We start from the raw sequence: 57,671 nt of genomic DNA, 5'->3' as shown, positions 1-57,671 counted from the left end.
CGATCTATTGGCTGGCCCGTATGGTGGAAGGAGGAGAAGATCCTGCTTTCATTGCCCGCCGACTGGTGATTTCGGCTGCCGAGGACATTGGTTTGGCAAACCCGAACGCACTGCTTCTCGCTAACGCCTGCTTTGAAACATTGATGAAAATCGGCTGGCCCGAAGGACGGATTCCTTTAGCTGAAACAACGATTTATCTGGCTACCAGTCCGAAGAGTAATTCGGCATACAGCGCGATCAATGACGCACTGGAGTTAGTCCGTTCAACCGGCAATCTGCCTGTCCCCTTGCATCTGCGCAATGCTCCGACCAAACTGATGAAGCAACTGGGCTACGGACAGGAATATAAATATGCACACAGCTATGAAGGTAACTTTGTCAAACAGCAATTCCTTCCGGACGAACTGAAAGACAAACGGATATGGCAACCGCAAAACAATCCGGCAGAGCAGAAGCATGCCGAACGGATGATACAGTTGTGGGGAGACAAATTCAAAAAATGATATTTTTCAGGCACAGATTACGCAGATGCTTTATTTTTTAGAAAACGTGAAATCCGTATAATCCGTGCCTATAATATCAATATGTTGTTAAGAAAACACGTATAACTTATTATTAATATTGAAATTGAAATGAAGATTGTAGTTTTAGACGGCTTTGCCGCCAATCCCGGAGATTTATCCTGGGAAGGTATGAAAGTTCTTGGAGAATGTACAATTTATGATCGTACAGCTCCGGAAGAGGTATTAGAACGTGCAGCCGGTGCAGAAGCAATTCTGACTAACAAGGTAATCATCAATGCAGACCACATGGCTGCACTGCCCGAACTGAAATATATCGGTGTATTGGCTACCGGATACAACGTGGTAGACACAGCTGCTGCCAAAGAACGGGGAATCGTCGTTACTAATATTCCTTCATACAGCACCGCTTCCGTTGCTCAAATGGTATTTTCGCATATCCTGAACATCACTCAACAAGTGCAACACCACTCCGAAGAAGTGCACAAAGGCCGTTGGACAAACAACAAGGATTTCTGTTTTTGGGACACTCCGTTGATGGAACTTCGGGATAAGAAAATCGGTCTGGTAGGATTGGGAAACACCGGATATACCACAGCGCGTGTTGCTATCGGATTCGGTATGCAAGTGTACGCATTGACTTCTAAATCTCACTTCCAGTTACCACCGGAAATCAAGAAAATGGATTTGGATCAATTGTTCAGCGAGTGTGATATTATCAGTTTGCACTGCCCGCTTACACCGGATACACGCGAAATGGTGAATGCACGCCGTCTTGCCATGATGAAGCCGACAGCCATCTTAATCAATACCGGTCGCGGACCGCTTATCAACGAACAAGATCTTGCAGATGCTTTGAACAGCGGTAAGATTTATGCAGCCGGCGTAGACGTGCTTTCTACCGAACCGCCTTGTGCCGACAATCCATTGCTGACAGCAAAGAACTGCTACATCACTCCGCACATTGCCTGGGCAACCATAGAGGCTCGTGAACGTCTGATGAATATTGCAATCAGCAATCTTCAGGCTTACATTTCTGGCAAACCGGAGAATGTAGTCAATAAATAATTAACATTAGTGTAATTCATAATGAGGGTATCATAATGCCCGAATTGAAAGATTTACCTCTGCTACACATTGAAACTGAACTGCACCCTAAAAGTTAGTCACAAAACTTTAGGTGTGCAGTTTAAGTTATGTGTGGCAGGGGGATTTTTCTAAAGAAAAGTGTTTAGGCACACCGCTGACTATAATATATAAAAAGCTCCCCTTATTTTATCTCTCTACCATGACTTAGAGTGATGTTACATAAGGGGAGTTTATTTGTTCCGACTAGAATCTCTATTTCGAAATTCTATATGGACAATGTATGAGTGTATGGACAAAATTATTAGTACACAGACACAAGACTAATATACAAATAATATATTAGTATGAGTGTCCTCCTTCATCCATTTCTTTCTCGGTAATCTTATGCCGGTCGATACTACGCCAAGCGTAGAAAATATAAGCAATCACAAACGGAACAAGAATGGAAACATAAGCCATTGTCTTCAGTGTAAATTCACTGGAGCAGCTATTGGCTAATGTCAATGAGCTTTGCAGGTCGGTATATGACGGATAATAGGCAGTATTGTTGTACCCTGCTACCAGTAGCAAAGATAAAACAGTCAGTACCGTACCGATTCCTGCAAACCAGATACCTTTATCAAAAGTCTTTTTAAGCAATGTCTTTCCGATACCGAAAAGAACCAGTACCACCCCAATCAGGAATAAAGCCAGCACTACCGGCATCTCGATAAAGTTTGTGAGATACTTGTATGGCTGCATATAAATCTCCTGTGTTTCCGGGTTAACGGCAAAGCCTTCGGACACCAATGTACGAATGACAAACGACAAAAAGAATACAAGGAACAAGACTGTGTTATTGCGTACTGCACGACGACATTTGTCGGTCAGTTCTTTGTCATCAATATTATTAATGAAATAGAGTGCTCCCAATACACGAGCAAGGAAGAAGACAGCCAATCCAAGAATTACATTCCAGATATTCGTCAACGCATCCAATCCGTGCCAGCCATTTCCCCAATGACTGATTACCGGCATAATAGTGTCTGTCATATTGGCCTTATTAATATAGAAATCAGAACCGGTGAAGAAAGTAGCCACCGCCCCGCCAAGTAACACAGGACCCACTACCCCATTAATCACCAAGAAAGTCTGATATGTCTTTTTACCTAACAGATTTCCTGCCTTACTCTGAAACTCATAACTGACAGCCTGCAATACAAAACTGAAAAGTATAATCATCCAAAGCCAATAAGCACCACCGAAACTGGTACTGTAGAACAACGGGAAAGAAGCAAAGAAAGCTCCTCCAAACGTCACCAACGTAGTAAACGTAAACTCCCACTTACGCCCGGTAGAATTCACCATCATCTTACGATGCTCTTCGGTTTTACCCAGACAGAACAATAATGAATTACCTCCCTGCACAAACAATAAGAACACGAGTATGGCTCCCAGCAAGGAAACGACAAGCCACCAATATTGTTGCAAAAATATATACATAAGTTTCAAGTATTAAGTAATAAGTATTAAGTATTATGCGTCCGGTCCTTTCTTGATAGCTTTCACCATAATTCCGACACCTGCAATCAGCATCACTGTAAACAGGAGCAGGAAGATAAAGAACGTAGTTTGCACGGAGCTTACATCCAGTTTGGAGATAGCAGCCATCGTAGGCAACATATCGCGGATAGCCCACGGCTGACGACCACATTCGGCAACCACCCATCCGGCTTGTCCGGCGATGTAACCCAAAGGAATTGTCAGCAGAGCAATCCAGTGCATCCAGCGCATCTTACTCAAATCCTTTTTATAGATAAAGAAAAGAACGACTATAAAGAACAGGATGAAATATCCGCCCAAGATTACCATTATACGGAATGCGTAGAAGTTGAGAGGAACATTCGGAACCAGTTGGTTCACATCTTTGATATATCCGTAGCCAAAATAGGGAATATTTTCCTGCAATACATTATATGCAATCTTCGCATCCTCCTCGTGTCCGGCACTCTTTGCTGCACGATAGGCGGCCAATGCGCCGATAGCCGTTTTACCACGTTCTATCTTCTCGGCAGCAGAGAGAGCCTTCGATCCGTCTTTCAACTGATACCCCCCTTCGATAATATTCGTAATGCCCGGAACGTAACCGTCCACATTACGCTCGGCAAGGAAAGAAAGCATACTCGGGATTTCAAAACGGAAGAGGAAAGGATCTTTCCCATCGTTGTAAGTCTTCTTTTCAGGATTCAATACTCCTATTCCGACCAGACCGACATTCGTTCCGCCTTCATACAGACCTTCCACAGCAGCCAGTTTCATCGGTTGTGTTTGGGCAATCTGATAACCGGAACCGTCACCCGTCCAAACAGAAAGCAACGATGCTACCAATCCGAAGATTGCACCAATCTTGATGCTGGCCAATGCAAACTCACGATTACGTTTCTTCAGCAAGTACCAACAACTGATACCGACCACAAAAATAGCACCCAACACCCAGCCGGACAATACCGTGTGGAAGAACTTATTGACTGCTACAGGCGAGGTAGCCACCGCCCAAAAATCAACCATCTCATTACGGACAGTGTCAGGATTGAATTCCATGCCTACCGGATGCTGCATCCATGCGTTGGCAACGAGAATCCACCAGGCGGAAATCGTAGCTCCCAATCCCGTCAGCCAGGTGGAAGTCAAGTGGAAACGTTTACTTACTTTTCCCCATCCGAAGAACATGACCGCAATAAACGTAGCTTCCATAAAGAATGCCAAAATACCTTCAATAGCCAACGGAGCACCGAAGATATCCCCTACAAACCACGAATAATTGCTCCAGTTCGTACCGAATTCAAACTCCAGAATCAAACCCGTTGCCACACCGATGGCAAAGTTAATACCGAAAAGTTTCATCCAAAACTGGGCAGTCTTTTTCCAAAATTCGTTGCCTGTTTTATAATACAGCGTCTCCATGATTCCCATCACTACTGCCAGTCCGAGTGTGAGGGGAACAAAAATCCAGTGGTACATGGCTGTCATCGCAAATTGGGCTCTCGACCAATCGATCAGCGAGGTGTCAATACTTTCAATCATAATCCTATGTAGTTTAAGAGTTAAAAATCAGTAGATTTATCGGGGATGGCACGTTCTATCAGTTCATTTCCCACGTATGTACCTTTGTCGGCATCCGTTGGGTGGTCGCCGAGGAAATCAGGGAAAAAGAACATTTTGAGGATGAAGAACATGACGAATAATTTCAGCAAAATAATAACCCATAGGGTACGTCCTAAGGTCATACTACGGAAACCCTCCAAATAGAAGTTCCAGATCGTAAGCAGTGTATTCTTCATATGTTGACGTTATAATTTGTAATGAGTACAAATATACATTTTTTATAATTAAAACAAACAAGTAGTCAAAAAAGTTGCAAGATTTGTCGTGTTTTTCTTCAAAAACCTACCTATCGACAGAAAAAAATCATTTAACGGCGAAATAACGTCATCCGTCTATCGTTTTTGCGGCATATATAATATGTACGTACCTTCGCTAACAGTAAATCAATAGAAGTATGAATATGATAAATGTAAGAAGATTGACAGTGATGACATTTCTTGGAGCAGGTATGCTGTCCGGCATATCTGCCCAGGTTTCTCCGCTGCAAGTCGATACGCTGAAAGAAACGAAAATCCCGGATCAATGGGACTTGCAGTCATGCATCGACTATGCAAAGGAACAGAACATTACAATTCGTAAGAACCGGATCACTGCGGTCAGCACGCAGATTGATGTGAAGACAGCTAAAGCTGCCATGTTCCCCAGTCTTTCGTTTTCTACCGGCCAACAGGTGGTGAATCGTCCGTATCAGGAGACAAGTAGCCGGGTGAGCGGTAGCGAGATTATCAGTAGCAACAGCAAAACGAGCTACAACGGTAATTATGGACTGAATGCTTCGTGGACTCTATATAATGGTAATAAACGGTTGAAAACCATCCAACAGGAGAAGTTGAATAATCAGATGGCCGAGCTGGATGTGGCGACTTCCGAAAATAATATTCAAGAGTCCATCGCTCAAGTATATATCCAGATTCTTTATGCAGCCGAATCTGTGAAAGTAAACGAAAACACCCTGCAAGTTTCCATTGCGCAGCGCGACCGAGGACAGGAACTTCTGAATGCCGGAAGTATTGCCAAAAGCGACCTCGCGCAACTGGAAGCACAGGTGAGCACCGACCGATACCAACTTGTCACCGCGCAAGCCACTCTTGAAGATTACAAATTGCAACTGAAACAACTGCTCGAACTGGATGGGGAGAATGAAATGAACATCTACCTCCCTGCCCTGTCCGACGAAAATGTGCTGGCTCCGCTGCCTACCAAAAGAGATGTGTACATCAGCGCATTGAGCCTTCGTCCGGAGATTGAAGCAAGCAAACTGAATGTAGAAGCTTCTGAACTGGGTATCAATATCGCCAAATCAAGCTATTTCCCCACCATCAGCCTTAGCGCAGGAATCGGAACCAACCATACCAGCGGTAGCGATTTCACCTTCGGAGAACAAGTGAAGAACGGATGGAACAACTCTATCGGACTGTCTGTCAGTGTGCCTATCTTCAATAACCGTCAAACGAAAAGTGCCGTACAAAAAGCTAAATTGCAGTACGAAACGAGCATGTTATCCTTGCTTGACGAACAAAAGGCACTGTACAAAACCATTGAAAGCCTTTGGTTGGATGCCAACAGCGCGCAACAGCGTTATGCTGCCGCAAACGAAAAGCTGAAAAGTACAAAAATCAGCTATGAGTTGATTAGCGAACAGTTTAATTTGGGAATGAAGAATACCGTAGAACTCCTTACTGAAAAGAATAATTTGCTGCAAGCACAGCAGGAACAGCTTCAGGCTAAATATATGGCTATACTGAATACGCAGTTGCTGAAGTTCTATCAGGGAGATCAATTAGCTTTATAAAGAGTATAAAATCAGCATTATAAATAAGTAAAAGCATAATAAACGAATGAAAACGAAAAAGATTATTCTAATCGCCGTAGTAGTCGTCGTGGTTGTAGGAGCAGGAATATGGCTCTTTGCCGGTTCACCCGCCAAACACAAAGTGACGTACGCCACCGCTACTGTCAGTAAAGGCGATATTTCAAATTCGGTGACTGCTACCGGAACGATCGAACCGGTGACGGAAGTAGAAGTCGGTACGCAGGTGTCCGGTATCATCGACAAAATTTACGTAGATTACAACTCGGAAGTAACCAAAGGACAGCTGATTGCTGAGATGGACCGCGTCACATTGCAAAGTGAACTGGCCTCACAGCAGGCAACTTACGATGGTGCGAAAGCTGAATATGAATATCAGAAAAAGAATTATGAACGCAGCAAAGGCTTGCACGAAAAGTCACTGATTAGTGATACGGACTTCGAACAGGCACTCTACAATTATCAGAAAGCGAAAAGCAGCTATGACAGCAGTAAGGCATCGCTCGCGAAAGCGGAACGTAACCTATCTTACGCTACCATTACTTCACCGATTGACGGAGTAGTCATCAGCCGTGATGTAGAAGCAGGACAAACCGTTGCTTCCGGATTCGAAACTCCGACACTATTCACCATTGCTGCCGACCTGACACAGATGCAAGTAGTAGCCGACGTAGATGAAGCTGATATAGGTGGTATCATAGAAGGCCAACGTGCCAGCTTCACGGTAGATGCTTATCCGAATGATGTATTCGAAGGGATCGTTACCCAAATTCGTTTGGGCGACGCAAGCAGTACGAGCAACACGAGCAGCACTTCAACAGTAGTCACTTACGAAGTAGTCATCTCTGCCCCTAACCCCGACTTGAAACTGAAGCCGCGTTTGACGGCTAATGTCACGATCTATATCCTTGACAAAAAAGACGTATTGTCCGTTCCGAACAAAGCCTTACGATTCACACCGGAAAAACCGCTGATCGGTAAAAATGACATCGTGAAAGATTGCGAAGGCGAACATAAACTTTGGACGCGCGAAGGAACTACATTCACCGCTCATCCGGTAGAAGTGGGAATCAGCAACGGCATATCCACCGAAATTATCAGTGGTATTCCCGAAGGGACAAAGGTGGTAACCGAAGCTACTATAGGTGTAATGCCCGGTGAAAACATGGGACCTGAAGGAAATATGGAAAATGGCGGAGAAAGAAGCCCGTTCATGCCGGGCCCTCCGGGAAGTAAGAAGAAAAAATAATTATTCAATGTGCCAATAACGAATTGGCGCATTAGCACATTATTTACAATGAAAAAAGTAATTGAAATACAAAATATCAAACGTAACTTTCAGGTAGGCGACGAAACCGTTCACGCATTGCGGGGCGTTTCGTTCAATATCAATGAAGGGGAGTTTGTCACCATCATGGGTACTTCCGGTTCGGGAAAATCCACGCTGCTTAATATATTAGGCTGCCTGGACACCCCGACAAGCGGAGAGTATCTGCTCGACGATATTCCCGTACGTACGATGAGCAAGCCTCAACGTGCAGTACTAAGAAACCGGAAGATTGGATTCGTGTTCCAAAGCTACAACCTGTTGCCTAAAACAACGGCAGTGGAAAATGTGGAACTACCGCTGATGTATAACTCTGCCGTCAGTGCTTCCGAACGTCGCCGACGTGCCATCGAGTCTTTACAGGCCGTAGGATTGGGGGATCGTCTGGAACACAAATCCAACCAGATGTCCGGCGGACAGATGCAACGGGTAGCCATTGCACGTGCCTTGGTCAACAATCCGGCAGTAATTCTTGCCGACGAAGCGACCGGAAACCTCGATAGCCGTACTTCCTTCGAGATACTTGTACTGTTTCAGAAACTTCATGCAGAGGGACGTACGATTATCTTTGTGACACATAATCCCGAACTTTCGCAATATAGCAGCCGGAATATCCGTCTGCGTGACGGGCAGGTTATCGAGGATACTGCCAATCCGAAAATTCTGTCTGCCGCCGAAGCACTGGCGGCATTGCCGAAGAATGACGAGGATTAATTAATGTGATAAGGAGTAATGAAGTTATAAGAAGCAATTCATGTGATAAGGAACAATGAAGTTATAAGATGATATGCTTAGAGCATCACGCCAACATTTTACAGTCTCATAACTTTATAACCTTATAATAGCCTTATACCTTCAGAACTTCATTAATAACTCCATAACTTTATAAACATGAATGGAACTAATTTATTTAAGATAGCTCTCCGGGCATTGGCGAACAATAAGCTGCGTGCTTTTCTAACCATGCTCGGTATCATTATCGGTGTTGCTTCCGTCATCACGATGCTGGCTATCGGACAAGGTTCGAAGAAAAGCATCCAGCAGCAGATTTCCGAGATGGGATCGAACATGATTATGATTCATCCGGGAGCCGATATGCGGGGAGGTGTCCGGCAGGACCCGTCTGCGATGCAGACTTTGAAGCTTGCCGACTACGAGGCCTTGCGCGATGAGACCAGTTTCCTATCTGCCATCAGTCCCAATGTTTCGTCATCGGGACAGCTTATTGCCGGTAACAACAACTATCCGGCTTCGGTGAACGGTGTCGGAACAGAATATCTCGATATTCGCCAACTGACTGTTGAGAACGGAGATATGTTTACAGAAGCCGACATACAGAGTTCGGCCAAAGTGTGCGTGATTGGAAAGACCATAGTCGACAATCTGTTTCCGGACGGAAGTGATCCGGTTGGTAAGATTATCCGTTTCAACAAAATACCTTTCCGTGTAGTAGGAGTGCTCAAAGCAAAAGGGTACAACTCTATGGGACAAGACCAAGATGCCGTAGTGCTTGCACCATATACCACCGTAATGAAACGTCTGCTTGCCGTTACGTATTTGCAGGGAGTATTTGCCTCTGCCCTCACCGAGGATATGACGGACTATGCAACTGACGAAATCAGTACAATCCTCCGCCGCAACCATAAACTGAAGGCTTCGGATGATGATGATTTCACCATCCGCACCCAACAGGAATTGAGCACGATGCTCAACTCAACCACCGATTTGATGACTACCCTGCTTGCTTGCATCGCAGGTATTTCGCTGGTAGTGGGTGGTATCGGGATTATGAATATCATGTATGTATCCGTTACGGAGCGTACCCGTGAAATCGGTCTGCGTATGTCTGTCGGCGCACGCGGGGTCGACATTCTAAGTCAATTCCTCATCGAAGCCATCATGATTAGTATCACGGGAGGTATCATCGGAGTGATTATCGGCTGCGGAGCCAGCTGGATTGTCAAGAGCGTAGCGCATTGGCCTATCTATATCCAGCCGTGGAGCGTATTCCTCTCCTTCGCAGTATGTACAGTTACAGGAGTCTTCTTCGGATGGTATCCGGCTAAGAAAGCAGCAGATTTAGATCCGATAGAAGCCATCAGATACGAATAAAATGGATAATTACCAATAAAAGAATTATCTTTGTCTTTATGAAACAAACCTTTACATCCGCACGTCGTCCCCTGGAAGTACTGATACACATTATCAGCTGGGGGATTATGTTCGGTTTCCCGTTCTTCTTCGTCGAACGTGGGAACGGGAACATCAACTGGATGGCTTATACACGCCACCTTGCCGTACCACTCTCTTTCATGATTGTGTTCTACGTAAATTATTTCATTCTTGTGCCGCGCTATCTTTTCCAGAGTCAGGCCAAAAGATATGTGGTCTACAATATTATCTTTTTATGTGCCATCGGTGTGTTGCTTCATCTCTGGCAAAGTCTGACGTTCGATCCGTCATTTGCTCCCAAATCAAAAAGACCGGGGATGCCTCCGGGATGGTTGTTTTTCCTTAGGGATATGTTGAGTCTCGTATTCACTATCGGACTAAGTGCCGCTATCCGCATGAGTGCCCGATGGACACAGAATGAAGCTGCCCGAAAAGAGGCGGAACGGAACCGTGCGGAAGCGGAACTGAAGAACCTGCGGAACCAACTGAACCCGCACTTTCTGCTGAATACGCTGAATAACATCTATGCATTGATTGCATTTGATTCGGACAAGGCGCAACAGGCAGTTCAGGAGTTGAGCAAACTGCTTCGTTATGTGTTATATGATAACCAGCAGACATACGTTCCTCTCTGTAAGGAGGTCGATTTTATCCGCAATTACATCGAACTGATGCGCATCCGTCTGTCCGCCAACGTGCAGATGATTACTAAATTCGATATTCAGCCCGACAGTCAGACGCTCATTGCCCCGCTTATCTTTATCTCTTTGATAGAGAACGCTTTCAAACATGGCATCTCTCCTACTGAATCGAGTTTCATCAGTATTCATATTTTGGAGAATGATAAGGAAGTGATTTGTGAAATCCGCAATAGCAATCATCCTAAGACAGTGGAGGATAAGAGTGGCTCGGGCGTGGGATTGGAACAAGTCAGCCGCCGGTTGGAGATACTTTATCCCGGAGCTTATACGTGGTTGAAAGGCGTCTCAAAAGACGAAAAGGTATACGAATCGAGATTGAGTATCAAGATTAGAGAGTAGAAAGAAAAACGTTCAGTATAAAATGTCAAGTACCAATGTTTAGTATAAAGCGTCAAGTACAAGATTTTGGATATAAAACTTTAGATATAAAATAGTATGATGTTACGTTGCGCAATCGTTGACGATGAGCCTTTAGCTCTTAGCTTGTTAGAGAGTTATGTGAATAAGACTCCGTTCCTGCAACTTGCAGGAAAGTATTCCAGTGCGGTTCAGGCGATGAAAGAATTGCCGAGCGAAGAGATCGACCTTCTGTTTCTGGACATTCAGATGCCGGAGCTTAACGGTCTGGAGTTCTCGAAGATGGTAGATCCGCATACGCGCATTGTATTTACCACCGCTTTCGGACAGTATGCCATCGACGGTTATCGTGTCAATGCACTCGATTACCTGCTAAAACCAATCTCATACGTTGATTTCCTGCAAGCTGCCAACAAAGCTCTCCAATGGTTCGAACTCGTGCAGAAACCGGAAGAGATAGATAGTATCTTTGTGAAAAGTGACTACAAACTGGTACAAGTGGACTTGAAGAAAATCATGTATATCGAAGGACTGAAAGATTACATCAAAATATATACGGAAGACGCTCCCAAACCTATCCTGTCACTGATGAGTATGAAAGCCATGGAAGAGCTTTTGCCATCCAGTCGTTTCATACGTGTGCACCGCTCCTTCATCGTACAGAAAGATAAAATACGTGTGATTGACCGCGGACGTATCGTGTTTGACAAGACATATATTCCTATCAGCGATAGTTACAAGCAAGTTTTTCAGACTTTTCTTGACGAAAGGAGCTGATTATTCATTATTTTATCGGTAAAAAAGTGATTTTTGTCGATTATAGTTTGCCAAAATCCGTTTTATATCTACCTTTGCAAAGAACAGAAAGGGATTGTGAAATTCCAAGAATAGAATAGTTTAGTTAAGTCTAGTTTAGTTTTTGTGTTGATAGCTCCCTCGTCGGCGGACGAACTAGGGAGCTATTTTTATATATTACAGGAATATTATTGCACAAAATATACATATTTTCCATAACTTTGCAGCGATAAAGTCTCACACAAATGGAATATAGCGTAGAAGAACTAAAAAATGCATTAATTGAGAGATGCGAAAAAGAGGGTATTCTATATGCAACGGTGGCAATGGATAGACGTACCAAAGAGATGATTCTTCCTGATACTTTAGAAGGAGCCCTGAAACATCCGGAATACTTTGTATGTACCTGCAGGAGAGTGAAAGATCAATATATAGTGGAGGAGATTACCAAAGTGTAATCCTCCTCCAATCTTTTATTCTTATTTTTCTTTTTTTATTCGCCCAATTCTCCCAGCAAATCGTAGGAAGGAGCAAAGAAAAGCGTTCCTGTTACAGCTGTGCTGAAGTCAAGCAAACGATCGGTATTCCCTACCGGATTGCCGATGAACATACTTTCCAACATCTGCCGGGTCGTACTGAACGTACTTGCATAACCGATGAAGTATGTGCCATATTCTCCCTTAGACGTATTGGCAAACGGCATGTTGGCACGTACAATTTTCAGGTCATCACCAATATTAGTGACGGCATTATGCGCATTTTGAGGTTTCTCCTCGTCAGACAGCTCGACATCGTTAAACTTACGACGACCGATCACTTTCTCCTGTTCTTCCACAGGCAGAGCGTTCCATGCAACCATATCGTGAATGTACTTCTGTACAAAAACATAACTTCCTCCTGCAAAATCAGCATCCTCCTCTCCTACCACCGCAAAATGATAAGGATTCTCATCAACTGCCGGATTCTCTGTTCCGTCTACAAAGCCGATAATAGCCTTGCCGTCCATATATCTGAAACCGTGAGTTTCATCGACAGGTTCAACTACGCCCTGGAGCTTCTCGTCAATGATGGAAGCAAACTCAAAACACAACCCCATCTGTTTTGCACGGATATGAAACAAGATGTCGCCCGGAGTAGAGACTGCCGTGTGCTTTCCGCCTTTGATCTCTTCAAAAGTGTTCAGTTCTTTCGGCTTTCCCTTTTCCGGGAAAAGACGGCTCCAGGCATCGGCGCCAAAGCCCATCGTACAACTGAACATCAGTTCGGGGAAACGATTACGCATGCTGCGAATCATGCCCGAGAAATTAGCGCATACATCTTTTACTTTATCAAGAGTTTCGGGAGTATCTTTTAGAGTATAAACAATAAAAATGACATTTTCACCTTGTTTCCCGGCTACGTCCTGCGGGATATTACCTCCAAATGAATTTTGATAAGGATTCATATTTTTCTTTTTTTCTGTTAGTTTCGTCAACGAAACAGTTCTAATTCATTTTTTTATTACTATCGTCAATATATGCGGCAGCCGCTTTATCCACAAATAGCTCTACATTCTGCGCGTGATGAGCTATATAGGCTGCGGGACCAGTGTCTCCCGAATTACAGATTTCTTCTACTACGTCAACTTTATTTTTTCCGGTAATCAGGAAAATGACATAGCGGGCATTCTGAATGGGGTATCCCGTCATTGCGATGCGCTTCTGCCCGTTACGGGGATGGGCGCTGACTACATAAATAGAGTTTGAAGTCAGCAAATCTTCTTGTCCGGGAAAGATGGAAGACGTGTGTCCGTCGTCTCCGGCCCCCAACAGTACAATATCAAATTCGGGCCAGCCACGCTTCAACGGTACTTGCTGCCGGACTAACTCCGAATAACGGACCGCTTCTTTCGCAGGCTTCGCCTCTCCACGAATACGGAATACATTTTCATACAAAATAGGAGTCAAACCCAAAAGAAGGTTGCGCATCATTCCGTAATTACTGTCCGAATCATCGGGAGGCACACAACGTTCATCCACCCAATAAATCCGCATACGATCCCACGGGGTAATTTCCATGTATTCATTCGCCCATAAATCGAACATCAGAGCAGGTGTGTTGCCACCGCTGACTGCGATATTGAACACTCTGTCCGGCTCTTCATTCATGATTTCCACCAAGCGGAGTATCAATGCTCGTGAAGTTTCAATAGATGAGGGAAAAACTGATAGTTTCATAATTCACAATATTGATCTGTATTCGTCAAATTCTTACAAGGATTCGTCCAGTCGGCCCCATGTTCGTGCATCATCGCTTCGCTTTCCAGAGGTCCCCACGTACCTGCGGGATAACCGTAGAGAGGTGCGTCGGGGTTGTCTTTCCAATAACGGAGTACCGGATCGAAAAATTTCCATGAGGCTTCTACTGCATCACTTCGAGTAAATAAAGTCGGATCACCCTGGATGCAGTCGTCTATCAGACGGGCATAAGCGTCTCCACTGGGTACGCCGCCCAACTGCGCGTAACTGAAATCCATCGTCACCTGGCGCACTTCAAAACCTGCACCGGGGACTTTCATTCCGATTTTGAGCACTATTCCTTCATTCGGTTGCAAACGAAGAATCAATTTATTAGCCCGCGGACAGTTGCCACCGGCACAATGAAACATCTGATGAGGTGTCTCACGGAAATGAACGACGATTTCCGTTACTTTCGTCGGCATTTGTTTACCTGTACGAATGTAGAACGGAACGCCACTCCAGCGCCAGTTGCTAATGCCCAGTTTCATGGCAATATAAGTATCCGTGCGCGAATCGGGAGCCACTCCTTTTTCTTCACGGTAGCCTTTCTTATTGCCGGAGGCTGTATATTGTCCACGAACGATATGTTCGTTCAAATCCACTTCATTCAACGGGGTGAGAGATTCGTAGACCTTCACCACTTCGTTGCGGAAATTGTCCGCGTTGAAAACAGCGGGCGGTTCCATAGCCGTAAGGGCTACGAGCTGTATCAGGTGATTCTGCACCATATCGCGCAGCGCACCTGCCGTTTCATAGAATCCGCCGCGTTGTTCGATACCCAGATTTTCTACGGCTGTGATTTCTACGTAGTCGATATAGTTACGGTTCCAGAGAGGTTCGAAGATGCCGTTGGCAAAACGGAAAGCCAGTACATTCTGGGCTGTTTCCTTACCGAGAAAATGGTCGATACGGTAAATCTGATGCTCATTGAATACAGAGGCATACGTTTTATTCAGTTCACGTGCCGATTCGAGATCATAACCGAAAGGTTTCTCGACGATGATACGTGAATGGGGGGTGTTGAGTCCGGCAGCTTTCAGGTACAAGGGCACTACTCCGTACAATGACGGCGGAGTGGCTAGGTAGAACAGCAGGTTGTCCGGGTCTACCTCACCGGTCAAGTCGACCAGACGTTGACGGAGTTGCGGGTAACCTTCTTCTTTTGCCGGGTCCATCGGTAAATAGTAGAGATGGGAGACAAACGAAGCCATCAGAGCTGTGTCCTGTTCTTCGGACTTTACGAACTGTTGCAGTTCTTCTAAGATATAGGAACGGTAGTTATCGTCAGAGTAGACCGTACGCCCGATACCCAATATAGAATACTCTCCGGTCAACCGCTTTTCACGGTAGAGGGAGTAAAGGGCGGGCATCAGCTTACGCTTGGTCAGATCACCCGACGCACCGAAAATTATCATTGCAAATTTATCCATTTTTCAAGAGTTGTTTTAATTTCTGTTTTGAGATGGTAAATGATAATTTTGCGGAGTGCCCTGAAAGGGCTTAATTATATAGCGTAGGGCAACGCCCTACGTAAAAACGACAATCTGAATTTGCGCCCTGAAAGGGCATAATTGTATACAGTTCCGCCCTTTCAGGGCTTGTGGCTGGTGTGTTTTTTTCGTAGGGCGTTGCCCTACGCTATATAATTAAGCCCTTTCAGGGCACCCCAATAAATATATAATTGTAAGGCTTTCAGCCTAACTGCAAAATTCCCATTTAACCGATAAATTCTCATTTAACCGATAAATTCCCATTAAACCGCTAAATTCCCATTTATCATTTCAAATTCCCATTTATCATTTCAAAACTGTTTTCTATTTAAACATTATATGTACCCGATTTCGTATCTCCTCCGTGACCTGTCCAGTTCTCGTGGAAGAACTGTCCACGCAACTCGTCTTTGCGCTCGAAAGTGTGCGCACCGAAATAATCGCGTTGTGCCTGCACAAGATTGGCGGGCAGATCGGCAGATGTGAGCGAATAGAAATAGTTCAGCGCAGAAGAGAAAGCAGGAACAGGAAGTTCTTCTTTCATGGCTTCCGCCACCAGGTTTTTCCATCCGGGAAGCAGCGTTTTCATTTCTTCTTTAAAATAAGGAGCCAACAACAAGTGTTTAGGCTTGTCGGTGGCTTCGAAGGCGGCAGCAATGTCGTTCAGGAATATACTGCGGATGATGCATCCCCCACGCCACATGCGGGCAATGGAAGCCAGGTCGAGATGCCAGTCGAAAGCGTCGGAAGCACGTTGCAACACGGCGAATCCTTGAGCATAAGAGACGAGTTTGGAAGCATAAAGAGCAGAAAATATATTCTTTACGAGTTCCACCTTATTATATATAGGTTGTGTATGTTGACACTGATATTGTCTGGAAGCCAGATGACGCAAGTCTTTCTGTGCAGAAAGGCTTCGTTCGAATACCGCTGTGGCAATCAATCCCAACGGCATGCCGAGTTCCATAGCGTTGATGACCGACCATTTGCCGGTACCTTTCTGTCCGGCCGCATCCAAGATTTTATCAATCAGATACCCTCCGGATTTGTCTTTATGCCGCAGGATGTTGGCGGTGATTTCAATCAGGTAGCTGCGTAGTTTGCCTTCGTTCCAACGGGCAAAGACATCAGCCATTTCCTCATTGGTCAGATCCAGCAACTTTTTCATCACCCAATAGGCTTCGGCGATCAGCTGCATATCACCATATTCGATACCGTTGTGAATCATCTTCACAAAATGACCCGATCCGGCAGGGCCTACCCATTGGCAACAGGGAGTGCCGTCCGGTGCTTTTGCCGCAATGCTTTGAAGGATCGGTTTCACTTCCGGCCATGCTTTCTCCGAACCGCCGGGCATGATAGAAGCTCCATTCAAGGCTCCTTCTTCACCGCCGGACACTCCGCTACCGACGAAGAGAAATCCTTTCGACTCCGCCAGTTTGACGCGGCGGTTGGTATCTTCGTAATTGGAGTTACCACCATCAATAAGAATGTCTCCCGGTGAAAGCAACGGGAACAGCTGATCCATCAATTCGTCAACCGGACTTCCGGCACGAACCATCATCATTATCTTACGGGGAATAGCTATCGAATCTACAAATGCTTTTATATCTGTGAATCCTTCGATGTTTTTACCTTTTGCACGACCATTCATAAAGCGATCTACCACTCCTTCCTCTACTCCGGGAACTGTACGGTTATATACCGATACATGCCACCCCTTACTCTCCATGTTTAAAGCAAGATTCTCGCCCATCACAGCCAAGCCGATAAGTCCGATATCTGTCTTATTCTGATTTGCCATAACTTATATATTTTGAATATTCTGTATCTTAGTAACAGTTGAAATGCACATTTGTTCGCAATATTTTAGATTAAAATATTATTTTTGTGGTCTACAAATAAAATCAAGGATGAAGAAGATCAAAATCGGTTTGTTGGCACGCATCGTAATTGCCATCATTTTGGGTATTGCCATCGGCACTTTTTTCCCGGCTCCGCTAGTGCGAATATTCGTTACTTTCAACGGCATTTTCAGCGAGTTTCTCAATTTCTCTATCCCGCTGATTATCGTCGGACTGGTAACGGTGGCTATTGCCGACATCGGAAAAGGTGCAGGAAAAATGCTGCTCGTGACGGCTCTGATTGCTTATTTCGCCACCCTGTTTTCGGGATTCCTCTCCTACTTCACAGGAGTCACCGTGTTTCCGTCACTCATCGAACCGGGAGCGCCGCTTGAAGAAGTGAGCGAAGCACAAGGAATCCTCCCCTACTTCTCCGTCTCCATCCCACCGCTGATGAACGTCATGACGGCCTTGGTATTAGCCTTCACCTTGGGCTTGGGACTGGCGTCACTGAACAGCGACGCATTAAAAAACGTGGCACGTGATTTTCAGGAAATTATCGTACGAATGATTAGCGCAGTCATTCTGCCTTTGCTGCCGCTTTATATCTTTGGCATATTCCTCAACATGACACATTCGGGACAAGTATATTCCATCCTGATGGTGTTTATTAAAATTATCGGAGTCATCTTTGCTCTTCACATCTTCCTGTTAGTTTTTCAGTATTCCATCGCGGCATTGTTTGTACACAAAAACCCGTTTAAATTACTTAATAAAATGCTGCCGGCTTACTTCACGGCATTGGGCACACAGTCTTCGGCAGCCACCATCCCTGTAACGCTGGAACAGACCAAAAAGAACGGGGTATCTGCCGAAGTGGCCGGTTTCGTGATTCCGCTCTGCGCCACCATTCATCTGTCGGGCAGCACACTGAAAATCGTAGCCTGCGCACTGGCATTGATGATGATGCAAGGAATACCGTTCGACTTCCCCTTGTTTGCCGGATTTATCTTTATGCTGGGCATCACAATGATAGCCGCTCCGGGAGTTCCGGGCGGAGCTATCATGGCCTCTCTGGGAATTCTTCAATCCATGCTCGGCTTCGACGAATCGGCACAGGCTTTGATGATTGCGCTTTACATCGCAATGGACAGTTTCGGCACAGCCTGCAACGTGACGGGCGACGGAGCTATCGCTTTGATTATCGACAAAATAATGGGGAAAAACCGTGCTGAAAGACTGTGCTGAAAAATAATTGGGTAGTAGCTTGGCTGGCTCACAAAAAATGCCGACATTTGCACCCACATTTTCAATTATATTAAATAATAGCGTATGAAAAAAGCCCTAATTTCAGGCATCACCGGGCAGGATGGTTCTTATCTTGCCGAATTTCTATTGCAAAAAGGTTACGAAGTACACGGTATACTCCGTCGTTCTTCTTCGTTCAATACAGGACGTATTGAACATTTGTATTTTGACGAGTGGGTGCGCGACATGAAACAGAAACGTACGATCAATCTGCATTATGGGGATATGACAGATTCTAGTTCGTTAATTCGTATTATTCAACAGGTGCAACCGGATGAAATCTACAATCTCGCTGCTCAAAGCCACGTGAAGGTTTCATTCGACGTCCCGGAATACACAGCCGAAGCGGATGCTATCGGTACGTTGCGTATGCTCGAAGCGGTACGCATCCTGGGACTGGAAAAGAAAACCCGCATCTATCAGGCTTCTACTTCCGAATTGTTCGGTAAAGTGCAGGAAGTTCCACAAAAAGAGACAACTCCATTCTATCCCCGTTCTCCATATGGGGTAGCCAAACAATATGGTTTCTGGATTACTAAAAACTACCGCGAAAGCTATGGTATGTTTGCCGTAAACGGAATCTTGTTCAATCACGAGAGCGAACGCCGTGGCGAGACATTCGTTACCCGTAAAATTTCGCTTGCTGCCGCACGTATCGCACAGGGCGAACAGGACAAACTGTATCTGGGTAATCTGGATGCACGTCGCGACTGGGGATATGCCAAGGATTACATCGAATGTATGTGGCTGATCCTGCAACATGACGTTCCCGAAGATTTCGTAATTGCTACCGGAGAAATGCACACAGTACGCGAATTCGCAACGTTGGCATTCAAGGAAGCAGGCATCGAACTTCGTTGGGAAGGTGAAGGCGTGAATGAGAAAGGTATCGACGTAGCTACCGGAAAGTCTTTGGTAGAGGTTGATCCTAAATATTTCCGTCCGTCAGAGGTGGAACAACTGCTGGGTGACCCGACTAAAGCAAAAACATTGTTAGGATGGGATCCATGCAAAACATCATTCGAAGAACTGGTAAGTATCATGGTGCGCCACGATATGGAAAAGGTGAAGCGGATGATTGCTACCAAACATTAAATGAATTTCATTTCACCACAGATTAACACAGATTTCCACAGATTATAGATATAAAAAAATTCTGTGGAAATCTGTGTTAATCTGTGGTGAACTAATAAAAGATAGAATGGAAAAGAATGCAAAGATATATATAGCAGGACACCGCGGACTTGTGGGATCTGCTATCTGGAAGAATTTGCAGGATAAAGGATACACCAATCTGATAGGCCGCACGCACAAAGAGCTTGACCTGCTGGATGGAATGGCTGTCCGTAAATTCTTCGATGAAGAACAGCCGGAATATGTATTCCTTGCCGCTGCCTTTGTGGGTGGTATCATGGCGAACAGCATCTACCGTGCCGACTTTATATACAAGAATCTGCAGATTCAACAGAACATTATCGGAGAGAGTTTCCGTCACAACGTGAAAAAGTTGCTCTTCCTCGGTAGTACGTGTATTTATCCACGCGATGCCGAACAGCCGATGAAAGAAGATGTATTGCTTACTTCACCGTTGGAATATACCAACGAGCCGTATGCAATCGCCAAAATTGCCGGACTGAAAATGTGCGAGAGCTTCAATCTGCAATATGGAACGAACTACATCGCCGTGATGCCGACAAACCTTTACGGCCCGAATGATAATTTCGATTTGGAACGCAGCCATGTATTGCCTGCCATGATTCGCAAGATTCATTTGGCACACTGTCTGAAAGAAGGAAACTGGGAAGCTGTACGCAAGGATATGAACCAGCGTCCGGTGGAAGGTGTCAACGGCGACAGCTCGAAAGAAGATATTCTGGCTATTCTGAAAAAATACGGAATCAGCGAAACAGAGGTCACTCTCTGGGGTACGGGTACTCCTCTTCGCGAATTCCTCTGGAGCGAAGAAATGGCGGATGCCAGTGTCTTCGTTATGGAGCATGTGGACTTTAAAGATACCTATAAAGAAGGTAGCAAAGATATCCGCAACTGCCATATCAACATCGGAACCGGTAAGGAAATCACCATCCGCCAATTGGCCGAACGGATCGTTGAAACAGTAGGTTATCAAGGTAAACTGACCTTCGACAGCAGCAAACCGGACGGTACAATGCGCAAGCTAACCGATCCTTCAAAACTGCATGCACTGGGCTGGCACCACAAAATTGAAATCGAGGAAGGCGTACAAAGAATGTACGAATGGTACTTGAAATAAGAAATGAAGTTACTGTAAATATGCTATTAGCTGAATGTTTTTTGCTAATAGCATATTTTTTTTAGCTATAATGATAATTAAATTAGCTATAATGATAATCAGTTTTGCTATAATGATAATCCAATTAGCTATAAGCATAATCTGTTGAGCTATGAGCATAATCTTTTTTATACTACGAGTCAATCTTTATATTATAAGTTAATCCCTTTTGTGATAAGCCTTCATCCAACTAAGCATCATTTATCCAACCATAAACACCATTTATTCAATTATAAGCCTCATCCATTGTATTTATAACGTATCGCCACACAAATTCCCCCACTACTCTCTCCCCCATTTCCAAAAATTCTTCACTCTTAATTCTTCATTCTTAATATAATTGCTATATTTGCACAATTTAACACCAAATGTGCAAAAACAATGGAACAAAGTTTTATAGCCTATATTGAGAATAGCATCAAGAATAATTGGGATTTGGATGCCCTGACCGATTATAAAGGTGCAACTTTACAGTATAAAGACGTAGCTCGCAAAATCGAGAAACTCCATATCATCTTTGAAGAAAGCGGAATCCGCAAGGGAGACAAGATTGCCGTTTGTGGAAGAAACAGCTCTCACTGGGGAGTTACTTTCCTTGCCACACTGACGTATGGAGCCGTTATTGTACCTATTCTCCATGAATTTAAAGCAGATAACGTACATAATATCGTCAACCACTCCGAAGCTAAATTACTGCTTGTAGGAGATATGGTATGGGAAAACCTGAACGAGTCGGCAATGCCGCTATTGGAAGGTATCCTGATGATGAACGACTTTACCCTATTAGTGTCACGCAGCGAACGACTCACGTATGCACGCGAACATCTGAACGAAATGTTCGGCAAAAAATATCCGAAGAATTTCCGTAAAGAGCATGTCGCTTATCACAAAGACGAACCGGAAGAACTGGCAGTTATCAATTATACTTCGGGAACAACGAGTTATTCCAAAGGAGTAATGCTCCCCTACCGCAGTCTGTGGTCGAATACCAAATTTGCTTTTGAAGTGTTGGAACTGGAAGCCGGAGATAAAATCGTTTCCATGCTTCCTATGGCACACATGTACGGATTGGCTTTTGAATTCCTTTATGAGTTCTCCGTAGGTTGCCACATCTACTTCCTCACCCGTATGCCAAGCCCTAAGATTATCTTCCAGGCTTTTGAAGAAGTGAAACCCAGTCTGATTGTTGCCGTACCACTCATCATCGAAAAGATAATCAAGAAAAGCGTGCTTCCGAAGTTAGAAACTCCGGCGATGAAGATATTGCTGAAAGTGCCTATTATCAATGACAAGATAAAGGCAACAGTGCGCGAAGAGATGATTAAAGCATTTGGCGGAAACTTCAAGGCAGTCATCGTAGGAGGTGCAGCGTTCAATCAAGAAGTGGAACAGTTCTTGAAAATGATTGATTTCCCTTATACGGTTGGATATGGAATGACGGAATGTGGCCCGATTATCTGCTACGAAGATTGGAGAAAGTTCAAACCGGGTTCTTGCGGAAAGGCTGTGCCACGGATGGATGTACGGGTATTGTCATCTGATCCCGAAAATATTGTTGGTGAAATCGTATGTAAGGGCCCGAATGTGATGCTGGGCTATTACAAAAACGAAGAAGCCACTCAAGAAGTCATCGACAAGGACGGTTGGTTGCATACCGGCGACTTAGCTTTGATGGATGAAGAAGGTAATGTTACAATCAAAGGACGAAGCAAGAACCTGTTATTGAGCTCCAGCGGACAGAATATCTATCCGGAAGAAATTGAAGATAAGTTGAACAACCTGCCATACGTGGCTGAAAGCATTATCGTTCAGCAAAACGAGAAACTTGTCGGACTTGTTTATCCCGACTTTGACGATGCGTTCGCCCACGGCCTGAAGACTGAAGACATCGAACAAGTAATGGAAGAAAACCGCGTGACACTGAACACCATGCTACCGGCATACAGCCAGATATCCAAGATGAAAATCTATCCGGAAGAATTTGAAAAGACACCGAAGAAGAGCATCAAGCGTTATTTGTATCAGGAAGCAAAAGGCTGATAGATTGTCAGCTGCATAGAGAAAGATATAACTTAAACCGAAAAAGAGAAAGGAATGAAGATAAAGAAAACAATACTTACGGCAGCTATACTAATGGCTGCCGTTTCTTTACCGGCACAGAACAAGAGTGCAGGGATCAATATATCCATCTGGAAAGATATATGCACGCAACCGCATGACAGTACACAGACGACCTATGTAAACATCGGCCTCCTGTCTACCATGAACCGTCTGAACGGTGTGGGTATCAACGCATTGGGAAGCGTGGTTCATGGTGACATGAACGGAGTACAAATCACCGGATTAGCCAACTTGGCAGGGGGTACTATGCGAGGCGTTCAGCTGGCTGGTATCAGTAATATCAGCGGCGATAACACCGTAGGGCTTTCTGCTGCCGGATTGGTAAATATCACCGGCGACAAAGCACAGGGAGTAGTCATATCCGGGCTAACGAGCATCGGAGGAGACAACAACTCGGGATTAATGATTAGTGGTTTCATGAATGTGACGGGCAATATGGCTTCGGGCTTACACTTTTCCGGAGTAGCAAATATCACCGGACAGAGCTTCGGTGGTTTGATGGCTTCGGGACTTTTAAATGTAGTAGGCGAACACATGAACGGTTTGCAGATAGCAGGAATTGCCAATATAACCGCATCAAAGCTGAATGGAGTGCAAGTAGCATTATGCAACTACGCAACGAAAGCGCGCGGACTTCAAATTGGTCTTGTCAATTACTACAAAGAAGATATGAAAGGTTTCCAACTTGGTTTAGTGAATGCAAATCCTGACACAAAAGTGCAAATGATGGTATACGGTGGAAACGCAACGCCTGCCAATATCGGGGTACGGTTCAAGAACCAGTTGTTTTATACCATATTGGGAGTGGGTTCCATGTATCAGGGATTGAATGATAAGTTTTCGGCCAGCGCATCCTATCGTGCCGGTCTGTCTTTCCCCCTTTACAAGGGGTTATCCATCAGCGGAGACCTCGGATACCAGCATATCGAGGCTTTTGATAACAAAGATGAGGTCATCCCGAAACGCCTGTACGCACTGCAGGCACGTGCAAATCTGGAATATCAATTTACCAAGAAGTTCGGCATCTTTGCAACAGGTGGATATGGGGTAACCAGATTCTATAATAAATCGAGCAATTACGATAAGGGAGCTATTATCGAAGCGGGTATTGTTCTTTTCTAAACTTACCAATTAACGTGAGATGTACATGACTGTAATTAGAGAATACCGGGAAACAGACAAAAATGCCGTAATAGATTTAATCAGACAGAACACACCTGAATATTTTGCGCTGGAAGAAGAAGCTGATTTCAGCAATTATCTGGATAGTGAACGTGAGCTGTATTTTGTTCTTTTGCTTAACAAGGAGATTGTCGGATGTGGTGGAATAAACTTCACAGATGACAAAACCACTGGAAAAATAAGTTGGGATATCATACATCCCCAGCATCAAGGTAAATCACTAGGAGCACAATTACTAAAATATAGAATTGAAAAAATAAAGTCTATTAATGGTATTCAAAAAATAACTGTTAGAACTTCACAATTAGCTTATAAATTCTACGAAAAACAGGGATTTACATTGAAAGAAATAAGAAAAGACTATTGGGCCAAGGGTTATGATATGTATATAATGGCCATTGATTTATAATAAAAAAGGGGCACTCGAATGGTCCCTAAAAAGAAAATCTCCCCTTATTATAGTTGAACTGCACTCCTAAAAGTTAGATACAAAACTTTAGGAGTGCAGTTCACTTTTATCTATTATACCTTTTCTTTAATCAAACCTGTACGATAAGCAACGAGCAATTTCTTCAAATCCTGTATTTGAGTCACCAGTTCTTTTCCTTTATCGGTATCTTTCACCATCATCCGTTGCGAATTGAATTCCAAGACAAAGTTGGTAGATTTGATATCAAGTCCCTCTTCAATAGCTTTCTGACGAGACTGGAACGGCTCGTGCTGCACAAGCTGCATACCATGAGAGTGATAAACAAGCGTATATCCCGCAATTCCCGTTTCCGGCTGATAAGCTTTTGAGAATCCGCCATCAATAACGAAAAGCTTGCCATTGGCTTTCATTGGCTGTTCTCCCTGAATCGTTTTCACAGGCACATGACCGTTGATGATATGCGAATGAGGACCGGAAGCTCCAAACTCTGCCAAAATTTGATCGCAGACATCTTCCCGGTTACGCAATGTATAATAATAACCTTTCTTCTCTTTATGCAATTCTTTATCTTCTACGAAATAACGCTCAAAGGTTGCCATCTTATCCTTATCGAACAAGGGAGCTTCCGGACCACACCACATATACCAAATGTAATCCATAGCAAATTCCTTATCCTCCTCCCCTTCTTCATCGAAATACGCAGTACGAATCAGTTGATCGGCTTTATCCAGCAATTTACGCCCCCAATACTCCTTACCACGTATTTTGACATGCTTAAAGCTGCCATCCTCATTCAGAGGAACAGAAGCGTGATAAAGAAGATTCGAATTTGAAACCAGATACATTCCGCCGTATGTAAACAGGCAACGCATGTGTTTCTTCAGCTTTTCACTATTCATAAATGAATAATGAATCTTTTCTACCAATTCGCGTTCTTCTTCCGTCAACCGGTAAGGATCGGCAGGATCTACGGTCGGGAAGTTGGTATCGCGCAAAGCGTATTCTTTTCCTTCGTATACAAAGACGCCACGCTCAAAATCAATCTTTTCCAGCAGTTTGCGGTTGGTCATCCCGAACTCCGGACGACGATCGATGATTTCGGCTTCCAGCTTAAACTGGATAATGGTAATGGCTTTATGCATTTGAGTGATCAGGCGCAAAGTCTTTTCATTATAATGAGCGTCGGCAAAGTTCATCTTCGGCATGAAGATGGTGCAAGGATCATCGGCATACGTATCCATTGCAAAAGTAGCCAATGGAAGCAGATTGATTCCGTATCCGTCTTCAAGCGTGCCCAGGTTGCCGTAGCGCATGGACATACGTATCACGTTGGCAATACAACTATCGTTACCGGAAGCTGCCCCCATCCAGAGAATATCATGATTTCCCCATTGAATATCGAAGTTATGGTAATTGCACAACGTATCCATGATGATATGCGCGCCAGGGCCACGGTCGTAAATATCGCCTACGATATGAAGAGAATCAATGGTCAGACGCTGAATCAGATTGCACATCGCGATAATGAAATCGTCGGCACGCTTGGTAGTGATAATCGTGCTGATAATTACATTGATATAGGCATGCTTGTTCGGCTCGATGGACGATTCGTGCAATAATTCCTGAATAATATAAGAGAACTCGGCAGGCAGCGATTTACGAACCTTCGAACGGGTATATTTGGAAGATACATTCTGACAGACCTTCACCAGCTGGTTCAGGGTAATCAGATACCAATCATCCAGGTCCTTTTCACGGGCTTTCACTAATTGAAGTTTCTCTTCGGGATAGTAAATCAACGTGCAGATTTCTTTCTTTTCAGCCTCGCGGAGAGTGTTGCCGAATATTTCATTTACTTTACGTTTTACCGCACCTGAAGCGTTTTTCAGTACGTGCTGAAAAGCCTCGTATTCTCCATGAATGTCAGTCAGGAAATGCTCTGTCCCTTTAGGTAGATTTAAGATAGCCTCCAGATTGATTATTTCCGTACTAGCATCGGCAATCGTAGGAAAACTTCGGGAAAGCAATTGCAGGTAACGGAGATCGCCCACAATGCTTTCAGGAGTTATGTTACTTTGAGCAGTCATTTTATTTACTATTTTACTATTTACAATTTACTAGTTACTAATTACGATCCAGCAATATACTATTCTCAATTTAACAAGAACATCAACAACACTTGGGCGATAATTACCCGCAGGAACATACATAGCGGATAAACAGTCGCATAGGCTACGGATGGGTTGTCGCCGGGGATTGTATCGTTTACATAGTTCAGTGCCATCGGATTTGCCATACTTCCGCACAACATACCGGATACAGAACCGAAATCGATCTTCATCATCTTGAAGGCCACGAATCCAACCAACACTGTTGGAATGATAGTCAATCCGGCTCCCAAACCAATCCATAATAAGCCTTCCGGACGGAATACGGTATCGAAAAAGTGAGCTCCGGCATCCAGTCCCAGACAAGCAAGGTACATGGAAAGTCCCAAGGCACGCAACATCAGGTTCGCACTACGGGTGGTATAGGTAATCATGTGTATCCGTGGTCCAAAAGTCCCCAGAAGGATACCGACAATGATCGGTCCGCCCGCTAATCCCAACTTCACAGGAGTACTGACACCCGGAAAAGAGAAAGGAATAGCCCCCAGTGCCAAACCAAGCACGATACCGATAAATATAACAACCAGATTGGGTTCTTTCAGGCTTTTCACGGCATTTCCCAATACTTTCTCCACATTCTGGATAGCAGCAGCCTCGCCCACCACTGTCAGGCGGTCGCCCAACTGAAGTATCAATCCCGGAGTAGCAAGCAGTTGCACCCCCGACCGGTAAACACGGCTGATATTAATTCCGTAATGGTTTCTCAACCGAAGTGCACCGAGTTTCTTACCATTCAGTTCGGGACGGGTGACAACGATACGCTGCGAGATCAATTCGCTGTCAATCGCATTCCAGTCAATGTCCTCTTTATTCCAATCCGTATTTTCCTGTTCACCAAAAAGCACTGTCAGGGCCAAAGCGTCTTTTTCCGCAGTTACCACCAGCAGACGGTCACCTTCTTTCAAAATCTTGTCTGAAGTCGGAATACTGACATGTCCGTCACGCCACAAACGGGATATGACAAACTTTGGGTAACTCATACGAGCTATATCCTTGATACTTTTATTGAAAATAGCAGGATTGTGTACTTGAAACGCTGCAATATAAGTTTTGTTCGCATCGTCTTTCTCTTTTATCTCCAAATCTTCTTTGCGAACCAATACTTTACGGATTAATAAAACGGCAAGGATTACGCCGACTACTCCCATCGGATAGGCCACCGCACATCCTAAAGCAGGCGTACTGCTGTTTATTCCCATCTGTTTCAGAGTTTGTTGCGCAGCTCCCAATGCCGGAGTGTTTGTCGTTGCTCCACAAAGGATGCCCACCATATCAGGAAGAGAGACACCCGTTGCATAACTAGCCACCACCGTCAACAACGTTCCCAGCAGAACTACTCCCAACGCCAACATATTCAGCGTTACCCCGCCTTTACGGAAAGAGCTAAAAAAACCGGGACCGACTTGTAGCCCGAGGGAATAAACGAAAATGACCAGTCCGAAACTTTCTGCGTAGTTTAACATCTGCGGATCGACCGAAAGCCCGAGATGGCCGGCCAGGATACCCGCAAAAAAAACAAAAGTGACTCCCAGGGAAACTCCCCAGAAATGCACTCTTCCCAAGCCCAAACCAATGGCAGAAATCAGTGAAAGTACCACAACAGCCTGTAAGGCAGAATGTTCGATGAATAGACTATATAACCACTCCATGTATATAAAAACTAATAGGGCGCAAAGATAAAAACTATTTAGTCCGGTTCAAAACTTTTAAGCTTTCATTTCGCGCCCTAATTATACCCTGATTCATATATCCTGAAATCTTATTGATTACCCTTTTACACTGTTACCTGTTATTTTGTTTCTAATATCTGTTATATTTCTATCTTAACAATCTTATCCTTTCTCTTTTTACCCGCATCTTGTTATCCTTCCAACGATGCTTTTTTACCTGTTTCTTCCTTTACGCTTACCTATCTCTTTATCTTTTTCTAATTTCTTTATCTCTCCTAATTTCTTAACCTTTTCTTTTTTCTTCCTGCTTCACGTTTCTTCCTGCTTCACGCTTCATCTTGCTTTACGCTTCATCTTGTTTCACGTCTCATCTTTTCCCTTGAAACTCCACAAAGTTATTTCGTCCGTCCAGATAACCGCTCAATCTGTTTCCACCGATATATACATCATCCAGGTATGAAACATCATTCGGTCCGTATGACATACGAATGGAAGTCTGTGCATAATTTTCCCAACTCCAACGGAAATTATATTCATATTGATCGACTGCTCCATTAGGATATTCCACCCGTATATAGTCGATTCCGGTACGGTCTAAAAAGAAGTCCAGTTCCTGACGGCAATAGTTACCGTCCATGTCGCGGTAGAAACTAACCCAGGTACGGCTACATAAATCAACCGAACGGTTATAGTACCCTGCACCATTATTATCATCATCATAGAAACTGTCTATTTCCACTTCGCAAGAGGTAAAACTTACCATCAATATAGCCATCAACGCCAAACCGAAGTATTTAAATGTGCTCGTTTTCATATTCCTTTATTTTTAATGGTTCTCTAATTTTTATATATCATTTATCTTTCGATAGAACAAAAGTAGAGAATGAATTTTCCCCATGAAACTGAAAACTCCTACTTATCGGGAGGAAATTGCCTAAATCTAGGAGTAAATCCCTCCGGTGAAGTCTATTTCAAAGAATTCTTGTATCTTTGCCTCTTGCTAACAACACATGAAATTATCCGTCACATGAAGTCTATCAAATCGCATATCACCCAATTATTGAAGTCTCTCAATGAGGGAGTATTCGAAAAAGAGCATACCATCGCACTGTCTCTGCTATCCGCCATGGCAGGGGAAAGTATCTTTCTGCTGGGCCCTCCGGGAGTAGCCAAGAGTTTGGTAGCACGCAGGCTCAAACTGGCATTTAAAGACGCAGATGCTTTTGAGTATCTGATGTCCCGCTTCAGTACACCGGACGAAATATTCGGTCCCGTCTCCATCTCAAAATTGAAGGATGAAGATACGTACGAACGCATTACAAAAGGATACCTGCCGACAGCATCAATCGTCTTTCTGGATGAAATATGGAAAGCCGGCCCTGCTATCCAAAATTCCCTTTTGACGGTAATCAATGAAAAGATATACCGCAACGGACAATTTACGGTGCGTGTACCCCTGAAAGCATTAATTGCCGCTTCCAACGAACTGCCGGCAAAAGGTGAAGGACTGGAAGCCTTATACGACCGTTTCCTGATCCGTCAGTTTGTCGGATGTATCGAACAGGAATATGCGTTCGATCAGATGATTTCTTCTACGCGGGAGATAGAACCTGAAATCCCTGAAAAGCTCCAAGTGAACGATGAATTATACAACCAGATACAAGCTGAAAGCGAAAAAGTAGGTATTCACTATACCATCTTCGAGCTGATTCACAATATCAAACGAGAAATTGAACAATACAACACAGGACGGGATGAAAACACCCCTCCTATCTATGTATCCGACCGCCGCTGGAAGAAAATAGTAGGTCTGCTCCGCACATCAGCCTATCTGAATGAATCTCCGGGAATTCATTTCTCCGACTGCCTGTTGATGAGCGCCTGCCTATGGGATGAAATTTCGCAGCTCCCCATTATCGAAGAGATTGTAGAACAGTCGATAGCACGAGGCATCAACACCTATCTGTTAGGAGAAAAACGGCTGGAACAAAAACTGGACACACTGAAAGAAAACATGAAGTCCGAACACAGCCTGCGTGAACTTAGCGATCCGGGAATCCAGGTCGTAGACACCTTCTATCATCGCATAGAAGGTTATCACATTGCCGGAAACCTACTCATTTTTGCTTCCGATTACCAGTCTTTGAAGAAAGACAGCAACCGGCTGTTTTATATCCAGCAGGATAAATTCCGTCCGGTCAACAAAATCCTGAAAGCCTACGATTTTGTAAAAAACAGAAATATCGCGCAAAAGAATATCTATTCCCTCCGAAAAGGAAGACGGTCTGTTTTCGTCAACAATCAGGAATATCCGTTACTATGTTATGACAATTGCGACCCTTTGCCCGCACAACAGGATGGCAATACTCCGTTCGAATTTACATTGCAGGAAGTGATCGACTTGCTGCATCAAATGGAAGTGGAATATAAAACAATCTCCGAGCGGGAAACAGCATATACAAAAGAGCATCTCTTCTTAAGCCCATCGCAAAAAAGCAAGATAAAACGCATCTTAGGAGAGACTGCACATATCATAGAGAATTACCGGAACGAACTCCGCATCATCGCTCATGCCCATGAACAAGAGAACAGAGAGTATTAGGCTCAAACACCTGCAAGACATTTATTATGAGAAATTGCAGGAAATAGCCTACGATGTGTACGACGAACAACTGCACAACCTGATTATCCGTCCCGAAGAACTGGATGCGGACATTCACCGGTATTTTCGTCACACGCAACCCTCCCTGCAAGATTTCTACTCCCACTACGCGTCGCAATGGGAATACTTTCATGAAATGAATGAAGCATCCGACACCAAGTTTCTCCAATTCCTAAAAAACAGCGCCTACCCGTTCTCGATGAAATATCACCTGGTAGACCTCAACGTAAAATACTACCTCCAGCGTTTTGACGCAATCAGCCCGCGCTCTAAAGAATGGAAAGCGTTGCGGACTCTCTTCTTCGACAAATGGCACACACTGCTCTCGAACAACGAGTTCAACTATCAGATGGAACATATCGAGCGGCTTTGTGATGATTTCTACCGTCTTCAGCTATCACTTGCCAAAAACCTTCCGGTGCGTGGCGGCTCACGCCTCGTCTGGTTACTCCGCAACCATAAACAGATAGCAGAACAGATTTTAGAATACGAAGAAACGATCAAACGAAATCCCGTTATCCATGAACTGGTAGAAATCTTAGGCAAGAAACACCAAAGCAGCCGGAAACGTTTCAAAATGACTGCCGGTATTCATCGGGAACAAATTATATCTCATGCCACCCGAAGTGATATTGCAGGTATTTGCGAAGGAAACGACTTAAACAGCCTTCTTCCCTTGGAATATTGTTATCTGGCTGAAAAAAGCCTGCAACCCATTTTCTTTGAGCGTTTCATTGAGAAGAGATTGCAAGTCATCGACTATCAATCACACGAAAAGCAAACCATCAACGACAAGAAAACAATAGGGAACGAAGTTTCCGAAGAAGCCGAAGGCCCTTTCATTGTTTGTCTGGACACTTCCGGTTCCATGGCAGGCGAACGGGAAAGAATCGCGAAATCCACCCTACTTGCCATTGCCGAACTGACGGAAGTGCAACACCGAAAATGTTACGTCATCCTGTTTTCCGATGATATCGAGTGCATTGAAATCACAGACTTAGGCAGCAGTTTCGATCGCCTGGTCGATTTCTTATGCCAATCCTTTCATGGCGGAACCGATATGGAACCTGTTATCACACATGCTTTGCGAAAGATCAGCGAAGAAGGATATATGGAAGCGGACATTATCACCGTATCGGACTTTGAGATGCGTCCTGTCGATCAACTACTATCCCGAACCATCGAACACGCAAAAGCGAAACAGACAAAGATGTACGCTATTTCTTTAGGTGGCAAGAGTGCCGAGACCAGCTATCTGAAATTATGTGATAAATATTGGGAATATAGCATTCAAAACGCCGAAAGTCTTAATAAAAATAGAATCGAGGAATCAAATATTTAATCAATGTTATAAAACATCTCTTTTTTCTTGTTTTATTTGCAAAGTTGACAGAAGTCCGTATATTTCCTTAATTCCGCAACACTATTATAAATTAAACTTTTTAAGTACCTGAGCAACAAAAAGTTGCTCAGGATTTTGCCATGTCAGAATTTTCACTTATCTTAGTGTTGCAAAAAAAACAAGAGAATCCGACGATAGACATGGCGAAGATACAAATTAAATCTGAGAGACTCACTCCTTTTGGGGGATTATTTTCAATCATGGAGCAATTTGACTCCACATTATCATCTGTAATCGACTCAACCCTCGGTCTAAGGTGTAGATCGTTCGGTTATCAGTACAGCGAAATCATCCGTTCTCTCATGAGTATCTACTTCTGTAGCGGTTCATGTATTGAGGATGTCACTACTCATTTGATGAACCACCTCTCGCTTCATCCGACACTTCGCACTTGTAGCTCTGATACTATCCTCAGGGCGATAAAGGAGTTGACGCAAGAAAACATTTCATACACATCAGATATGGGCAAGACCTACGATTTCAATACGGCTGACACTCTCAATACTTTATTGCTCAATTGTATATTTGCATCTGGCCAACTGAAAGAGGGTGAGATGTATGATGTTGATTTCGACCATCAGTTCATAGAGACAGAGAAGTATGATGCAAAGCCTACATACAAGAAGTTCCTTGGTTATCGCCCTGGCGTGGCGGTTATTGGCGATTTGATAGTCGGTATAGAGAATAGCGATGGTAACACAAATGTTCGTTTCCATCAGAAGGACACGCTGAAGAGGTTCTTTGCGAGATTTGAACAGAATGGGCTCACTATCAATCGCTTCAGAGCTGATTGTGGATCATGTTCCGAGGAAATCGTGGAGGAAATAGAAAAACACTGCAAGTCCTTCTATATCCGTGCTAACCGCTGCAGTTCGATCTACAATGACACCTTTGCTCTCAAAGGCTGGAAAACTGAGGAAATCAATGGCATTGAGTTTGAATTGAACTCTATCCTTGTTGAGAAGTGGAAAGGTAAGGCATATCGACTTGTGATTCAAAGACAGAAACGGATGGATGGTGTGCAGGATTTTTGGGAAGGAGAATACACATACCGTTGTATCCTGACTAACGACTATGATTCTTCCGTAAGAGAAATTGTCGAGTTCTATAACCTTCGTGGAGGAAAGGAACGTATCTTCGATGATATGAACAATGGTTTCGGGTGGGACAGATTGCCCAAATCCTTCATGGCAGAGAACACAGTGTTCCTTCTTCTTACAGCACTTATCCGTAACTTTTACAAGGCCATTATTCAAAGACTTGACGTAAAGAAGTTCGGGCTCAATGCAACAAGTCGCATAAAAGCGTTTGTCTTCAGGTTTATCTCTGTACCAGCCAAGTGGATCAGGACATCAAGGCGGTATGTGCTGAACATCTATACCTGTAATAATGCTTACGCAGATGTTTTCCAGACTGATTTTGGATAATGCCTACAACTTATGGGAATGATATTGTGTATTGCCTCAAGTCACATTGTGGGGTAAGGGGATATTGTAGGCAGAAGTGGGTGCTTCAAGTTCAAATTATCTGCAAATTCAGTAATGAGAGGACGTGTAAACGCAATAAGGACGTTCAAGGGCTTAGTTGCGGATTTGAGGTATTTGTACTGTGTTTTTCATAGTATTAGATTTAAGGTTAACAAAAAGATTGGCTGTCTGGGATAGATAGCCTTTTTTTATGTCCTTTTCTTACGTCAAATATACCGTCACTATCCCATCCGGATATTTACCCTATCCCATGAAGATACCGTCACTATAATAAGCGGATAGCGTCAATATGTTTCAAGTTCCCATTCCATCGATAAAAATTAAAAGCTTTCGAAAAAAAAAATCTTCCGTTTAACATTTGAAACATAGCAGGTTATCTCATTTTACAAAAAACAGGTAAAAAAAATCTTGCTAAAAGATTTGCGTAGTCCAAAAGTTCCCCCTATATTTGCACCGCATTTGAGAGAGAATGCGGGTTCAAGGAAGTTTGGGTGAGTGGCTGAAACCACCAGTTTGCTAAACTGACGTACTCGTAAGGGTACCGGGGGTTCGAATCCCCCAGCTTCCGCAAAAAATCTCAATATAAAAAAGAGCTAAGTTTTAAAGACTTGGCTCTTTTTAATCTATCAAACTCCGGTGGGTTCGTCTAACGGTTAGGACACATGCCTCTCACGCATGTAATACGAGTTCGATTCTCGTACCCACTACTATCTGATTATCAGCCTCTTACTAGCAAGTAAGAGGCTTTTTTATTGCCTTATATTTATCTCAAAATATCGTTTTTAAGCGATATAAAGAGGTATTTTCAAAAGAAAAATGCAAATTTTGCGCAAATTTTCATCTCGCATAGTTATCGTGCTATCCCATTAATGTACCTACCTATAAAGAAAAAGAGGAAATGCAGCTAAACTACATTTCCTCTTTTTCTTTATAGATCTCAAAGTAAGATTCTTTATCTATTCTCAACCGGACTCTTTCTTCCCTCTTCTGCCCGGCCAGGTTTACGAACAAGTTGAAATACAGTTGGCTGAAAGAAAGGTTGGAACGATCATAGGTTATATCAAACGTCCAGGTTCTACGGAAAGAATCGAAAGTAGCGAATGGTTGCTCACCTCCTTTACACATAAACACTTCCGGGAAAGACGTAGGCGGATAAGGCTGGAATAAGCCCGCTAATTGGGCATACACATAGTCAATCATCCATTCGTCTCCCGTTAAGGTCAGTTCCCCTTTCAAGCGGAGTTTGATCGCATAACTGGCAGTCACGTCAGACGAGGTATAAACAGGGACTTGACTTTCTACCGGATAGTTACCGTCTTTATATCCAAGGCTCATCGTTAGTTTAGACCGGCCGACGCCATTAAAACCATCTACTTCCTGATCCGCCGACTGATTTTTCAGGTTAATCATAAATGTCAGTTTACCGAGAGTCGGGTCACCCGGATATTGCGCAAGCGTGTCCAACACATAATCTTCGGTATTATAACTTCGGGCTATCAAATCTCCCTTTCCTGCCTCCAAAGCCGGACCGCCTCTTTCCACATCCACGTTGCCAACCGGATAATAAATAGCATCATTATCCCTAACGCAACCACTCAAACAAAACAGCAACACTGCCAAGCCTATTATCTTATTCATAATCACCTTACTTCTTGATTTTGCGGACAAAGATACATCTTTTTTATACCACCCTTGATTTATGTCAACCGTTTTTAGTATTTTTGCACACATCAAGACAGAAAAGACATGGATACACTATTAAGAGAGACTGTAAATGCTGTTGTCAATTCCCGCTTTCCGGAGATGAGTATAGAAGGAAGACGGCAGATAGAAAGCATACTGATTCGTGAAGAATTCCCCAAAGGAGCCATAGCGCTAAACGAAGGAGAAGTAGCCCACGAACTTGTTTTTGTAGGAAAAGGCATGCTTAGGCAGTACTATTACAAAAACGGGAAAGACGTGACCGAACATTTCTCATACGAAGGATGTATCGTGATGTGCATTGAAAGTTTTCTGAAACAAGTACCCACCCGGCTAATCGTGGAAACTCTTGAACCTTCCATTATTTACTTATTCCCCCGCGACATGATACAAAAATTAGCGAGGGAAAACTGGGAAATCAACATGTTCTATCAAAAGATATTGGAATACTCTTTAATTGTATCACAGGTTAAAGCAGACTCCTGGCGTTTCGAGTCCGCTCGCGAACGCTATAACCTCCTGCTCGAAACACATCCGGAAATCATCAAACGCGCGCCTCTGGCACACATCGCTTCCTATCTTCTGATGACACCGGAGACACTAAGCCGTGTACGCTCCGGCGTTCTATGATTTTAGCGGCTTTTCCGGTATTCTTTTGGAGACATACCGGTGTAATGCTTGAAATATTTCCCGAAGAAAGACTGGTTTGCAAAATTCAGCCGGTCGGCAATCTCCTGTATATTCATACTTGAAGAATTCAGGAGGGCTTTCGCTTCCAGAATCACCAACTCATCAATCCACTCTCCCACCGTTTTTCCGCTGACTTCTTTCACGACTCCCGAAAGATGTTTCGGCGTCAGACACAGTTGGTCGGCATAGTATTTTACGCTGCGTTCAGACTGGTAAGACTCCACCAGAGACTCATAAAAGCGTTCGAAGATATACTCTTTCCGGCTTTTATTCTTCATCGTAGTAGCGTTTGCGGGTGCATGATTAGTGAAAATAGTGCAAAGCTCGAAAAAGAACCCCTGCATCAGTCCCATTACCACTTCCCTACGATATAAAGCTTCCTTATTCCTCAACCGTTTCCTGATAAACGCGTGATACTCCTTCACCACCTCCTGCTCGTGCGGAGTGAGGTCGAAACACGGATAATCTTTCAGATAGAAAAACAAAGAAAGCACATTTCCGATCTTAGGCAACGTCTCCAGCAAGTTCTTCGACACAGCAAAGAAAATGCCTTTAAAATCGTGACTGAAATACCGCTGCTCGATAATCTGATTAGGCAGTGCTATCACCATCAATCCGGGACACAATTGAAATTCACGCAAACTAATCTTAAAAGTACCGGTACCCTCCAGACAAAGCCCCACCGTCAACACTTCCAGTTTGGTAGGCCCGTTATACAACGATATAACGCTCTCCGTATCGAAAAGCGCTATATCATTATCAACAACATCAATGTTGTCGGCATCTATATGTTTAGAATGAACTACCGAAGAAATACCTACTTTCGGAACACTTTGAATATCCATACTCTCTCTCTTTTTGGCGACAAATATACCAGCATTTAATCAGATATACAAGCCAATCGGGAGCATTATCGGACATAATGAACACTTTTAGATACTTATCGAACAGACCGGAACAGATATTCATAATCACGTTTGGCAGCCGGCACCGTCCACTTTTCCGGAACAAACTTCCACTGATTGAGCGCTTTCGGGTTCATCGTTCCTTTCTCCTCAATGTAATTCATCAGGTAGAAACGGAGATCCTTATCCGTAGAGAAAATAATGCGGTCTTTCAACTTCTCCTGCGGGATGCCCGCCCCTTTCGTCAGCAATTCTCCGCCACCATTGCCACGGTAAGAATTCAAGGCCACCTTATATATCTTATCCATGCGGAAAGGAGAACCATCAGCCATGCTTTTGATCGTTATCTTCTCGCCCTGCGGTTTAGTGACATCCACCGTATAAATAATGCCCGAAGCCGAGTCGAAATTAAAGCTATAATTCTGGAAAGACGCTCTATCCTCCGCACCTTCACGACGCTTCTCCTTAAACCAGAGCAGATGATCTTCCGGCGATTTCATCCGGTTCGTCCACATATAATAAGACATCTCCAAGAAATCCTTAATCTCCTTTCCGGACAGAGTCATCACATACAGCATGTTCTCATACTTATATAAATTGAACATATCACTCACAAATACATCCCCCTTCTTTATTTCCGAGTCAAACGAAAGCGGAGCGGCAAACGAGATGTCGGCACCGGTGATGTCGAGCTGCAAGGTATGTATCAGGTCGATAAAGGCAGAAGGGCCGAAGAAAGCAGGATGAGTGGAGATACTTTCGGTAAAAGTGCCGATTTTCTTCGAAACGAACTTCTGCACCGTTTCATATTGCGGGGCAAAACGCTTCATAAAGTCCTCGCTGATTCCGTAAGCCTCCGTTTCCGTCAAGACACCCTTGATGTCCTTGCTCTGCACCTTTCCATCTTTCAGTTTCAAGGTCACATCTACATTAGACAAAACGATCCCATTGCTGGCCGGATCGATAATCAACACCGAGTCTCCGGCAACATTCATCACCTTCTTACATTCGCGGGAATGATCGTGCCCCATCAATACGATATCGAATCCCGGCACATTCTTCGCTACGTTGAGAGAAGCGTTCTCGTTGTATTTGCCCGACATTTTGAAAGCCTCCTGTCCGGCATGAAACAAGCCGATCACCAAATCCGGGTTCTCTTTTTCACGGATAACCTTCATCCATTTGCGTGCCGTCTCTTCCATATCGTCGAAACGCAATCCTTTCCACAGGTTTTCGGAGAGCCATGCAGGGATGGCAGGGGTAATCATTCCCAATACCACGATCTTCACACCATCACGTTCCAACACTTTGTAAGGAGCCAGATGGGGCTGTCCCGTAGATGTATCTATGATGTTGGCACCCAACACTGGGAAATCACAAGTGGCGATCCAACGGTCGAAAACGGCACGTCCCGTTTCCACGTCATGGTTACCCATGTTGCCGGCATCATACTTCATATAATTCATCATTTCCGAGCAAAGATGGGGAGACACCGTATCTATATAATTATAGTAATAGGCAGTGGGCTGTCCCTGCAAAATATCGCCGTTATCCAGCAATATCAGATTCTCCTTATATTGTTCGCGCTCTTTCTGCACGAAAGAATAAACCCGTGCGAGACTCCCCTTCCATTCGTGGCGGGTTATAAAATTATAAGGATAATAATTGCCATGTACATCACTTGTTTCTACAATCTTCAGTTTCACCACCTTTTCCTGCGCCGCAACAGACAGAGCGAGGCAGAGAAGCAAGCCATAAATTAATACGATTCGTTTCATTCTTTTTCTATATTTAGATTTAACGGATGAGAGAATACAAACCGCGCCCCACCGGTATAGTCAGGGTCGATCCATATACTTCCTTTCCATTTGTGCACAATCAATTTACAGATAGACAATCCCAGTCCGGTACCCTGGGCATATTCATTCAGTTTCTCAAAACGCTCGAACACAAGTCCCTGTTTTTCTTTCGGGATACCGCATCCGGTGTCCGTCACCGAGAAGACAGCCATTTGCGTTTCCTCGTTCACAGAAAAGTCCAATGTGATCTTACCGCATTTCGTAAACTTGTTGGCGTTGGACAGCAAGTTAATCATCACTTGCTGCATACGCTGCACATCCGTCACCATCCGGAAAGATTCGAAAGAAGTGGTAAACAAGAACTGGTTTTCCGACGACTGCCGCGAAAAACTAACAGACGCTACCACCTGGCTGCACAACTGCACCACATCACATTCCTCCCAAGTCAGCGTCACCCGGTTGGCCTCCAGACGTGAAAGGTCGAGAATATCGTTAATCAGTCGAAGCAACAAATCCGAATTGGTTTTGATAATCTGATAATAAGACTGCTGTTCCTCCTCCGTGCTACCGCCAACGGCCAATACATCCGAGAATCCTACAATCGAATTCAACGGTGTCCGTATCTCATGGCTCATATTGGCAAGGAAAGCACTCTTCAGACGATTAGACTCTTCCGCCCTGTCTTTTGCTACGCGCAAGTCCTTCTCCGATTTCAGCAGCTCATCTTTCAGGCGTTTCGTACGGAAATAATAGAAGAGAGAGATGCACAAGCCGAGCACCAGAATCACAAACAAAGCACAGGCAGACCATATCTGATAAGTATATTGCTGATAGAACGAAACCGGCTGGTTGACAAGCTGCACTTTAAAAGGCAATACCGCCGGGTCCAGCCCCCATTCCTTCACCTTCCGGCTATCCAATACCGCTTTGCAGCCGATTACCGAAAGATGTTTCGCCGTATCCTGCGGGTGCGTATCCATCTGTACAGACTCCATAGCCATTTCTCCACCCACTTTCCGGTAGTCGGGCAACACCCCTCCTATCGCCCAATGACCGAGACTCACCGATGAAGGGGTAAAAGCCGGAATGGTAGGGGTAACTTCCATCATGGCATACGTGGCATTTCTCATGAAATACCCCTCGTTCATATCCACCCGCCACGTTCCTACCAGGATCACCGTGTTTTCGGGCAGTTGCCTCAACTCCTCAGCGATGGTATAAATAGAATGTTTCCGTCCATCCATCAGAATCAAATCCAGATCGGGGAATTTCTTCATTTCTTTTCGCACCAATGCTTGCATGGTCACTCCGCCATACGTGTTGTCCGAAATAAAGGCAATGTGTTTCGTTTTCGGATAGAAGGCTTGAATCATCTGAATATTACCCTCTATATCATATTGGTTGATAAATCCCGATTTGAGTTCGGGGATATTCAGATGGTCGTCGAAGAGATCGACTGATTCGGGCATCCAGCTATCCAGGCTTTCCACGGTATCTTCCGGCAATATCACCACGTTGCTACTGGCCAGACTGCACATCACGGGCACTTTCACCTGCATTTCATCCCGCTGCGACAAATAAGCGGCCCATGCTTCCTGACCTAACAAGATAATCTGCGCCGGATGCTTTTCCCCTTGATATTTAGCAAGAATCTGTGTCATCATTTTGCTCCATAGCGGAGCTTCCGAGAAGCTTTTACAGTTCATATTCTCGATGATGATGTCGCGCTGTCCTCCCAACTTACTATATTCATCCATATAATCAGAAATAGTGACCGATGTTTGGTGCGCTGCCGGATTATAAGAACAGATAATCAGAATAGGTTTCTTATCGTTAGAGACAGCCAAGACCTTCGATGACTGCAGGAGCCAAAGAAAACAGATAAAAAAATATCCAAGACGTCCCAGCATAATAATGCAGTTTTGATGTGTTAATTCATTAATTGAGTTGCAAATATAGTAAAACTTGTCGGGTTTAACAGATTTATATGTATTTTTGTCGCTCATTTACTGTCAAAAAATACAAATTATGGAATTATTTCACAAGATGATTTCCGGATTTCTGGGCATACCGGAAAGACAAATAAGCAGCACGCTCCATCTTTTGGGCGAAGGTGCTACGATTCCTTTCATCAGCCGATACCGCAAAGAAGCCACTGGCGGGCTGGATGAGGTGCAGATAGAGCAGATCAAAGAGCAACACGATAAGTTGTGCGACATAGCCAAACGGAAAGAAACGATTCTCGGCACCATCACCGAACAGGGCAAACTGACTGCGGAACTGGAGAAACGCATCAACGACACCTGGAACCCGACGGAACTGGAAGATATATACCTCCCTTACAAACCCAAACGGAAGACACGTGCCGAAGTGGCCCGCCAGAAAGGGCTGGAGCCGCTTGCCACCATCCTGCTGTTGCAACGGGAAAACAACCTTAGCGCCAAAGCTGCTTCCTTTGTAAAAGGTGAAGTGAAAGATGTGGAAGACGCGCTGAAAGGTGCGCGTGACATTATCGCGGAGCAGGTGAACGAAGACGAGCGTGCCCGCAACGCGGTACGTAACCAGTTTGGGCGACAGGCAGAGATTACGGCCAAACTAGTCAAAGGAAAAGAGGAAGAAGCAGCGAAATACCGCGATTATTTCGATTTCTCCGAGCCACTGAAACGTTGCACGTCCCACCGTCTGCTCGCCATCCGCCGGGCAGAGTCGGAAGGGTTGCTGAAAGTGTCTATCAATCCCGACGACGAGGCCTGCATCGAACGTTTGGAACGCCAATTCGTACGTGGCAACAACGAATGTAGCCGGCAAGTGGGCGAAGCCACGACGGATGCTTACAAACGGTTGCTCAAGCCTTCCATTGAGACAGAATTTGCCGCCCAATCCAAAGAGAAAGCCGACGATGAAGCGATTCGCGTATTCACCGAAAACCTCCGCCAACTTCTTCTCGCTCCGCCATTGGGACAAAAACGGGTGCTCGCCATCGACCCCGGATTCCGTACCGGATGTAAGGTGGTTTGTCTCGACGCACAAGGCAATCTGTTGCATAATGAGAATATCTATCCGCATCCTCCAATCAACAAGACCGGCGAGGCTGCTTCGAAACTTCGCAAGATGATTGAGGCCTACCAGATAGAAGCCATCTCCATCGGCAACGGAACGGCAAGCCGGGAGACGGAAGATTTCATCAACAGTCAGAGTTTCGACCGCCAGATACCCGTGTTTGTAGTCAGCGAGCAGGGGGCTTCCATTTATTCGGCTTCCAAAATTGCTCGTGACGAGTTTCCGGATTACGACGTAACGGTGCGTGGGGCAGTCTCCATCGGACGCCGCCTGATGGATCCGTTGGCAGAATTGGTGAAGATAGATCCCAAGTCCATCGGCGTGGGGCAATACCAGCACGATGTAGACCAGACGAAGCTGAAGAAAGCACTCGATCAGACGGTAGAGAATTGCGTGAACCTAGTCGGGGTAAATCTCAATACGGCAAGCAGTCATCTGCTCACTTATATATCCGGTCTGGGCCCCCAACTGGCACAGAACATTGTCAATTACCGGGCGGAAAACGGAGCTTTCAGTTCGCGGAAAGAACTGATGAAAGTGCCGCGCATGGGCGCCAAAGCCTTCGAGCAATGCGCAGGATTTCTTCGCATCCCCGGAGCTAAAAATCCGTTGGATCATACCGCCGTGCATCCGGAAAGTTACCACATCGTAGAGCAAATGGCCAAAGACCTGAAATGCACCATCGACGAGTTGATAGCCGACAAGGAACTTCGCCGGAAGATCAATATTTCCGACTACATCACTCCTACCGTCGGCCTGCCTACCTTACAGGACATTCTGCAGGAGCTCGACAAGCCGGGACGTGACCCGCGCAAGGCTATCAAAGTCTTCGAGTTCGACAAGAACGTACGCACCATAGCCGATTTGCGCGAAGGGATGATTCTTCCGGGCATTGTAGGCAATATCACCAATTTCGGGGCGTTTGTCGATATAGGAATTAAGGAGAACGGTCTTGTACACCTTTCTCAATTAGCGGAACGGTTCATTTCCGACCCGACAGAAGTGGTGTCCATCCATCAGCACGTCATGGTGAGGGTGATGAATGTAGATTATGACCGGAAACGAATTCAACTTAGCATGATCGGGGTACCGCAAGACTGATTGCTTCTCTTTTCTCTCCCCACCACACGATCAGAATCGTAAATACAATCATAAGTACTGTGCAAATGAGCGAGCCTTCAAAACCGAAGGCTCCGCCATTCAGTACGTTTTCTTCGGGCATACGCAAAGTCAGCATACTGGTGGTGAAGTTGTTTCCGCTTACCTGATAACCGAGGATGGGGCCTTGAATCCAATTCCAGAAAAGATGAAGCGAGATAGGGAAACACAGGTTCCGCGTATATAGATAGGAAGCTCCCAGCAGCATACCTGCCAGCAACAGGTTGAGCATAGGCAGGAAAGCTATTTCGGGATTGAAGATGTGCATAAAGGCGAATAACGCTGCCGAGATGAAAAGCGCCAGGAATTTATTCATGGTGGTATGCAATAGGCGTCCGAGGATATAGCCGCGCATCAGTATCTCTTCGAACAAGGCGACCAGCAGGAAAAACACCCACGAGCCCAGCAGATCCAACGGCTTGAACTGGAAACCGGTGACTTCTATCTCTCCCAAGACGAACGAGATTCCGAAGCCGAACAGATAGAGCAGGATTGCCATCAGGAGGCCATACCACAGTCCCTTGACGTGTCCTTTTAAGGAGAGCCCCAAATCAGAAAACGGACGGCGTTCGAAGCGGAGCATAGGAATGGCGGCGGTCAGAACGGCGAGCAGCATACTGGCTTCGAGGATAATGTATCCCACCACTCCCGGATGGCGGGCTTCCACACCCAACACCAACGACAAACATCCGCGGGCCAGCGTACCATACAATCCAAGAAGGATGAAAAGTATCACAATAAACAGCGGGATACAAGCCCACACAGGAAGTCTTTTGGGTTCTTTGCCCCCAGCAATGTTGTCTGCCTCCATTTTTACAATTTGTTAATCCGGCTACAAAATTAGATATAAAACATAAAAAAACATCATGTATTCTCTATTTTTCCTATATTTGTCAGAACAAATCTACAAAATTATGAAAATAAAACTACTATTGATAAGTTTCTTATTGGCCGCTAATGCGTTAGGAGCAGCCGCCCAAGTGAGTAAAACGTATTATGTGAGTAAGCCCGGTACGCTGATTTCCATGATGACTGAAGAGGAAGCCAACAGTGTCACCCATCTCACACTGACCGGAAAACTGAACGCGGAGGACTTCCGCCATCTCCGTGACGAATTTGATAATCTGAAAGTATTGGATATTTCGAACGCTGAAATCAAGATGTACAGCGGAAAAGCGGGCACTTATCCCAACGGGAAATTCTATATTTATATGCCGAACTTCATTCCTGCATACGCATTCTCGAATGTGGTGGACGGAGTGACCAAAGGCAAAGCCACGCTGGAGAAAGTGATTCTTTCGGAGAAAACAAAGAATATCGAAGATGCCGCCTTCAAAGGTTGCGAGAACCTGAAAATCTGCCAGATCCGCAAGAAGACAGCTCCCAACCTGTTGCCGGAAGCGTTGGCAGACAGCGTTACCGCTATCTTCGTCCCCCTGGGCAGCAGCGACTCTTACCGCTACAAGGACAGATGGCAGAACTTTGCGTTTATCGAGGGGGAACCGGTAGAGACTACCCTGCAAGTGGGCGCCATGGGCAAACTGGAAGAAGAGATCCTGAAAGCGGGACTGCAACCCAGAGACATCAACTTCCTGACCGTTGAGGGCAAGCTGGATAACGCCGACTTCAAACTGATCCGCGATTATATGCCGAATCTCGTCTCTGTCGATATTTCCAGAACGAACGCAACGGCTATCCCCGACTTCACTTTCGCACAGAAGAAGTATCTGTTGAATATGAAATTACCTCATAATCTGAAATCTATCGGACAGCGGGTATTTAGCAACTGCGGTCGCCTTTGCGGCACGTTGGAGCTGCCGGCCAGTGTGACGGCTATCGAGTTCGGTGCTTTTATGGGATGCGATAATCTCCGCTATGTGTTGGCTACCGGAAATAAGATTACGACGCTGGGTGATAATTTGTTCGGGGAGGGAGTTCCGAGTAAGTTGGTTTATAAGAAATAAAAAATCCCCTGATATGAATTAAACCGCTTGGTTATTCATATCAGGGGATAAAATTATCTTAGCGAGTATGAGATTCTTTCTTACTGACTTGCTTCTTTTTGCTAGTTTCATCCAATGAGTATTTATTCGCTCTCACTGCTATCTTATATCCGAGAAACATTCCCAGTAAAAGTAACATTAGATAATCAAATAATACAGATACCCGATCTAAATAAAAAATTGCATACGCTCCAAAAACATAACAATAGACTTGCATTATTATTTTATCTGATTTCAAATAAAATGTCCGAATGATTCCTTCTGCTTTCAATGGTCGTTTAGGAGTCCGTATATAGGGAAATAAATAACTCATCATTCCGCCTATTAATGTAATCGCCCAAAAAATTAAGAATATTATCTGTACACTGGATGACAGATAAGGAATCTTATATATATAAGGCAAGAAGATACGATAGGCAATTAGGATTATACTACCTAACAAAGCTGTTTTTTCATATATTGCTATTAAAAGATATCTCATATATTTATAAATTAAAAGTTTATTTTCCAATCAAAATACTCCTCCCATATAGTTGGACCATATATTTCTTTTTTTTCTACTTTTTTCGTATAGACTTCATAGGAATCTTGTGACGGGTCAGGGTTGGTAACGTCTAATGTTTCCTTCGAGAATGTTCCTATAACCCCAAGAATCATGCCTACCATTGTTTTCTTTCCTCCATCTTTTGGATTTCTTTTCGGAGCCGGATCACCATTAGGCATCACCCCCGACACGTTAGTATCAATACTTTCCGCCACATTCGCCTGATTCCGGTCCAATCCTTCTTTATTCCTCCTGTCTCTTTTTCTTTGATGCTCATATTCAGGACTAATCGCATTCTTTGCCTGATAAAATAAAAGAGTTCCAAAGGCATAAGACATTTTAGGAGCATTATTTATAATCTGCCCTAATTCCGCGAATTTCCCTGATGTATATCTCATTATCTGTTGATCTGAAGGCAATCTATAAGATTGTGTGTTCGTCAAAGGATAATAGAATGGCAGAGGAAGAGGAGTTCCATTTTCATAGATCACATTACCGCAATAATCGGTAGTAGTTGTATTTCCTGCGATACTATGAACAACACGTAGTTTAGTGCCTGTGCATCATAAAGGTAAGAAATAGAGCTGCCATCTTCGAACTCTATACGGTTCGGTAAATTTAGGTAATTATATTGAATATTGATTATCTTTTTATTTAAATCTTTCGATAAATTGTCGTTGCATCATAATAGCACTACACACACTATTTATTCCTTCTTTACCTAAACTGGGCTAAGTAAGTAAAGTTATCACCAATAAAAGAAATTACCCTGATATAAATTGATGATTAGCCAACTTATGTCAGGGTAAAACAAGATAAATATTCTATATCAACTATTCTTTAGAAAAATAATCTTCTGGCAAATTTGTTACAAATTGGATCATTTGAATATCTCTATTTAGAAGAAAAGTATCTAAAGCACAACCTAGTTTATTCAGATAGATACTTTGTTTTATTCTGCTTTTTGATGGAGAATATAGCTGATATCCTCTGTCTCTATCATATCTTAAAAGGCAGGGTTGGAATTTACTCCGCTGCATAGTATCTGTTACATATTTATCACGTATTTCTTTTCTTATGATATAAAATTCTTCTTCGTAATCAAAATCTTTACTGCAATAACCCGAAGAATTATAAAAATAAGTAAAAAGAGAACTTTTCTTTTTTATCATTTCACATAAATCAAATTTAAACTTCATCCATTTTTTACCTTTCCAAAAAACATCCATTGATTCGTTCTTTATTTCAAATGAAATATCATCCTTATGCATGGATAAATATTGCAACAAATCTTCGCGTCCTGTTCTTTTTTTATTAATAGACTTTTCAAAATCACTAAATGATGAGAATGTGTTATCATTAGCATCATCTATCATTTTCCAACAAAAATTCTTCAATTCCTCGACAGATGGATATTTCAAGTTGGCGCGATAATACCATTTTACATGACTATATAAGTCAAACTTAAAGTCATAGTCAATAGAATTACCACCTTCTGAAGGCAGACTTTTGCAGCTATATATAACTAGAAAAAGTCCTGTAATTGCATAAACTAAAAATCTTTTCATTTTTCTCTATTAAAAAACAATCGGTTATATTTATCAACTAATGTATTGGCTGCAGACTTAGAATATTTTAGATGAAGTATATCAACCCCTTTTTTATTCATAAATCTAATATGGTAAGCTTTTTGCCCATTCTGCCAACCTCCAATATCTTTCGGCATATCTCTGTCTCCAACCCAATTTTCCATATACCCTTTCATTGCTCCTTTACCACCTAAGACATTATACAATCCACTACTACTTCCTTCATACTCTATATTATATTCATTTCTATGTGTATCAAGACCTAAATATCTAGATTCTTTTGAGTTTATTCCTTCAATAGAGAAGTCTGTAGTTGGATTTCCAGTATCTTCTCCTCCAAAAGAATTATTCACTTTTTTCTCTGCAATAGCAGATGTCAAAATTGCATTATCAATCTTCTGATACACAGCACCCTCAAAAGAGTCTGCCACTTTTTTACTTCCGAATAAACTATAATAAATATTATTTTCCGTATGTGTAACTCCTAAATACATTCCATTTCTCACTACTTTATTTAAATCTTTCTGCGAGTGAATATCTGCGCTATAGGAATATTTCCAAATTCCTTCTTCATTTTGAACTTTATACCAATCTTTACCATCTGGATCAATATACTTTACAGGATTATTCGCACAATAATTATATGGACTTACTCCATAATACTTTTCACTTGATGGATCCATCACATGCCATCTTCCCAATGCCGCATCATACATTCTCGCTCCATAATCATACCAATCCAGTCCGCCTTTTCTATCCAGTTCTTTCCCATTGTACTTGTAAGGCTGAACAGAGGAAGTTGAAGCAAAGATACCGCCAAACGGATAATAATGATTCACTTCTTCCACTGCTCCATCCTGCGATACCACTACCCGATTGTTACCCTGATGATCCTGTAAGTAATAATGATACTTATTATCATTCAAAGATACGAATCCGGCATCTGTCAATAAAGTCTTAGGAGTCCCATTTTCATAGATCACATTACCGCAATAATCGGTAGTAGTTGTATTTCCTGCGATACTATGAACAACACGTAGTTTGGTGCCTGCTGCATCATAAAGGTAAGAAATAGAGCTGCCATCTTCGAACTCTATACGGTCCGGTAAATTTAGGTAATTATATTGAATACCAGCAATCTTTTTATTCAAATCTTTCGATAAATTACCATTGGCGTCATAGAAAGACTCTATACTCTATTTAACTACGTTTTTCATATCTAAAAACGGAATCGAGTAAGTTGGCTTATAAGAAAGTTCCCCTGATGCAAACTACTCTATTATGATTATTTTGCACCAGAGGAAGATTCTAAGCTTTAAAAATATAAGAATTACCAAACTTCAAGCCAATAAACCACATAGTTCTTATAAAAAGTAAGCCCTTTAGTATAGCCATGCAACCATCTTTCAGGTAAGCCAATACCTGATCTAGAAAGATGATCTTTTTTCAAAAAGCGACCTTTTTCTGCATTTAGAACATACAGGACGGCATTATCATAGAAGTCGGAAGGAAACTTGCTCTCCCAAAGACGAAAATTAGGAATGGGTAATACATCAATAGATTCACAATTTTGTATTGAATCTAATGTAACTATCTCAAAAGTATCATAATTATAAGGAATAACCATTAAACAGGAATCTTTAATATGATATACCTCTTTTGCCTCTAGAGTCACTTTTTTCTTTAGTTTTTCAATATCCGAATCTTCGTAAGATATTGCCAAATGAATATAGCTTAAATACTTACCACGTGGAAATGTCAACGCCATAAGTCCGATCTTCTTGTCATCTATTTTTCTGGGAAAATGAGATACAAGAGATTTTGGATATAAACTTATTATCTCCTTATATTCCCGTTTATCACGTTCATCAGGGACAGTTTGAGATAAACAATTATTAAAACTGATAAAAAAAGAAACAAATAGTATTAGTATTGTTTTCATATAAGTTGGTTTATAAAAAATAAAAAAAGAAATTACCCTGATATAAATTAATTATTAGTTAACTTATGTCAGGGTAATACAGAGCATAAGTGAGAATAATAACATAAATAATATCTAAGTTTAGAATTTTTCATTTTATATCCTTTAATAATAGGTATAACAATCTGTGCTAATAATAATGGTAAAGTAAAAGTTATATTCTTCATGAAAGAAGACTCGTACTCATAGAAAAACAACGAGAATAGTATTTTTATAAGACATAGAATATACAGCATTTTTTGTATATACATAAGATATTTACCAACTCTTCCAAAAGACGTCATCTAATTTATTTTTAATAGGTTCAAGTATATCATAAGCATTATGTTCTTCGTTTATTTTTGATTGGGTGCCTGTTGCAGCATTACTCTAAACATACTATTTATTTTTAATTTCTTGTCCTCTTAGCGAGTATGAGATTCTTCCTTACTGGCTTGCTTCCTTCTGCTAGCTTCATCCAAAGAGTATTTATTTGATCTTATTGTTATCTTATATCCAAGAAATAATCCTATTAAAAACAATAACAAATAATTGTATAATGTAGACTTATATTCAATAGAAAAAGTTATATATACCACAAGAAACCAACAATATGCTTGTGTTATTATTCTATCAGATTTTAAATATAGTGCCCGAATTAAACCTTTCCCCTTCAATGACCGTTTGGGAATCTCTATATAAGGAAATAGATAACTCATCATTCCACCTATTACTATAATAGCTAATGCAATTGCAAGTATTACCCTAAAAATAAATATTAGAGTAGGATATTCAAATAAAAAAGAAGAAAAAATACAATAGGGGATCACCATAAAACTGAACCACAGAAGTGATTTTTTATATATTGCTATAAATAGATATCTCATATAGTAATAAGTTATTTGATAAAATTAGTTCATTTATTACATACCATCTTGTAGCTTATATCCCTCGACGTGAATTCACCATACCTTGGCTATTCACATCAAGGGGTATAATATTGAAGTTTTTAAGGAGTATTTTTTTTATTTGCTTGATCTACTATATATCGGTTAGCTCTTATTGCTATTTTTTTTCCAAGGTATAGTCCAAACAGAAGTAATATTAAATAAGCTATTGCTTTTTCGTGCCTATAGAAAACTAGATATATTGCAAAGAAAACGGCATATGTCATATCTATATCCTGTCTAAATTTCAAATATAAAAAATCAACAATATTATTTATTTTAGTATTCTTTTCTTTTCGCTCTTTATTACTTATCAATAAGTTTAACACCTTACCTATCAGCCATGCTATCCACGATATTAGCAACAATATTACAACCATATACATATAGTCAAATTCTCCAAAATCAGGATGGAATAAACAATGAACTATCATTAAAATACTATTGAGAATAGTAATCTTCTTAAATATCAGTATAAAAATATCTCCCATATATCATTTTTATTTAAATAATTCTTTTATCCAATTATAAATATTCCCTACATAATCTGTCGAATACTCTTTTTTACCTTCAACTTGATTTGTATGAGTTTCATAAGCATCTTGAGTGGGATCAGGATTTGTTAGTTCCATACATGCTCTATCTACAGCTAGACCTATTATTACTTTTCTCCCAACTTTGATTATTCTCCTTTTATCATTAGGGTCTATTTTCGGAGCCGGGTCTCCATTAGGCATCATCCCCGATACATTAGTATCAATGCTTTTTGCGACATTCGCCTGATTCCTATCCAGTTCCTCTTTGCTTTTCCTTTCTCTATTTCGCTGATGCTCATATTCCGGACTAATAGCATTCTTCGCTTGATAGTATAAAAGAGTACCAAAAGCATAAGACATCCTAGGAGTATCTGTTATTATTTGTCCAACTTCTGCAAACTTTCCTGATGCATGTCTCATTATTTGTTGATCCGAAGGCAAATTATAACTTTGAGGATACGTTATCGGAGAATAGAATGGAAGAGGTGCATAAGGCATTGGAACAGGTATTACTTGCTTTCCATCTGGGTCAATATATTTAATTGTATTGTTCTGACAATAAACATACACGCTCCAACTATAATCCTTATCCGCCATCGGATCCACCACATGCCATCTACCCAACGCTGCATCATACATTCTCGCTCCATAATCATACCAATCCAGTCCGCCTTTTCTATCCAGTTCTTTCCCATTGTACTTGTAAGGCTGAACAGAGGAAGTTGAAGCAAAGATACCGCCAAACGGATAATAATGATTCACTTCTTCCACTGCTCCATCCTGCGATACCACTACCCGATTGTTACCCTGATGATCCTGTAAGTAATAATGATACTTATTATCATTCAAAGATACGAATCCGGCATCTGTCAATAAAGTCTTGGGAGTCCCATTTTCATAGATCACATTACCGCAATAATCGGTAGTAGTTGTATTTCCTGCGATACTATGTACAACACGGTGTTTTGTGCCCGCTGCATCATAAAGGTAAGAAATAGAGCTGCCATCTTCGAACTCTATACGGTCCGGTAAATTTAGGTAATTATATTGAATATTGATTATCTTTTTATTCAAATCTTTCGATAAATTACCATTGGCGTCATAAAAGTACTCTGTATTCTGTTTTACTCCGTCTTTAAAATTAAAATTATCACCAAAAGCGGAACCCGAAACAGAATCATCAACCCTTTTCAGTTGGTTGCCACTCAAGGTGACGGACAGATTATCTACTAATCCGTAACCATTGGCAGAAGTTTGTCCATATCGTTTCAATCCCAAGATATTACCATTTTTGTCGTAACCCGTTATTTGCTCATTGAAGCGGTTGACATTCAGAGAGAGATCTTCACCCTCACCGTAAGTAGCATTTTTTAGCCGGGATAACAGATCGTATTCAAAACGATAACCACGAATATCCAGGTTCGCACTGGTTTTCCAGGTCATACTACTGATATTTCCGTTATAACAAGGTGTGCCGATGCCATCTGTATAATATAGTTTCTGGGAAAATAACGGACTTTCGATAGAAGTCAGCCAGCCACGTAAGTTATAACGGTTGGTTGAGGTTAGTGAATGGTTCCCGTTCACTCTTTTGACATTGGCGATGTGTCCCAACTCATCATAATTATACCTAAGAGTATCAGATACCAAGTCATTCACCAAACGAGCTTCTGTCAACAGACGTCCGGCATGGTCATAAGTTTTAGTTTGGACAAGTGAGATATTTTCTACTTTGTCATTGGATGCTGTAATGTGGTCGCAGAAATCATACGCCATGTTCTGAACGTGCACCTTACCATTTATATCCGTGCTACGTACTTGCACCGGACGTTGAAAATAATCATAATAGGTACTGGTACAAAGCATTTGATCTGTACCGATAACCCGTGTCATCACTCCAGTCTGCAAATTCTTGCAGTTCAGTTGTTCAGAGTCGTCTCCAAATCGATGTCCATAATCATTGCTATCTATATAATCCATTGCTGCAATGAAGTAAGAATTAGCCTTTTTATATTGATAGGTATCATAATATGCCACCTTTTGGATATTCAGGCTGTCCATTTTTAAATAACTGCTAAAAAGATAACCATAATGGTTGTTTGGCTTATCCGGAGCAAACTCAACAGATGCAGAGCTGCTGTATGACATCATACCTTTATAAATGCCAGTCACTACTTCTCTTCTCAACTTATCATAAAAAGTACATTTCCATTCGTTCCTTTTGCGCATCTCCCCATCTCGACTTCTCAATAATTTTCCGTCCTTGTCGAAATACATGTCTATCCATTCCGCACCAGGAAGTTTCTTACCTCTATAATGGTTGAGCTCATCATAGCGATATTGATAGGCATAAAGATCTAATGCATCTTTCTGCCCAAGCGTCTGTAAACTGCTGACTGCCATCGGTGGAAGAACAAAAGCTAGATTCCCGAAATCATCATATACTTGATAAGTATCCAGCGTATCTGCACCACTGATGGTACGTGATACAATGGTTTGTTCCAATTTATTGGTATAGGTAAGTGTAGGAAGCCCTGCTTCATCTTTTTTTTCTTCCACTACCAATTCTCCGGTTGCATAAAATCCTTTTTGCGACAGAACGGGATTATCTTTTTCTCCGTTCACCTCAAATAGTCGAATCTGTGATGTTCCTGAATTTGTCTGATAAGAAACCTTTTCACTATGCCCCGTAGTATGCCAGTCTTTTCCAGGATTGTATTTCTCTGTCAATCGGTTCAGGGGTGAACCGTCATACAGAGATTTTTCACAAGCATACTCATCATTATACAATTCAAGAATATGCTTTCTGAAATCGGATGATGAAACATAGTCGCCCGAACCGGGACAAACAGCCGGAAGCCATGAACAACTATCACGATACATCCTATCGTACTCCTTTCTGTTCACCAGGCTGTTTAATGCAGGAGTTATACCGTATTGTATTGTCTGTTCTGTCCTGCCGAATGGATCAAGATAATCTATTTCACGAGTGGCGCTCAACGGTCCCTGCAAATCGGAAGCAAAAGGAGTGTTAATTATACTTTTCTCTGTTGACACATAATTCTTTATATCCGACAATTGTTGAACAGACTTTTTCCCTTTCACTTTTATAACAATAGTACCATTTCCTCCTTCTGTTACAAAAAAGTAAGTACCCGGAGATAACCCAAATACATCAAGACTTGTCAAGTAATCATCTTTCTCCTCTTTCCTAACTAGATGACGGGTAGAATCGTATAAGGTGATATTGTTCAGATACTCTTCTGATATGATGGATATATCCATCGTATCTTTTATTGTGAAACGATGATATACACAAGGCCTTGAAGAAGATCCCGAAGGAACAAACATATATGGATAATAGAAAGTGCTATAATCCAGGCTATCCGAAAAACTTCCGACCTCCAAAGGGTGTTCCCAATCAATTCCCGCATTATCAACAATACCTGTTACACGTAGTTTAGGTTTCCGATATGCAGAATCCGGATAGTAAGCATGAATATAAAAATCACCTACACCACATCTGAAATCTTTAATTTGCGGTAAAGAGTTCTCATTTAGTGGATATTCATTGCTACTAACCAACGATCGATAAAGAGTTTCCATTTTTAGAATGGGATTTACACCTATAGTGTCCAAAGGAACTACACTTATCATATTGATACTATCCAAACTAAATTTACAATATACATCTCCACCGCTAAAAGTTCCGAGTCTTATTTCTTGAGAAAAATTCCTCGTAAAATGTCCTATATCAACAGATGTATATTCATTTACTCCCACCGGAGATAAATAAATGTTGGTTTCAAGCCTCTTGGTAGGTTTTTTCGTATCCTCTGACGCTACACTATAAAGCTCATATTCGCCAGGTTCTAAGACTTCATACAATACAGGAGAGTGAAGATGTACTTGTGTAAGGTCTTCGTCAAAAGTAAAATTAAATTTATCCTGATTACTAAGTACCTCCTTTACTTTGTGACTATCACTACTATAACTTTTCTTTCTGAATCTACCGGTAGAGTTTAATGGTCTATAATTGAGACGGAACGAGGTATAATCCGTGTCAGTCCCCATCATATTAGCCATAAATAAAGTGGACCTGTCCTGTATGGTAAAAGTATAGATAACGTAATTATGAAGCTCACCTTCGTAGAATATATAACGAGGAACATCACTAAAATGAGCGATTTCCGGCTCTTTATAAATATCTGCAAAATGCATCCTTTTATCAACCAACTGTGGATTATTACGACCATCCACCGCCATTAATGCGCAAAACAAGAATAAGAAAAATATTAAATGCCTTTTCATAATTATCTTTTATTTAGAATAATGATATCTGTTATATTCCATCAATTGAATGTCTCCCTTTTCTCCTCTTCTAAACCTTTTCTTCAGACGCCCTTGAAGGTCATACTGGAAAAAAGAAGTTTTTCCATCAGGTTGAGAAGTATATTTCATACCAATCTGCTGCTTATAATCATAGATTGTTATCTGGGCATGCGGCAGAAGTCTGCGTAGTTGTTCTATATTCTTAATATTAGGTTCACTCTCTTCTGAAAGACTTTCCGGTTTTCTTTTTAAGGCAGACTTTACTTCATTATAAGTACTTCCTTTTATTTCAGCTATCGGATATTTACCGTAATATGACCATAGATAAATTGTAATATCATTATGAAAGTTTCTTAGCGTAATAAGATTTCCATATTTATCATAGTTGTCATAAGCTTCAATAAAAGACGTCAAGCTATCGGTTAAATAGCTTGTCAGATCCATATTTTCAGGTAATCTTTTTAGGAGGCTACTGCCCCGCAAAGTTCTTTTTTGAATACCTGCACTACTCGTTGGCTCATAATAGAGATATATAAAATCTATTATTTTCCGTTTTTCATCTTGTGACTTCTTCAAGTACTTTATAATGGCGACCGGTTCCTCTATTCTATTTAACCGGATTAAATTGTCATAATATATAGTTGATGGGAGATTAGATGATTCTCCCGGATGCACATACTTTAAATACACATGATCCCCATTACTATTGACAGTTTCTTTTTGTGTGACAAATCCATTTGCATTATATTCATAATTATGAAGAATTGACACTCCGTTTTCATCTGTCAGTTTTTCCTGAATCAACAAACAAGGGACAGTAAATATTTTACTCGCCAGAATAGCTCCAGTACCAGTATCTATCGAAACTTCATAATCGGCAGTTTTATTTTCTACGTTATAATGATACTCTTCCTCTGCTACTTTATGATAGCGATTGTTATAGGTCGTCTTAAACAGTAGTTTTCCCCTGAAGGCTGCCAGATCGTTAGGAGCATAGTTCAGAGCCTTATCTAATACCTGATAAAAGCCGAAACTTCTTCTGTTCAAATTGTCCGGTGTTCTAGTGACAGCTTGCCCAAACTCCGCATTATCAGGGATATCTGCCAATGAAGAGAAATGATAACGACAAAAACTTCCGTCGTCAAAAGTCTCAGTGACATAACTATAACCTATCGGATATTCGGATATATTATTGAATCGCCCCATACAGTTACTGCTGATTGAGTAAACATTCAGATTTTTGGTTTCCATATAATCATAATAGTTATAACTGTATACCATATCTTCTATAGGCATACGATAGCGTGGCAGTTCATGGGTTCTTCCACTTTCCATTCCTGTCGTAGGGTCAAGGTAGTTGAACGAACGTTGCCTGTCTTTTTTTGTAACAGGGTCATGCAATGTCAGATGTTTCACACGTACCCCACCCAACGGAGCATCATAAGTTGCCATATTGGTATCCCAAGCAAAAGAATCAGTTCTTTTGGTCAGGTAATGCCGGTAACGGTTGTATTCATAATCAATCTTTTCTTCCCCTTTGGTGGGATAAGTGATCGTATTCAGCATTGTACAGCTAGAAACACCTGTGTTGACAGCCTTTCTTTGTTCAAAATTCCCATCATAGAAAAACGTATTGGCATTGTCTATTTTTTCATAGCCACCATTCCAGAAGCCCCAATGATCGACGTTTGTAGTCAACGGATCCGGTAAATCATTACTCATATTATAGTCAAAAGAGTAAATAGCAGGGCCCTCACTTTGATCATGCAAGGTCACATTTTTCAGAAAGAAGTAGCGCCCTGATGTTTCATAATCAAATTTGCATGATTTTATAACTTGGGGGGCTTTTGTCATTGTTATACTTGAGAGATAGATTAAATCATTCCCATCCGAATCACCGAAAAAATTAACAGGGAAAGTCTCGGTAATAAAATTCACAAGCACACTTCCAGTGCTAATTGTCTTCAAAATAGGGGTATACACTTTATCTTCCATCAAGAAATGATCTGTATCTTTATCGTTTATACCTATTATTTCTGCTGGTTTAGTATATCCATTCTTATCAGGTTTATAATTTATCCATCTTGTTCCGGTTACATTAGAATTCATAAATAAGTGATACTTATTTTTTTGCAGACAACTTTGGTATGAAAAGGATATACCATTATTTTTTGTCT

At 42.5% G+C, this 57,671-nt stretch carries 44 protein-coding genes, 2 tRNA genes and 3 pseudogenes (2 of these 49 cut by a window edge); 24 read left to right on the top strand and 25 right to left on the bottom strand.

The genetic code is table 11. From position 1 onward, the window contains the following. A protein-coding gene (locus tag INE92_RS04670) for a replication-associated recombination protein A (protein ID WP_008022094.1) crosses the window boundary here: on the top strand, nucleotides 1-503 show its 3' end. It extends 769 nt beyond the left edge of the window; the window shows 503 of its 1,272 coding nt (coding positions 770-1,272); the start codon falls outside the window, past its left edge; the stop codon is at nucleotides 501-503. A 129-nt stretch (nucleotides 504-632) separates the two neighbouring features. Then, nucleotides 633-1,589, top strand: a complete 957-nt coding sequence (locus tag INE92_RS04665) for a D-2-hydroxyacid dehydrogenase (protein WP_008017346.1) — start codon at nucleotides 633-635, stop codon at nucleotides 1,587-1,589. Nucleotides 1,590-1,949: 360 nt separating this feature from the next. On the opposite strand, the gene cydB is transcribed toward INE92_RS04665, so the two are convergent. The 3 genes from cydB to INE92_RS04650 are packed head-to-tail and all read right to left on the bottom strand — an operon-like array spanning nucleotide 1,950 to nucleotide 4,930. Further along, nucleotides 1,950-3,092 (bottom strand): cytochrome d ubiquinol oxidase subunit II, encoded by a 1,143-nt coding sequence (gene cydB, locus INE92_RS04660; RefSeq protein WP_004313357.1) that lies wholly within the window; start codon nucleotides 3,090-3,092, stop codon nucleotides 1,950-1,952. Between the two features lie 33 nt (nucleotides 3,093-3,125). After that, complete coding sequence (locus INE92_RS04655) at nucleotides 3,126-4,673, bottom strand: cytochrome ubiquinol oxidase subunit I (RefSeq protein ID WP_151935304.1); 1,548 nt, start codon at nucleotides 4,671-4,673, stop codon at nucleotides 3,126-3,128. Between the two features lie 20 nt (nucleotides 4,674-4,693). Further along, the gene (locus tag INE92_RS04650) at nucleotides 4,694-4,930 is read right to left on the bottom strand and encodes a DUF4492 domain-containing protein (protein WP_004313359.1); all 237 of its coding nucleotides are present in this window, start codon (nucleotides 4,928-4,930) and stop codon (nucleotides 4,694-4,696) included. Between the two features lie 218 nt (nucleotides 4,931-5,148). On the opposite strand from INE92_RS04650, the gene INE92_RS04645 reads away from it, so the two are divergent. The 7 genes from INE92_RS04645 to INE92_RS04615 all read left to right on the top strand — a co-directional run bounded on the left by INE92_RS04645 (nucleotide 5,149) and on the right by INE92_RS04615 (nucleotide 12,374). After that, entirely contained in the window at nucleotides 5,149-6,546 is a 1,398-nt protein-coding gene (locus INE92_RS04645; RefSeq protein ID WP_195435799.1) for a TolC family protein, read from the top strand. A 46-nt stretch (nucleotides 6,547-6,592) separates the two neighbouring features. Continuing rightward, nucleotides 6,593-7,813 carry an efflux RND transporter periplasmic adaptor subunit gene (locus INE92_RS04640; protein WP_195435801.1) on the top strand — a complete coding sequence of 407 codons (1,221 nt, stop codon included), beginning with the start codon at nucleotides 6,593-6,595 and terminating at the stop codon, nucleotides 7,811-7,813. Nucleotides 7,814-7,861: 48 nt separating this feature from the next. Then, a complete protein-coding gene (locus tag INE92_RS04635) occupies nucleotides 7,862-8,605 on the top strand; it encodes an ABC transporter ATP-binding protein (protein WP_004313363.1) in 744 nt (247 codons plus the stop codon). A gap of 177 nt (nucleotides 8,606-8,782) precedes the next feature. After that, entirely contained in the window at nucleotides 8,783-10,003 is a 1,221-nt protein-coding gene (locus INE92_RS04630; protein ID WP_195435802.1) for an ABC transporter permease, read from the top strand. Nucleotides 10,004-10,041: 38 nt separating this feature from the next. Beyond that, nucleotides 10,042-11,103, top strand: coding sequence for a sensor histidine kinase (locus tag INE92_RS04625; protein WP_008643898.1), 1,062 nt, complete (start codon nucleotides 10,042-10,044; stop codon nucleotides 11,101-11,103). A gap of 96 nt (nucleotides 11,104-11,199) precedes the next feature. Next, nucleotides 11,200-11,898 (top strand): LytR/AlgR family response regulator transcription factor, encoded by a 699-nt coding sequence (locus INE92_RS04620; protein ID WP_195435803.1) that lies wholly within the window; start codon nucleotides 11,200-11,202, stop codon nucleotides 11,896-11,898. 263 nt (nucleotides 11,899-12,161) lie between these two features. Continuing rightward, nucleotides 12,162-12,374, top strand: coding sequence for a hypothetical protein (locus INE92_RS04615; protein WP_004314093.1), 213 nt, complete (start codon nucleotides 12,162-12,164; stop codon nucleotides 12,372-12,374). A 35-nt stretch (nucleotides 12,375-12,409) separates the two neighbouring features. Here INE92_RS04615 and INE92_RS04610 read toward each other — a convergent pair whose 3' ends face one another. The 4 genes from INE92_RS04610 to gnd all read right to left on the bottom strand — a co-directional run bounded on the left by INE92_RS04610 (nucleotide 12,410) and on the right by gnd (nucleotide 17,489). Beyond that, entirely contained in the window at nucleotides 12,410-13,360 is a 951-nt protein-coding gene (locus tag INE92_RS04610; protein WP_008022078.1) for a Dyp-type peroxidase, read from the bottom strand. A gap of 40 nt (nucleotides 13,361-13,400) precedes the next feature. Continuing rightward, on the bottom strand, nucleotides 13,401-14,132 hold the full coding sequence (gene pgl, locus INE92_RS04605; protein WP_004314091.1) for a 6-phosphogluconolactonase: 732 nt from the start codon (nucleotides 14,130-14,132) through the stop codon (nucleotides 13,401-13,403). After that, on the bottom strand, nucleotides 14,129-15,625 hold the full coding sequence (zwf, locus tag INE92_RS04600; protein ID WP_004314090.1) for a glucose-6-phosphate dehydrogenase: 1,497 nt from the start codon (nucleotides 15,623-15,625) through the stop codon (nucleotides 14,129-14,131). The genes pgl and zwf overlap by 4 nt, the downstream gene beginning before the upstream one ends. Nucleotides 15,626-16,013: 388 nt before the next feature. Then, nucleotides 16,014-17,489: a decarboxylating NADP(+)-dependent phosphogluconate dehydrogenase gene (gnd, locus tag INE92_RS04595; protein WP_008644232.1), complete on the bottom strand. Its 1,476-nt coding sequence runs from the start codon at nucleotides 17,487-17,489 to the stop codon at nucleotides 16,014-16,016. Between the two features lie 109 nt (nucleotides 17,490-17,598). Between gnd and INE92_RS04590 the strand changes: the two genes are divergently transcribed. From INE92_RS04590 to INE92_RS04565, 6 genes are all read left to right on the top strand, one after another. Further along, entirely contained in the window at nucleotides 17,599-18,777 is a 1,179-nt protein-coding gene (locus INE92_RS04590; RefSeq protein ID WP_009039397.1) for a dicarboxylate/amino acid:cation symporter, read from the top strand. 84 nt (nucleotides 18,778-18,861) lie between these two features. Then, the gene (gmd, locus tag INE92_RS04585; protein ID WP_004316341.1) at nucleotides 18,862-19,932 is read left to right on the top strand and encodes a GDP-mannose 4,6-dehydratase; all 1,071 of its coding nucleotides are present in this window, start codon (nucleotides 18,862-18,864) and stop codon (nucleotides 19,930-19,932) included. Between the two features lie 106 nt (nucleotides 19,933-20,038). Further along, entirely contained in the window at nucleotides 20,039-21,109 is a 1,071-nt protein-coding gene (locus tag INE92_RS04580; RefSeq protein ID WP_004316340.1) for a GDP-L-fucose synthase family protein, read from the top strand. Nucleotides 21,110-21,529: 420 nt separating this feature from the next. Continuing rightward, nucleotides 21,530-23,188 (top strand): AMP-binding protein, encoded by a 1,659-nt coding sequence (locus tag INE92_RS04575; protein WP_008022073.1) that lies wholly within the window; start codon nucleotides 21,530-21,532, stop codon nucleotides 23,186-23,188. A gap of 54 nt (nucleotides 23,189-23,242) precedes the next feature. Then, nucleotides 23,243-24,391: an LA_2272 family surface repeat-containing protein gene (locus INE92_RS04570; RefSeq protein WP_118408092.1), complete on the top strand. Its 1,149-nt coding sequence runs from the start codon at nucleotides 23,243-23,245 to the stop codon at nucleotides 24,389-24,391. 25 nt (nucleotides 24,392-24,416) lie between these two features. Then, entirely contained in the window at nucleotides 24,417-24,860 is a 444-nt protein-coding gene (locus INE92_RS04565; RefSeq protein WP_015531272.1) for a GNAT family N-acetyltransferase, read from the top strand. Between the two features lie 113 nt (nucleotides 24,861-24,973). Here the strand turns inward: INE92_RS04565 and INE92_RS04560 are convergent, their stop codons facing one another. The 3 genes from INE92_RS04560 to INE92_RS04550 all read right to left on the bottom strand — a co-directional run bounded on the left by INE92_RS04560 (nucleotide 24,974) and on the right by INE92_RS04550 (nucleotide 29,533). After that, entirely contained in the window at nucleotides 24,974-26,968 is a 1,995-nt protein-coding gene (locus INE92_RS04560; protein WP_008775961.1) for a fructose-bisphosphatase class III, read from the bottom strand. 65 nt (nucleotides 26,969-27,033) lie between these two features. Next, nucleotides 27,034-28,698 carry a putative transporter gene (locus INE92_RS04555; RefSeq protein WP_008019318.1) on the bottom strand — a complete coding sequence of 555 codons (1,665 nt, stop codon included), beginning with the start codon at nucleotides 28,696-28,698 and terminating at the stop codon, nucleotides 27,034-27,036. 388 nt (nucleotides 28,699-29,086) lie between these two features. Next, complete coding sequence (locus INE92_RS04550) at nucleotides 29,087-29,533, bottom strand: hypothetical protein (protein WP_203462674.1); 447 nt, start codon at nucleotides 29,531-29,533, stop codon at nucleotides 29,087-29,089. A gap of 213 nt (nucleotides 29,534-29,746) precedes the next feature. On the opposite strand from INE92_RS04550, the gene INE92_RS04545 reads away from it, so the two are divergent. The 6 genes and pseudogenes from INE92_RS04545 to INE92_RS04525 all read left to right on the top strand — a co-directional run bounded on the left by INE92_RS04545 (nucleotide 29,747) and on the right by INE92_RS04525 (nucleotide 34,977). Further along, complete coding sequence (locus INE92_RS04545; protein ID WP_195435856.1) at nucleotides 29,747-31,321, top strand: AAA family ATPase; 1,575 nt, start codon at nucleotides 29,747-29,749, stop codon at nucleotides 31,319-31,321. Then, nucleotides 31,296-32,723: a vWA domain-containing protein gene (locus tag INE92_RS04540; RefSeq protein WP_195435858.1), complete on the top strand. Its 1,428-nt coding sequence runs from the start codon at nucleotides 31,296-31,298 to the stop codon at nucleotides 32,721-32,723. The genes INE92_RS04545 and INE92_RS04540 overlap by 26 nt, the downstream gene beginning before the upstream one ends. Before the next feature lie 200 nt (nucleotides 32,724-32,923). After that, nucleotides 32,924-34,210 (top strand): IS1380-like element ISBf12 family transposase, encoded by a 1,287-nt coding sequence (locus INE92_RS04535; RefSeq protein ID WP_009040242.1) that lies wholly within the window; start codon nucleotides 32,924-32,926, stop codon nucleotides 34,208-34,210. Between the two features lie 12 nt (nucleotides 34,211-34,222). Then, nucleotides 34,223-34,447 (top strand): annotated as a pseudogene (locus tag INE92_RS26875) (hypothetical protein). Nucleotides 34,448-34,751: 304 nt separating this feature from the next. After that, nucleotides 34,752-34,838: transfer RNA gene (locus tag INE92_RS04530), tRNA-Ser, on the top strand. A 67-nt stretch (nucleotides 34,839-34,905) separates the two neighbouring features. Beyond that, nucleotides 34,906-34,977 (top strand) — tRNA-Glu (locus tag INE92_RS04525). A 202-nt stretch (nucleotides 34,978-35,179) separates the two neighbouring features. On the opposite strand, the gene INE92_RS04520 is transcribed toward INE92_RS04525, so the two are convergent. Further along, complete coding sequence (locus INE92_RS04520) at nucleotides 35,180-36,001, bottom strand: DUF3845 domain-containing protein (protein ID WP_049702965.1); 822 nt, start codon at nucleotides 35,999-36,001, stop codon at nucleotides 35,180-35,182. A 15-nt stretch (nucleotides 36,002-36,016) separates the two neighbouring features. On the opposite strand from INE92_RS04520, the gene INE92_RS04515 reads away from it, so the two are divergent. Continuing rightward, on the top strand, nucleotides 36,017-36,601 hold the full coding sequence (locus INE92_RS04515; RefSeq protein WP_004316331.1) for a Crp/Fnr family transcriptional regulator: 585 nt from the start codon (nucleotides 36,017-36,019) through the stop codon (nucleotides 36,599-36,601). Between the two features lie 2 nt (nucleotides 36,602-36,603). Here INE92_RS04515 and INE92_RS04510 read toward each other — a convergent pair whose 3' ends face one another. From INE92_RS04510 to INE92_RS04500, 3 genes are all read right to left on the bottom strand, one after another. After that, the gene (locus INE92_RS04510) at nucleotides 36,604-37,506 is read right to left on the bottom strand and encodes a helix-turn-helix domain-containing protein (RefSeq protein WP_008022062.1); all 903 of its coding nucleotides are present in this window, start codon (nucleotides 37,504-37,506) and stop codon (nucleotides 36,604-36,606) included. Nucleotides 37,507-37,601: 95 nt separating this feature from the next. Continuing rightward, the gene (locus tag INE92_RS04505; protein WP_195435860.1) at nucleotides 37,602-39,344 is read right to left on the bottom strand and encodes a bifunctional metallophosphatase/5'-nucleotidase; all 1,743 of its coding nucleotides are present in this window, start codon (nucleotides 39,342-39,344) and stop codon (nucleotides 37,602-37,604) included. Next, on the bottom strand, nucleotides 39,341-41,275 hold the full coding sequence (locus tag INE92_RS04500; protein ID WP_195435862.1) for a sensor histidine kinase: 1,935 nt from the start codon (nucleotides 41,273-41,275) through the stop codon (nucleotides 39,341-39,343). Before INE92_RS04500 ends, INE92_RS04505 begins: the two co-directional genes overlap by 4 nt. Nucleotides 41,276-41,393: 118 nt before the next feature. On the opposite strand from INE92_RS04500, the gene INE92_RS04495 reads away from it, so the two are divergent. After that, nucleotides 41,394-43,526 carry a Tex family protein gene (locus INE92_RS04495; RefSeq protein WP_008644202.1) on the top strand — a complete coding sequence of 711 codons (2,133 nt, stop codon included), beginning with the start codon at nucleotides 41,394-41,396 and terminating at the stop codon, nucleotides 43,524-43,526. On the opposite strand, the gene INE92_RS04490 is transcribed toward INE92_RS04495, so the two are convergent. Then, a complete protein-coding gene (locus INE92_RS04490) occupies nucleotides 43,498-44,394 on the bottom strand; it encodes a CPBP family intramembrane glutamic endopeptidase (protein ID WP_151921491.1) in 897 nt (298 codons plus the stop codon). The genes INE92_RS04495 and INE92_RS04490 overlap by 29 nt on opposite strands. A 103-nt stretch (nucleotides 44,395-44,497) precedes the next feature. Here INE92_RS04490 and INE92_RS04485 point away from each other — a divergent pair, with 103 nt between their 5' ends. After that, nucleotides 44,498-45,547: a leucine-rich repeat domain-containing protein gene (locus INE92_RS04485; protein ID WP_008770942.1), complete on the top strand. Its 1,050-nt coding sequence runs from the start codon at nucleotides 44,498-44,500 to the stop codon at nucleotides 45,545-45,547. Nucleotides 45,548-45,605: 58 nt separating this feature from the next. Here INE92_RS04485 and INE92_RS04480 read toward each other — a convergent pair whose 3' ends face one another. From INE92_RS04480 to INE92_RS04445, 10 genes and pseudogenes are all read right to left on the bottom strand, one after another. Next, the gene (locus INE92_RS04480) at nucleotides 45,606-46,067 is read right to left on the bottom strand and encodes a hypothetical protein (RefSeq protein ID WP_008997737.1); all 462 of its coding nucleotides are present in this window, start codon (nucleotides 46,065-46,067) and stop codon (nucleotides 45,606-45,608) included. A gap of 11 nt (nucleotides 46,068-46,078) precedes the next feature. Continuing rightward, on the bottom strand, nucleotides 46,079-46,528 hold the full coding sequence (locus tag INE92_RS27230; RefSeq protein ID WP_229096890.1) for a hypothetical protein: 450 nt from the start codon (nucleotides 46,526-46,528) through the stop codon (nucleotides 46,079-46,081). A 72-nt stretch (nucleotides 46,529-46,600) separates the two neighbouring features. Next, a pseudogene (locus tag INE92_RS27225) lies at nucleotides 46,601-46,809 on the bottom strand (hypothetical protein); the annotation flags it as partial. 154 nt (nucleotides 46,810-46,963) lie between these two features. Further along, nucleotides 46,964-47,698, bottom strand: coding sequence for a hypothetical protein (locus tag INE92_RS04470; RefSeq protein WP_055236401.1), 735 nt, complete (start codon nucleotides 47,696-47,698; stop codon nucleotides 46,964-46,966). 614 nt (nucleotides 47,699-48,312) lie between these two features. Then, nucleotides 48,313-48,909 (bottom strand): annotated as a pseudogene (locus INE92_RS04465) (RHS repeat-associated core domain-containing protein); the annotation flags it as partial. Between the two features lie 140 nt (nucleotides 48,910-49,049). Continuing rightward, nucleotides 49,050-49,661, bottom strand: a complete 612-nt coding sequence (locus INE92_RS04460) for a hypothetical protein (protein WP_008644190.1) — start codon at nucleotides 49,659-49,661, stop codon at nucleotides 49,050-49,052. Between the two features lie 443 nt (nucleotides 49,662-50,104). After that, a complete protein-coding gene (locus INE92_RS26865; protein ID WP_229096892.1) occupies nucleotides 50,105-50,566 on the bottom strand; it encodes a hypothetical protein in 462 nt (153 codons plus the stop codon). Nucleotides 50,567-50,688: 122 nt separating this feature from the next. Further along, a complete protein-coding gene (locus INE92_RS04455; RefSeq protein ID WP_008644180.1) occupies nucleotides 50,689-51,117 on the bottom strand; it encodes a hypothetical protein in 429 nt (142 codons plus the stop codon). Nucleotides 51,118-51,126: 9 nt separating this feature from the next. Then, on the bottom strand, nucleotides 51,127-55,473 hold the full coding sequence (locus INE92_RS04450) for a DUF6443 domain-containing protein (RefSeq protein WP_212701973.1): 4,347 nt from the start codon (nucleotides 55,471-55,473) through the stop codon (nucleotides 51,127-51,129). Nucleotides 55,474-55,482: 9 nt separating this feature from the next. After that, a protein-coding gene (locus tag INE92_RS04445) for a hypothetical protein (RefSeq protein WP_055235414.1) crosses the window boundary here: on the bottom strand, nucleotides 55,483-57,671 show its 3' portion. 835 nt of this gene lie beyond the right edge of the window; only the last 2,189 of its 3,024 coding nucleotides appear in the window; the start codon falls outside the window, past its right edge; the stop codon is at nucleotides 55,483-55,485.

It is taken from the genome of Bacteroides xylanisolvens, assembly GCF_018289135.1.
In the GTDB taxonomy this organism is placed as follows: domain Bacteria; phylum Bacteroidota; class Bacteroidia; order Bacteroidales; family Bacteroidaceae; genus Bacteroides; species Bacteroides xylanisolvens.
The sequence above is the reverse complement of the archived record's forward strand: the minus strand, read 5'-3'. Positions and strand labels throughout refer to the sequence as shown.

Coding starts and splice junctions, on each gene's coding strand:
- INE92_RS04615 (WP_004314093.1), top strand. CDS start 12,162: ATGGAATATAGCGTAGAAGAACTAAAAAATGCATTAATTGAGAGATGC.
- INE92_RS04575 (WP_008022073.1), top strand. CDS start 21,530: ATGGAACAAAGTTTTATAGCCTATATTGAGAATAGCATCAAGAATAAT.
- INE92_RS04510 (WP_008022062.1), bottom strand. CDS start 37,506: ATGGATATTCAAAGTGTTCCGAAAGTAGGTATTTCTTCGGTAGTTCAT.
- zwf (WP_004314090.1), bottom strand. CDS start 15,625: ATGGATAAATTTGCAATGATAATTTTCGGTGCGTCGGGTGATCTGACC.
- INE92_RS04545 (WP_195435856.1), top strand. CDS start 29,747: ATGAAGTCTATCAAATCGCATATCACCCAATTATTGAAGTCTCTCAAT.
- INE92_RS04485 (WP_008770942.1), top strand. CDS start 44,498: ATGAAAATAAAACTACTATTGATAAGTTTCTTATTGGCCGCTAATGCG.
- INE92_RS04550 (WP_203462674.1), bottom strand. CDS start 29,533: ATGAAAACGAGCACATTTAAATACTTCGGTTTGGCGTTGATGGCTATA.
- gnd (WP_008644232.1), bottom strand. CDS start 17,489: ATGGCAAATCAGAATAAGACAGATATCGGACTTATCGGCTTGGCTGTG.
- INE92_RS04640 (WP_195435801.1), top strand. CDS start 6,593: ATGAAAACGAAAAAGATTATTCTAATCGCCGTAGTAGTCGTCGTGGTT.
- INE92_RS04560 (WP_008775961.1), bottom strand. CDS start 26,968: ATGACTGCTCAAAGTAACATAACTCCTGAAAGCATTGTGGGCGATCTC.
- INE92_RS04480 (WP_008997737.1), bottom strand. CDS start 46,067: ATGAGATATCTTTTAATAGCAATATATGAAAAAACAGCTTTGTTAGGT.
- INE92_RS04570 (WP_118408092.1), top strand. CDS start 23,243: ATGAAGATAAAGAAAACAATACTTACGGCAGCTATACTAATGGCTGCC.
- INE92_RS04665 (WP_008017346.1), top strand. CDS start 633: ATGAAGATTGTAGTTTTAGACGGCTTTGCCGCCAATCCCGGAGATTTA.
- cydB (WP_004313357.1), bottom strand. CDS start 3,092: ATGTATATATTTTTGCAACAATATTGGTGGCTTGTCGTTTCCTTGCTG.
- INE92_RS04490 (WP_151921491.1), bottom strand. CDS start 44,394: ATGGAGGCAGACAACATTGCTGGGGGCAAAGAACCCAAAAGACTTCCT.
- INE92_RS04450 (WP_212701973.1), bottom strand. CDS start 55,473: ATGAAAAGGCATTTAATATTTTTCTTATTCTTGTTTTGCGCATTAATG.
- INE92_RS04625 (WP_008643898.1), top strand. CDS start 10,042: ATGAAACAAACCTTTACATCCGCACGTCGTCCCCTGGAAGTACTGATA.
- INE92_RS27230 (WP_229096890.1), bottom strand. CDS start 46,528: ATGAGATATACATCAGGGAAATTCGCGGAATTAGGGCAGATTATAAAT.
- INE92_RS04655 (WP_151935304.1), bottom strand. CDS start 4,673: ATGATTGAAAGTATTGACACCTCGCTGATCGATTGGTCGAGAGCCCAA.
- INE92_RS04460 (WP_008644190.1), bottom strand. CDS start 49,661: ATGAAAACAATACTAATACTATTTGTTTCTTTTTTTATCAGTTTTAAT.
- INE92_RS04650 (WP_004313359.1), bottom strand. CDS start 4,930: ATGAAGAATACACTGCTTACGATCTGGAACTTCTATTTGGAGGGTTTC.
- INE92_RS04455 (WP_008644180.1), bottom strand. CDS start 51,117: ATGGGAGATATTTTTATACTGATATTTAAGAAGATTACTATTCTCAAT.
- INE92_RS04520 (WP_049702965.1), bottom strand. CDS start 36,001: ATGTGTGCAAAAATACTAAAAACGGTTGACATAAATCAAGGGTGGTAT.
- INE92_RS04540 (WP_195435858.1), top strand. CDS start 31,296: ATGAACAAGAGAACAGAGAGTATTAGGCTCAAACACCTGCAAGACATT.
- INE92_RS04555 (WP_008019318.1), bottom strand. CDS start 28,698: ATGGAGTGGTTATATAGTCTATTCATCGAACATTCTGCCTTACAGGCT.
- INE92_RS04495 (WP_008644202.1), top strand. CDS start 41,394: ATGGAATTATTTCACAAGATGATTTCCGGATTTCTGGGCATACCGGAA.
- INE92_RS04620 (WP_195435803.1), top strand. CDS start 11,200: ATGATGTTACGTTGCGCAATCGTTGACGATGAGCCTTTAGCTCTTAGC.
- INE92_RS04565 (WP_015531272.1), top strand. CDS start 24,417: ATGACTGTAATTAGAGAATACCGGGAAACAGACAAAAATGCCGTAATA.
- INE92_RS04505 (WP_195435860.1), bottom strand. CDS start 39,344: ATGAAACGAATCGTATTAATTTATGGCTTGCTTCTCTGCCTCGCTCTG.
- INE92_RS04515 (WP_004316331.1), top strand. CDS start 36,017: ATGGATACACTATTAAGAGAGACTGTAAATGCTGTTGTCAATTCCCGC.
- INE92_RS04535 (WP_009040242.1), top strand. CDS start 32,924: ATGGCGAAGATACAAATTAAATCTGAGAGACTCACTCCTTTTGGGGGA.
- pgl (WP_004314091.1), bottom strand. CDS start 14,132: ATGAAACTATCAGTTTTTCCCTCATCTATTGAAACTTCACGAGCATTG.
- INE92_RS04500 (WP_195435862.1), bottom strand. CDS start 41,275: ATGCTGGGACGTCTTGGATATTTTTTTATCTGTTTTCTTTGGCTCCTG.
- INE92_RS26865 (WP_229096892.1), bottom strand. CDS start 50,566: ATGAGATATCTATTTATAGCAATATATAAAAAATCACTTCTGTGGTTC.
- INE92_RS04470 (WP_055236401.1), bottom strand. CDS start 47,698: ATGAAAAGATTTTTAGTTTATGCAATTACAGGACTTTTTCTAGTTATA.
- gmd (WP_004316341.1), top strand. CDS start 18,862: ATGAAAAAAGCCCTAATTTCAGGCATCACCGGGCAGGATGGTTCTTAT.
- INE92_RS04590 (WP_009039397.1), top strand. CDS start 17,599: ATGAAGAAGATCAAAATCGGTTTGTTGGCACGCATCGTAATTGCCATC.
- INE92_RS04630 (WP_195435802.1), top strand. CDS start 8,783: ATGAATGGAACTAATTTATTTAAGATAGCTCTCCGGGCATTGGCGAAC.
- INE92_RS04645 (WP_195435799.1), top strand. CDS start 5,149: ATGAATATGATAAATGTAAGAAGATTGACAGTGATGACATTTCTTGGA.
- INE92_RS04610 (WP_008022078.1), bottom strand. CDS start 13,360: ATGAATCCTTATCAAAATTCATTTGGAGGTAATATCCCGCAGGACGTA.
- INE92_RS04635 (WP_004313363.1), top strand. CDS start 7,862: ATGAAAAAAGTAATTGAAATACAAAATATCAAACGTAACTTTCAGGTA.
- INE92_RS04580 (WP_004316340.1), top strand. CDS start 20,039: ATGGAAAAGAATGCAAAGATATATATAGCAGGACACCGCGGACTTGTG.